At 75.5% G+C, this 56,584-nt stretch carries 44 protein-coding genes and 1 pseudogene (1 of these 45 cut by a window edge); 28 read left to right on the plus strand and 17 right to left on the minus strand.

The features are described 5' to 3' along the window. Positions 1 to 1,375 (minus strand): heavy metal translocating P-type ATPase (locus ACWEMJ_RS12005; protein WP_452136885.1); only part of this gene is annotated, 1,375 nt, incomplete at its 3' end. 104 nt (positions 1,376 to 1,479) lie between these two features. On the opposite strand from ACWEMJ_RS12005, the gene ACWEMJ_RS12010 reads away from it, so the two are divergent. Then, positions 1,480 to 1,842 (plus strand): ArsR/SmtB family transcription factor, encoded by a 363-nt coding sequence (locus ACWEMJ_RS12010; protein ID WP_452136886.1) that lies wholly within the window; start codon positions 1,480 to 1,482, stop codon positions 1,840 to 1,842. Positions 1,843 to 1,851: 9 nt separating this feature from the next. Here ACWEMJ_RS12010 and ACWEMJ_RS12015 read toward each other — a convergent pair whose 3' ends face one another. After that, positions 1,852 to 3,840, minus strand: coding sequence for an ABC transporter ATP-binding protein (locus tag ACWEMJ_RS12015; protein WP_452136887.1), 1,989 nt, complete (start codon positions 3,838 to 3,840; stop codon positions 1,852 to 1,854). Positions 3,841 to 4,117: 277 nt separating this feature from the next. Here ACWEMJ_RS12015 and ACWEMJ_RS12020 point away from each other — a divergent pair, with 277 nt between their 5' ends. Further along, entirely contained in the window at positions 4,118 to 5,059 is a 942-nt protein-coding gene (locus ACWEMJ_RS12020; RefSeq protein ID WP_452136888.1) for an epimerase, read from the plus strand. A 30-nt stretch (positions 5,060 to 5,089) separates the two neighbouring features. On the opposite strand, the gene ACWEMJ_RS12025 is transcribed toward ACWEMJ_RS12020, so the two are convergent. Further along, on the minus strand, positions 5,090 to 6,070 hold the full coding sequence (locus tag ACWEMJ_RS12025; RefSeq protein ID WP_452136889.1) for a LuxR C-terminal-related transcriptional regulator: 981 nt from the start codon (positions 6,068 to 6,070) through the stop codon (positions 5,090 to 5,092). A gap of 344 nt (positions 6,071 to 6,414) precedes the next feature. Here ACWEMJ_RS12025 and ACWEMJ_RS12030 point away from each other — a divergent pair, with 344 nt between their 5' ends. The 3 genes from ACWEMJ_RS12030 to ACWEMJ_RS12040 all read left to right on the plus strand — a co-directional run bounded on the left by ACWEMJ_RS12030 (position 6,415) and on the right by ACWEMJ_RS12040 (position 9,408). After that, positions 6,415 to 6,693, plus strand: a complete 279-nt coding sequence (locus ACWEMJ_RS12030) for a hypothetical protein (RefSeq protein ID WP_452136890.1) — start codon at positions 6,415 to 6,417, stop codon at positions 6,691 to 6,693. A gap of 132 nt (positions 6,694 to 6,825) precedes the next feature. After that, positions 6,826 to 8,385, plus strand: coding sequence for a hypothetical protein (locus tag ACWEMJ_RS12035; RefSeq protein ID WP_452136891.1), 1,560 nt, complete (start codon positions 6,826 to 6,828; stop codon positions 8,383 to 8,385). A gap of 180 nt (positions 8,386 to 8,565) precedes the next feature. Then, positions 8,566 to 9,408 carry a 2OG-Fe dioxygenase family protein gene (locus ACWEMJ_RS12040; RefSeq protein WP_452136892.1) on the plus strand — a complete coding sequence of 281 codons (843 nt, stop codon included), beginning with the start codon at positions 8,566 to 8,568 and terminating at the stop codon, positions 9,406 to 9,408. A 39-nt stretch (positions 9,409 to 9,447) separates the two neighbouring features. On the opposite strand, the gene ACWEMJ_RS12045 is transcribed toward ACWEMJ_RS12040, so the two are convergent. Both ACWEMJ_RS12045 and ACWEMJ_RS12050 read right to left on the minus strand, forming a co-directional pair. Then, a complete protein-coding gene (locus tag ACWEMJ_RS12045; RefSeq protein WP_452136893.1) occupies positions 9,448 to 10,635 on the minus strand; it encodes a GyrI-like domain-containing protein in 1,188 nt (395 codons plus the stop codon). A 46-nt stretch (positions 10,636 to 10,681) separates the two neighbouring features. Next, the gene (locus tag ACWEMJ_RS12050; protein ID WP_452136894.1) at positions 10,682 to 13,075 is read right to left on the minus strand and encodes a glycoside hydrolase family 65 protein; all 2,394 of its coding nucleotides are present in this window, start codon (positions 13,073 to 13,075) and stop codon (positions 10,682 to 10,684) included. 133 nt (positions 13,076 to 13,208) lie between these two features. Here ACWEMJ_RS12050 and ACWEMJ_RS12055 point away from each other — a divergent pair, with 133 nt between their 5' ends. Together ACWEMJ_RS12055 and ACWEMJ_RS12060 are read left to right on the plus strand one after the other, a co-directional pair. Beyond that, entirely contained in the window at positions 13,209 to 13,544 is a 336-nt protein-coding gene (locus ACWEMJ_RS12055; protein ID WP_452136895.1) for a hypothetical protein, read from the plus strand. Positions 13,545 to 13,555: 11 nt separating this feature from the next. Continuing rightward, the gene (locus tag ACWEMJ_RS12060) at positions 13,556 to 14,236 is read left to right on the plus strand and encodes a pyridoxamine 5'-phosphate oxidase family protein (protein WP_452136896.1); all 681 of its coding nucleotides are present in this window, start codon (positions 13,556 to 13,558) and stop codon (positions 14,234 to 14,236) included. A gap of 10 nt (positions 14,237 to 14,246) precedes the next feature. Here ACWEMJ_RS12060 and ACWEMJ_RS12065 read toward each other — a convergent pair whose 3' ends face one another. Beyond that, positions 14,247 to 15,662, minus strand: coding sequence for an MBL fold metallo-hydrolase RNA specificity domain-containing protein (locus ACWEMJ_RS12065; protein ID WP_452136897.1), 1,416 nt, complete (start codon positions 15,660 to 15,662; stop codon positions 14,247 to 14,249). Positions 15,663 to 15,712: 50 nt separating this feature from the next. Then, positions 15,713 to 16,270 (minus strand): Rv1733c family protein, encoded by a 558-nt coding sequence (locus tag ACWEMJ_RS12070; protein WP_452136898.1) that lies wholly within the window; start codon positions 16,268 to 16,270, stop codon positions 15,713 to 15,715. A gap of 175 nt (positions 16,271 to 16,445) precedes the next feature. Between ACWEMJ_RS12070 and ACWEMJ_RS12075 the strand changes: the two genes are divergently transcribed. Continuing rightward, the gene (locus ACWEMJ_RS12075) at positions 16,446 to 17,504 is read left to right on the plus strand and encodes a zinc-dependent alcohol dehydrogenase family protein (protein ID WP_452136899.1); all 1,059 of its coding nucleotides are present in this window, start codon (positions 16,446 to 16,448) and stop codon (positions 17,502 to 17,504) included. A gap of 974 nt (positions 17,505 to 18,478) precedes the next feature. Here ACWEMJ_RS12075 and ACWEMJ_RS12080 read toward each other — a convergent pair. Next, complete coding sequence (locus ACWEMJ_RS12080; protein WP_452136900.1) at positions 18,479 to 19,975, minus strand: MFS transporter; 1,497 nt, start codon at positions 19,973 to 19,975, stop codon at positions 18,479 to 18,481. Between the two features lie 191 nt (positions 19,976 to 20,166). Here ACWEMJ_RS12080 and ACWEMJ_RS12085 point away from each other — a divergent pair, with 191 nt between their 5' ends. The 8 genes and pseudogenes from ACWEMJ_RS12085 to ACWEMJ_RS12120 all read left to right on the plus strand — a co-directional run bounded on the left by ACWEMJ_RS12085 (position 20,167) and on the right by ACWEMJ_RS12120 (position 24,698). Further along, positions 20,167 to 20,538, plus strand: coding sequence for a YciI family protein (locus tag ACWEMJ_RS12085; protein ID WP_452136901.1), 372 nt, complete (start codon positions 20,167 to 20,169; stop codon positions 20,536 to 20,538). 289 nt (positions 20,539 to 20,827) lie between these two features. Further along, positions 20,828 to 20,965 carry a hypothetical protein gene (locus ACWEMJ_RS12090; RefSeq protein ID WP_452136902.1) on the plus strand — a complete coding sequence of 46 codons (138 nt, stop codon included), beginning with the start codon at positions 20,828 to 20,830 and terminating at the stop codon, positions 20,963 to 20,965. A gap of 38 nt (positions 20,966 to 21,003) precedes the next feature. Continuing rightward, a pseudogene (locus ACWEMJ_RS12095) lies at positions 21,004 to 21,150 on the plus strand (RNA polymerase sigma factor); the annotation flags it as partial. A gap of 400 nt (positions 21,151 to 21,550) precedes the next feature. Beyond that, positions 21,551 to 21,790 carry a hypothetical protein gene (locus ACWEMJ_RS12100; RefSeq protein ID WP_452136958.1) on the plus strand — a complete coding sequence of 80 codons (240 nt, stop codon included), beginning with the start codon at positions 21,551 to 21,553 and terminating at the stop codon, positions 21,788 to 21,790. Positions 21,791 to 21,933: 143 nt separating this feature from the next. After that, complete coding sequence (locus ACWEMJ_RS12105) at positions 21,934 to 22,116, plus strand: hypothetical protein (RefSeq protein WP_452136903.1); 183 nt, start codon at positions 21,934 to 21,936, stop codon at positions 22,114 to 22,116. A gap of 40 nt (positions 22,117 to 22,156) precedes the next feature. Then, positions 22,157 to 22,828: a hypothetical protein gene (locus tag ACWEMJ_RS12110; RefSeq protein WP_452136904.1), complete on the plus strand. Its 672-nt coding sequence runs from the start codon at positions 22,157 to 22,159 to the stop codon at positions 22,826 to 22,828. Next, positions 22,825 to 23,736: a DUF6895 family protein gene (locus ACWEMJ_RS12115; protein WP_452136905.1), complete on the plus strand. Its 912-nt coding sequence runs from the start codon at positions 22,825 to 22,827 to the stop codon at positions 23,734 to 23,736. The genes ACWEMJ_RS12110 and ACWEMJ_RS12115 overlap by 4 nt, the downstream gene beginning before the upstream one ends. Further along, positions 23,733 to 24,698, plus strand: coding sequence for a serine hydrolase domain-containing protein (locus tag ACWEMJ_RS12120; protein ID WP_452136906.1), 966 nt, complete (start codon positions 23,733 to 23,735; stop codon positions 24,696 to 24,698). The genes ACWEMJ_RS12115 and ACWEMJ_RS12120 overlap by 4 nt, the downstream gene beginning before the upstream one ends. A 33-nt stretch (positions 24,699 to 24,731) precedes the next feature. On the opposite strand, the gene ACWEMJ_RS12125 is transcribed toward ACWEMJ_RS12120, so the two are convergent. Next, positions 24,732 to 25,169 (minus strand): RidA family protein, encoded by a 438-nt coding sequence (locus ACWEMJ_RS12125; RefSeq protein WP_452136907.1) that lies wholly within the window; start codon positions 25,167 to 25,169, stop codon positions 24,732 to 24,734. Positions 25,170 to 25,321: 152 nt separating this feature from the next. On the opposite strand from ACWEMJ_RS12125, the gene ACWEMJ_RS12130 reads away from it, so the two are divergent. The 8 genes from ACWEMJ_RS12130 (at position 25,322) to ACWEMJ_RS12165 (ending at position 35,444) form a co-directional block, all read left to right on the plus strand. Continuing rightward, positions 25,322 to 26,128 (plus strand): fumarylacetoacetate hydrolase family protein, encoded by an 807-nt coding sequence (locus ACWEMJ_RS12130; RefSeq protein WP_452136908.1) that lies wholly within the window; start codon positions 25,322 to 25,324, stop codon positions 26,126 to 26,128. A gap of 65 nt (positions 26,129 to 26,193) precedes the next feature. Further along, positions 26,194 to 26,697 (plus strand): cupin domain-containing protein, encoded by a 504-nt coding sequence (locus ACWEMJ_RS12135; RefSeq protein ID WP_452136909.1) that lies wholly within the window; start codon positions 26,194 to 26,196, stop codon positions 26,695 to 26,697. Beyond that, positions 26,697 to 27,623 carry an acyl-CoA thioesterase gene (locus tag ACWEMJ_RS12140; RefSeq protein ID WP_452136910.1) on the plus strand — a complete coding sequence of 309 codons (927 nt, stop codon included), beginning with the start codon at positions 26,697 to 26,699 and terminating at the stop codon, positions 27,621 to 27,623. Before ACWEMJ_RS12135 ends, ACWEMJ_RS12140 begins: the two co-directional genes overlap by 1 nt. Beyond that, positions 27,620 to 29,239, plus strand: a complete 1,620-nt coding sequence (locus tag ACWEMJ_RS12145; RefSeq protein ID WP_452136911.1) for an AMP-binding protein — start codon at positions 27,620 to 27,622, stop codon at positions 29,237 to 29,239. Before ACWEMJ_RS12140 ends, ACWEMJ_RS12145 begins: the two co-directional genes overlap by 4 nt. Further along, positions 29,236 to 31,599, plus strand: a complete 2,364-nt coding sequence (locus ACWEMJ_RS12150) for a bifunctional salicylyl-CoA 5-hydroxylase/oxidoreductase (protein WP_452136912.1) — start codon at positions 29,236 to 29,238, stop codon at positions 31,597 to 31,599. Before ACWEMJ_RS12145 ends, ACWEMJ_RS12150 begins: the two co-directional genes overlap by 4 nt. A gap of 52 nt (positions 31,600 to 31,651) precedes the next feature. Next, positions 31,652 to 32,509, plus strand: a complete 858-nt coding sequence (locus ACWEMJ_RS12155) for a PaaX family transcriptional regulator (protein ID WP_452136913.1) — start codon at positions 31,652 to 31,654, stop codon at positions 32,507 to 32,509. Between the two features lie 150 nt (positions 32,510 to 32,659). Further along, positions 32,660 to 34,069: a family 2B encapsulin nanocompartment shell protein gene (locus ACWEMJ_RS12160; RefSeq protein WP_452136914.1), complete on the plus strand. Its 1,410-nt coding sequence runs from the start codon at positions 32,660 to 32,662 to the stop codon at positions 34,067 to 34,069. Continuing rightward, positions 34,056 to 35,444: a SufS family cysteine desulfurase gene (locus tag ACWEMJ_RS12165; protein ID WP_452136915.1), complete on the plus strand. Its 1,389-nt coding sequence runs from the start codon at positions 34,056 to 34,058 to the stop codon at positions 35,442 to 35,444. Before ACWEMJ_RS12160 ends, ACWEMJ_RS12165 begins: the two co-directional genes overlap by 14 nt. 33 nt (positions 35,445 to 35,477) lie before the next feature. On the opposite strand, the gene ACWEMJ_RS12170 is transcribed toward ACWEMJ_RS12165, so the two are convergent. From ACWEMJ_RS12170 to ACWEMJ_RS12195, 6 genes are all read right to left on the minus strand, one after another. Beyond that, a complete protein-coding gene (locus tag ACWEMJ_RS12170) occupies positions 35,478 to 37,316 on the minus strand; it encodes a hypothetical protein (RefSeq protein ID WP_452136916.1) in 1,839 nt (612 codons plus the stop codon). Further along, positions 37,313 to 41,323 carry a DUF5682 family protein gene (locus ACWEMJ_RS12175; protein WP_452136957.1) on the minus strand — a complete coding sequence of 1,337 codons (4,011 nt, stop codon included), beginning with the start codon at positions 41,321 to 41,323 and terminating at the stop codon, positions 37,313 to 37,315. Before ACWEMJ_RS12175 ends, ACWEMJ_RS12170 begins: the two co-directional genes overlap by 4 nt. Before the next feature lie 80 nt (positions 41,324 to 41,403). Further along, complete coding sequence (locus ACWEMJ_RS12180; protein ID WP_452136917.1) at positions 41,404 to 42,531, minus strand: ATP-binding protein; 1,128 nt, start codon at positions 42,529 to 42,531, stop codon at positions 41,404 to 41,406. A 74-nt stretch (positions 42,532 to 42,605) separates the two neighbouring features. Then, the gene (locus ACWEMJ_RS12185) at positions 42,606 to 47,630 is read right to left on the minus strand and encodes a hypothetical protein (protein WP_452136918.1); all 5,025 of its coding nucleotides are present in this window, start codon (positions 47,628 to 47,630) and stop codon (positions 42,606 to 42,608) included. Further along, positions 47,627 to 48,481: a DUF4132 domain-containing protein gene (locus tag ACWEMJ_RS12190; protein ID WP_452136919.1), complete on the minus strand. Its 855-nt coding sequence runs from the start codon at positions 48,479 to 48,481 to the stop codon at positions 47,627 to 47,629. Before ACWEMJ_RS12190 ends, ACWEMJ_RS12185 begins: the two co-directional genes overlap by 4 nt. 123 nt (positions 48,482 to 48,604) lie before the next feature. Next, complete coding sequence (locus tag ACWEMJ_RS12195; RefSeq protein WP_452136920.1) at positions 48,605 to 49,270, minus strand: DUF4232 domain-containing protein; 666 nt, start codon at positions 49,268 to 49,270, stop codon at positions 48,605 to 48,607. Between the two features lie 206 nt (positions 49,271 to 49,476). On the opposite strand from ACWEMJ_RS12195, the gene ACWEMJ_RS12200 reads away from it, so the two are divergent. The 4 genes from ACWEMJ_RS12200 to ACWEMJ_RS12215 all read left to right on the plus strand — a co-directional run bounded on the left by ACWEMJ_RS12200 (position 49,477) and on the right by ACWEMJ_RS12215 (position 54,744). Then, the gene (locus ACWEMJ_RS12200; protein ID WP_452136921.1) at positions 49,477 to 50,229 is read left to right on the plus strand and encodes a phosphotransferase family protein; all 753 of its coding nucleotides are present in this window, start codon (positions 49,477 to 49,479) and stop codon (positions 50,227 to 50,229) included. Between the two features lie 244 nt (positions 50,230 to 50,473). Next, entirely contained in the window at positions 50,474 to 52,672 is a 2,199-nt protein-coding gene (locus ACWEMJ_RS12205) for an MMPL family transporter (protein WP_452136922.1), read from the plus strand. A 180-nt stretch (positions 52,673 to 52,852) separates the two neighbouring features. After that, positions 52,853 to 54,067 carry a sensor histidine kinase gene (locus tag ACWEMJ_RS12210; protein ID WP_452136923.1) on the plus strand — a complete coding sequence of 405 codons (1,215 nt, stop codon included), beginning with the start codon at positions 52,853 to 52,855 and terminating at the stop codon, positions 54,065 to 54,067. After that, the gene (locus ACWEMJ_RS12215) at positions 54,064 to 54,744 is read left to right on the plus strand and encodes a response regulator (protein WP_452136924.1); all 681 of its coding nucleotides are present in this window, start codon (positions 54,064 to 54,066) and stop codon (positions 54,742 to 54,744) included. Before ACWEMJ_RS12210 ends, ACWEMJ_RS12215 begins: the two co-directional genes overlap by 4 nt. A 22-nt stretch (positions 54,745 to 54,766) precedes the next feature. On the opposite strand, the gene ACWEMJ_RS12220 is transcribed toward ACWEMJ_RS12215, so the two are convergent. Beyond that, positions 54,767 to 56,563, minus strand: a complete 1,797-nt coding sequence (locus ACWEMJ_RS12220) for a glycoside hydrolase family 3 protein (RefSeq protein WP_452136925.1) — start codon at positions 56,561 to 56,563, stop codon at positions 54,767 to 54,769. Continuing rightward, positions 56,563 to 56,584: the 3' portion of a tyrosine-protein phosphatase gene (locus ACWEMJ_RS12225; protein ID WP_452136926.1), read on the minus strand. The gene runs 728 nt beyond the window's last position; the window shows 22 of its 750 coding nt (coding positions 729–750); its start codon lies beyond the right edge, outside the window; the stop codon is at positions 56,563 to 56,565. The genes ACWEMJ_RS12220 and ACWEMJ_RS12225 overlap by 1 nt, the downstream gene beginning before the upstream one ends.

Here is a 56,584-nt window from a genome sequence, read left to right on the forward strand (position 1 = left end):
GAGCATCCGTGCCAGGTGGAGCTGGTTCCAGGTCAGGCCCGCCCGGCACCGGCAAGACCCTGCTGGCCAAGGTGTTCGGCAGCCGGGACGGGGCGCCGACCGCGACGGCGCGGCCGCCGACGGTGGCGGTGACGCCGACGCCGGGCGCGGAGGCGAAGTCCTCGGCCGCGGCCACCGTCAGGCCCCGGCTGCGGGCGGCGTCCACCACGGCGCGGGCGAGCGGGTGCTCGCTGGGGTGCTCGGCCGCGGCGGCCAGCGCCAGCAGCTCGTCCTCGCCCAGGCCGGATCCGGCCAGCGGGCGGATCTCGGTGACGTGCGGGGCGCCCTCGGTGAGGGTGCCGGTCTTGTCCAGCGCGACGGCGTCGACCTGGCCGAGCCGCTCCATGACGACGGCGGACTTCACCAGCACGCCGTGCCGTCCGGCGTTGGCGATCGCGGACAGCAGCGGCGGCATGGTCGCCAGCACCACCGCGCACGGCGAGGCGACGATCATGAAGGTCATCGCCCGCAGCAGCGAGCCGGTGAACGCGGCGCCGAGGGCCAGCGGGACGGCGAAGACGGCGAGGGTGGCGGCCACCATGCCGATCGAGTACCGCTGTTCGACCTTCTCGATGAACAGCTGGGTGGGCGCCTTGGTCTCGGAGGCCTCCTCGACCATCTTCACGATCCGGGCGATCACCGAGTCCGAGGCGTCCCGCTCGACCTTGATCCGCAGCGCGCCGGTGCCGTTCAGGGTGCCCGCGAACACCTCGTCGCCGCTCCGCTTGGCGACCGGCAGCGGCTCGCCGGTGATGGTGGCCTGGTCGACGTCGCTCGCGCCGTCCAGGACCCGACCGTCCGCGCCGATCCGCTCCCCCGGCCGCACCAGCACGGTGTCGCCGACGGCCAGCCGCCCGGTCGGGACGGTCTCCTCGGCGCCGTCGTCCAGCAGCCGGGTGGCGGTGGCGGGGGCGAGGTCGAGCAGGCCGCGCACCGAGTCGGCGGTGCGGGCGGTGGCCACGGCCTCCAGCGCGCCCGAGGTGGCGAAGATGACGATCAGCAGGGCGCCGTCCATCACCTGCCCGACGGCCGCCGCGCCGAGCGCGGCGACGATCATCAGCAGGTCGACGTCGAGGGTCTTCTCGCGCAGCGCCTGCAATCCGGCCCAGGCCGGCTCCCAGCCGCCGGTGGCGTAGGCGAGCGCGTACAGCGGGCCCCACGCCCAGGCCGGGGCGCCGGTCAGTTGCAGCGGCAGCGCGACCAGGAACAGCACGGTCGCGGCGAGCGCCCACCGGGCCTCGGGCAGCGCGAGGATCCGGGTGCGCCGTCGCGGGGCGGTGCCGGCCGAGGCGGCGGCCGCCTCGGCGGCAGGCCGCTCGGTCAGGGTGGAGGACATGGCAGAGGGGACCCTTCGGGCAGGCCACGGGCAGGGGTGCGGACGCCGACCACGATACAGGAACAGATGAACATCTCTTCATGCGTCATCTGTAGTATTGCCGCATGGGTCATGGAGCCGCTCCCGCGAACAACGCCGTCCCGCGCACCCACCTGGACGCGGACAACGCCGCCCGGGTCGCGGCCACCCTGCAGGCGCTGGCCACGCCGTCCCGCCTGCTGATCCTCGCCCGGCTGAGCGAAGGCCCCTGCGCGGCCACCGAACTCGCCCACGCCGTCGGCATGGAGCAGTCCGCCTGCTCCCACCAGCTGCGGCTGCTGCGCAACCTCGGCCTGGTGGTCGGCACCCGGCAGGGCCGCTCGGTGGTCTACGCGCTGTACGACAACCACGTCGCCGAGCTGCTGGACCAGGCCGTGCACCACACCGAGCACCTGCGCCTGGGGCTCAGCGACGCCGCCACCGAGTAGCGCACCCGGTCAGCCGTCCTGCGCTCCCGCCGGCCGGGTCCGCCCGGCGGGCAGGCCGGTGCGTTCGTTCTGCAGGTCCCACAGCTCCTTGAACCGGCCCGAGCGGTCGGCCACCAGCTCGGCGAAGGTGCCCTGTTGCAGGACCTTCCCGTTCTCCAGGACCAGGATCCGGTCGGCGACGGCCACGTTGGTCAGGCGGTGGGTGACCAGGACCACCGCGCGCTTCGCGGCGACGGCCCGCAGGTTCTGGAAGATCCGGTGCTCGGCGCGCGGGTCGAGCGCGGCGGTGGGCTCGTCCAGCACCAGCAGCCCGGCCTCGCGGTGGAAGGCCCGGGCGATGGCGAGGCGCTGCCACTGGCCGCCGGAGAGCTCCTCGCCGCCCATCCACTCCACCGCCAGCAGGGTGGACAGGCCCCGGCGGAGCTTGCGGACGACGTCCGAGGCGCCGGAGGCGCCGGCGGCGCGCAGCACCGCCGCGTCGCCCTCGGCGGTGGGCTGGCCGAGGGTGATGTTCTCCCGGCAGGTCAGCGGCCAGCGCGCGTAGTCCTGCGGGACGACCGCGACCTGCCGCCACAGCGCGTGCGGGTCGAGGTCGCGGGTGTCGCGCCCGTCCCAGCGCACCGCCCCGGAGTCCGGCAGGTAGAGGCCGGCGAGCAGCTTGGACAGCGTGGTCTTGCCGGAGCCGTTCTCCCCCACCAGGGCCAGGATCTCGCCGCGTTCGACGTGCAGGTCCACGCCGTCCAGCGCCTTGCGGTCGGCGGCCGGGTAGGCGTAGCAGAGGCCGCGCACCTCGATCCGGGCGGGCGCGCCGGGCACCTCGGCGCCGCGCCGGGGGCGGTGGCCGCCGGCGGTGTCGAGGAAGCTCGACCAGTCGTCCAGGTACATGCCGGTGCGGAACAGGTCCGCACCGTAGCCGACGATGCCGCGCAGGCTGGTGCCGACGGCGGCCAGCGCGAACACCGCCGCGCCGCCGCGCGGCAGGCTCATCCGTCCGGTGCTGACCAGCCACAGCATCGCCGCCCACACCAGCGCGGTGCCGAGGCCGGAGGCGGCCGCGCCGAGCACCGACACCCGGGCGCTCTTCATCGCCGCGGCCCGCGAGGCGACGTTCAGCCGCCGCCCGACCTCGTCGTACTTGGCGAGCAGGAACTCGCCCATGGTGTCGGAGCGGACCTGGTCCGCGTTGCGCTTGGTGTGGATGTACCAGCGCAGGTTGCCCAGCACCCGCCGGTCGGCGATGGTGGCCCGGTTCGCCAGGAACTGCACCCGGGCGGCGTGGACGGAGGCGACGCCCTGCGGCAGCGCGGCCAGCACCAGCAACGGCAGCAGCGCCGGGTGGAGCACCGTCAGCACGCCCGCCGCGCCGAGCAGCGAGGCGAGCGAGGCCAGCAGGTTCTGCGCCTCGCCGACGATGTCCACGCAGACCTCGGCGCCGCGGTCGGCGGCGTCCAACTCGTCGTTGTAGCCGGCGTGGTCGTAGGCCGTCAGCTCCGCCGCCACGGTGGCGCGCAGCACCGCGGCCTCCGCCTCCCGGGAGATCCGCGGCGACAGGTGGATGGTGACGGTCCGGATCGTGATGCCCAGCAGCGAACGGGCGCCGGCGGCCGCCGCGATCACCAGGATCGACGGCGCGGCGCGGAGCAGCTTGTCGCCGACCGGGCCCGCGCCGAACAGGGCCGAGATGGTGCCCGTGGTCGCGAACAGGCCGGCCGCGCCCAGCACCGCGGACACCGCCTGACAGGCCAGCAGCAGCGCGACCGAGGCACGGTCGACGCGCCAGCCGAGCCGGAAGGCGCGCACCACGAGCGTCGGCAGCCGGCGCGCCATCGCGTTGACGCCGATCGCCTCGATCGCCTCGATGCGGCGGCCGTCGGCCAGCCACCGCAGCTCCTCCTCCGGCGACCCGGCCGACGCCGCGGGGTCGGTGGGCCCGGTCGACGCTGTGGGCTCGGCGGGCTCGGTTGGTTCGGCGGGCGCCGGGGCGGGTGAACGGGCCACAGATCCTCCAGACGCGAAGCGGTGCACGGACTTGCGAGGGCTCCGATGGGTGCCTCAAGTCGCCTTGTATCGGGTCGAGTTGGCGGTGCCGGCGCGGACGGGCGGCGACCGATGATGGCGCGGTCGGCGGGCGCCCTTCAAGCACTTTCACCCGTTCGGTGGATTCGGGAGCAGAGCGCGAAACGGCCGGAGCGGGCCCGTCGCCCCACGCACCCACCATATTTGAACGCGTTCATTTCTTGCTAGGCTCCGCCCGAGCGACAGAGGGAGGGCTCTCATGAGGATCGTGCTGCCCGGTGGCACCGGGAACGTCGGCAGGCTGCTGGAGCGCGCGTGGACCGCCGCCGGGCACCGGGTGGTGGTCCTGAGCCGGCGGCCGGGCGGCGGCCGGGAGGTCCCCTGGGACGGCCGGACGCTCGGCCCCTGGGCCGAGGCGCTCGACGACGCCGACCTGGTGGTCAACCTCGCCGGGCGGAGCGTCAACTGCCGCTACACACCGGGCAATCTGCGGTCGATGCTGGACTCCCGGGTGGACTCCACCCGGGTGGTGGGCGAGGCGATCGCCCGGGCCGCCCGGCCGCCCCGGGTCTGGCTGCAGATGAGCACCGCCACCGTGTACGCGCACCGCTTCGACGCGGCCAACGACGAGGCCACCGGCCTGATCGGCGGCGGCGAGCCGGGCGTTCCGCGCTACTGGGCGAACAGCGTCGCGATCGCCGAGGCCTGGGAGCGGGCGCAGCGGGAGGCGGAGACGCCGCACACCCGCAAGGTGGCGCTGCGGACCGCGATGGTGATGAGCCCGGAGCGCGGGGGCGCCTTCGACCTGATGTCGCGGCTGGCCCGGCTGGGTCTCGGCGGCCCGGTCGCGGGCGGCGGGCAGTACGTGTCCTGGATCGAGGGCGGCGACTTCGTCCGTGCGCTGGACTTCCTGGCGGAGCGGGACGATCTCGACGGGCCGGTGAACCTGGCCGCCCCCGCCCCCGTGCCGTACCGCGAGTTCATGCGGGAGATCCGGGCGGCCTGGCGGGTTCCGGTGGGTCTGCCGGCGACGCGGTGGATGGCGGAGCTCGGCGCGTTCGTGCTGCGGTCGGACACCGAGCTGCTGTTCAAGAGCCGCCGGGTGGTTCCCGGCCGGCTGCTGGCGGCCGGCTTCGAGTTCCGGCACCCGCACTGGGCCGGAACCGCCGCCGACCTGGTGCGGCGCATCCGCACGGCATAGCGCGCCGCGGCCGGGCGGCCGGGCAGGCGTTCAGAGCCAGCCGCGCCGGGCGGCGCGGACGCCGGCCTGGAAGCGGCTGTCGGCGCCGAGGCGGGCCATCAGGTCGGCCATCTGGCGTTTGACGGTGCGGGCGGAGACGCCGAGCTTGCGGCCGGCCGCCTCGTCGGTGTGGCCGGCGGCGGCGAGTTCCAGCAGGGTGCGTTCGGTCGAGGTGAGGCCCTGCCCGTCCACCGCGACGGAGGAGCCGAACGGGGTTGCGGCGGACCAGAGTTGGTCGAACAGGGCGCAGGCGACGGCGACCGGCCCGGGGCCGTCCAGCTCCAGCGCGCCCTCGCGCGGGTCGGCGGGGTCGAACGGGACGATCACCACGGCCCGGTCGACGACGACCAGCGGGATCGGCACGATCGGGACGGTGCGCATCTCCCCGCCGAGGTCGGTGAGCCAGCGCGCGTGGGCCAGCGTGTCGGGGTCGTTGCGGAAGCTGTCCCGGCAGATCGCCCTGATGGCGACGCCCCGGCGCAGCGCCTGCTCGTTGAGCTGCGCGGAGGCCGCCCGGGCGTCGGGCCGGTCGGCGCCGCCGGGGTTGAGCGACAGGCACTCCGTGGCGGCGTTGGCGGCGAGTTCCTCCAGCCGGCCGCGGACGGAGTCGAGGCCGACCAGCCGGACCACGGCGTCCGCGCGGCGGTGGCGCTGTTCCGCGTGCTGGGCGGCGAGTGCGGCGATCGCCGCCCGGGTCGCCTCGATCTTCCGCTGCCGGGCGGCGGCCTCGTCCTCGGCGGCGGCGAGCAGCGCGGCCAGGCCGACGGCCGGGCTGACCGGCCAGAGCGCCCCGTCCACCTGGGAGGACGGCTTGATCAGCGCGAGATCGGCCAACTCGTCCAGGGCGGAACGTATCTGCTGGTCCGTCATGCCGGTGTCCCGGGCCAGTTCGGCGACGCCGCGCGCCGGGTCGGCCAGGACCGCCTGGTACAGGCGCTCGGCCGGGCCGGAAAGACCGAGTAACTCAAGCATTCTGCCGCCCCCCGCGGTAGGTGCTCAAACAATTGTCGGACCAGTGTGCCCAGCCGCGCCGCACCGGACAAGACCGGTCCGGTCCGTTGTCCCGTTGGGGCCAGGCACATTGGGGCCAGGCGTGAACCGCTGACAGCGCGTCGCCGGTTGGGCAGTCTTATGGATGTCGGAAGCGCCGCCGCCGGGGAAAGCCCGGGGCCGGGAAACGCAAACGTCCGGCAAACCCACCCACCGCACCCTGAATGGAGTATGTCCATGTCCGGCATCGCCCTGTCCTCCGTCGCCACCGTCCGCACGTTCGCCGCCGCGTCCGGCGACTCCGACAACGGGTTCGGCTGGGGCTGATGTCCGACAAGCCGATCCTGCGCCTGACGGTGACCCGGCTCGTCGGGCCGGACACCGCGCTGGTCGCTCCGCGGTGGCTCACCGGGCAGCTGTGGAGCCAGTCCCGGGCGGACGACCGTTTGGAGCACGTGCGGGTGCGGGTCGCACCCGGCCGGATCGGAGTGGCTCTGTTCCTCCTCGCCGCCGAGGACGGCGGTGCCCGACTGAGCGCACGGTCCATCTGCGCCCGGGCACTTGACGCCTCGGACGAGCTGCGCGACTGGCGCCTCGCCGAGTAGACGGCAGGCCCCGCGCCCCCTTTCTTCTCGCACCACCCGCGTTCTGCGCCTGCCCGCCCGGGCCTCTGCCCGGCGCTGCGGCCGCGCAGCCTTCCTCCGTCATGCCACGAAACGGAAGCGAGTTCTCCCGCCATGCTCAGACTGCTCCGACGCGTCCTCGCCCTGCTGGCCGTCACCGCGGTGACCGCCGGCCTGCTGGTCACCTTCTCCGCGTCCGCCCAGGCCGCGTTCGTCTCCTCCCTCGGCGGCGCCATCACCCGCTCCGAGGTGATCGAACGGGCCCAGTACTGGGTCGACCACCAGCCCGGCCCGTACAGCCAGACCTCCAAATCCCCCGGCCCGACCGGCGACCGGGACTACCGCCGCGACTGTTCCGGCTACGTCGACATGGCCTGGCACCTCAACGGCGACAACTGGACCGGGAACCTGTCCGAGGTGTCCACCTCGATCAACCGTCAGGACCTGCTGCCCGGCGACATCCTGCTCGACCCCGCGAACCACGTGATCATCTTCGACGCCTGGGCGTCCGACCGCGTCCACTTCAGCTACTACTCCTTCGGCGCCTCCCCGGTGAAGAAGGTGACGAACGCCTCCATGAACGACGCGACGATCGACGACTGGCCGATCGGGAACTACCAGGCCCGCCGCTACAACAAGACCGTCGACGGCGCGGCGCGCGACTACGACCGTCAGCTGATCGCCCGTCCGAACCTCGGCATGAACGCCAACCAGACCCTCGAGTACATCGACAACGACGGCAACGGCGGCGTCCGCAGCAAGTGGCAGCTCAGCCCGAACAGCACCTGGCACGACTGGTACCAGTTCCCGGGCGCCGCCGGCGTGGTCGGCACCCCGGTGGCGAGCCGCAACGCCAACGGCACGCAGGAGGTCTTCGCCCGTACGTCGAGCGGCCAGGTCGTCTCCCGGTGGCAGCTGACCCAGAACGGCTCCTGGCACGACTGGTACAACCACGGCGGCAACGTCGCCTCCGAGCTGGCGGTCGGCGCGAACGCGAACGGTTCGCAGCAGATCTTCGCCCGCACCCCGGACGGCCGGATCACCACCCGTTGGCAGGACAGCCCGAACAGCACCTGGCACGAGGGCTGGCTGACCTTCGACGGTGACGGCTTCGTCGGCACCCCCGCCGTGAGCCACAACGCCAACGGCACCCTGGAGGTCTTCGCCCGCACGGCGGACGGGCACCTCAAGTCCCGCTGGCAGGAGGCCCCGAACGGCACCTTCACGACCTACTGGAAGGACCACGGCGGCAACATCGCCTCCGACCCGGTGATCGGTTTCAACCAGGACGGCCGCCAGGAGGTCTTCGCGCTCAACGCCGCCGGCCAGATCACCACCATGTGGCAGGAGACCCCGAACGGCGTCTGGCACGACTGGGCCACCTGGGCGGTCGGCGGCTACGTCGGCGACCCGGCGGTCGTGCTCTGCCGCAACGGCAACCTGGAGCTGTTCGTCCGCGACGCCGCCGGCACCGTGTGGAACAAGCACCAGGTGAAGCCGAACAGCACCTTCTCGGACTGGGTGAAGGTCGGCGGCCCGCTGGCGACGAACCCGGTGGTCGGCGAGGGCGAGGACGGCCGGCTGGAGATCTTCGGCAAGACCGCCGCCGGCACCGTGGTCCACGCCTTCCAGAGCGACATCGCGAGCGCCTTCGGCACCTTCCGCACCCTGTAGCCCACTCCCCGCGCGGCGCCGGACAGTCGAACCCGACCGTCCGGCGCCGCGCTTCGGCGTGCTCCGCGCCGCCGTGGTTTCCGCCGGCGGATCGGGGTATCCGCGCCTGCCGGGGAAGAACGCCGCGACGGGAGGCCGGTCGCCGCCGCCGCGGTCCGTCCGACACGCTGGGAGAAGCCGATGGACGACAGTGCGGGCCTCCGGGGCCGAACGACGACAGCCGCTCCCCCGGTCGCGTCGGAGGGCGACAGCCGGGCACGGGTACGCCGAGCGGGCTACGCCCGGCTGGGCCCGGCGGACCTGGGCGTGGACCTCCCGGCGGCGGCTGCTGACCTCGCCGAACTCACCTCCGCCTACCGGGAGTTGCCACCCGATCCGTACGCCCTGGAGACCAACCGCTTCCGCCGCTACTCGCACGCCGTGCACCTGCCGTGGACCGGCGAGCTGTCCTTCGTCCCCGGTGCGCCGGACCCCGACTTCGGGACCGTCACCGTGTACTGGCAGGACGAGCACAACCCGGAGTACCCCCGGGTGCCGCGCCGGCTGCCGGACGTCCCGGCCGGGCTGCACGGCAACGGGCTGCTGAACGCGCTGATCCGGGCCGACCTCGACCACGCGCTGTGGCTGGAGGACCTGCACCGGGCGCCGGTCTACGTCGGTGTCCACCTGATCACCCTGGGCGTCGAGGGCCGGCGGCGGGTGGCGGTCTCCTCCCCGGACTGCCTGCACCAGGACGGCGGTTCACCGGCCACCTTCACCTTCGCCCACCTGATCGGGCGGCGGAACGTCGAGGGCGGCGAGAACGTCATCGCGAGCCCCGACTGCGCCGGCCGGCAGCCCGACACGCTGCCGGCCGACGCCCTGTACGACCGCTTCGTGCTGTCCGACCCGCTGGACGGCTACGGCGTGCACGACTGCCGGGTCAGCCACTACGTGGGGCCGGTGCGCCTGGCCGCGGACGCGGAGCGCGGCTGGCGCGACATCCTGATCATCGGCATCTCCTGCTACGCACCGGCCCTCTGACCCGCCTGCGTGCCGACCCCGGGCCGCGGCGGGCGGGGCTCAGGCCTCCGGATCCGGCTCGACCGGCTGGCGGACGACGGTCCTCAGCTTCTCCGGGGCGGTCCTGCGGGGGTCGCCGAGGTAGACCTCGTGGTGCTTGGCGGCGGGGCGCAGGCCGTTCGCCGGGAGGTACTCGTGGTGCAGCCGGTGCAGGGCGGGCGCCTCGTCGTCGTAGGAGCCGATGTGCAGCAGCTGGGCGCTCGGGCCCTCGTGCAGGACGAGCCGGCGGACCTCGGCGATGGTGGGGAGCTTCTTCTTCGCCAGCGCGGCCTGCCGGGCCTCGTCGATCATCTGCTCGGTGATCCGTCCGGGCAGGCAGATCATCATCGTCCAGTTCCAGGCGTCCTTGGCCCGGGTGCTGAACACCTCGAAGTCGTCGGCCCACCACAGCCCTTCCAGCGGGCCGACCACGAAGTCGCCGCCCTCGGTGCGCTTGGCGGCGAACTTCAGCGTGTACGCGACGGCGTAGAGCGCCTCGACGGCGGCGGTGTACGCGGGGGCGGTGTTCGGGTTGCCCGTCCCGTCGACGGCGAGGAACTGCTGCTCGGGGACGTCCAGCAGCTCCCAGTCGGTGTTCTTGGGCGCGTAGAGGTTCTTCAGGTCCTTCTTGACGTCGTACGGCGCCATGTTCGGCTCCCCTCCTCGGCGGCGGGCACCGCTCAGCGATGCCCGATAGTGGTCCAACCAGGCCTGCTCGGCCCGTAGTTGACCGATCGTGTAGTCGAAGATCGCGTGCACGAACTCGGGCGCGTCCGCCCCGGCCCGCTCGGCCCGGGCGACCTGCTCGAACCGTTCGGCGAGCGCCCGGGAGCGGCGTTCCAGCGCGTCGAGCAGCTGCTCGTGGCCGACGGCCGGCTGGTTGGCCAGGCCCACCAGGACGCGCGGGAACAGCGGGTGCGGCTCGGCGATCGCCTCCTCGGCGGCCACCGCGCAGGCCCGGCGCCCCTCGGCGGTGGCGCCGAACACCTTGCGCCGCTTGTCCCCGGGGGCGGCCGTCCCCTCGACCTGCTCGATCAGTCCGCGTTCGCGGAGCTTCCCGATCAGGTAGTAGATCGAGCTGAAGCCGATCTCGGTCCACTCCCGCATCCCGCGCTCGGCGATCACGGCTTCCAGCTGGTATCCGTGCCGGGGCTGCTCCACCAGCAGTCCGAGCAGGGTGAGTTCGGCGGCGGTCAGGCCTGAGTCCATGCGACTATCCTAGCGCTGGAATAGTACTGCGGCGGACGCCCACCGCTCACAGCCGGAAGGTGTGGCTCTCCCCCGGCCGGAGCACGGTGGCCTTGTCCCGCACGCCGACCCGCACGGCCTCCCCGGAGCCGGCGGCCAGGTCCACGGTGACGCTGTGCCGGTCGATGGCGATGCGCAGGTCGCGGTCGCCGCGGTAGCGCAGGTCGAGGGCCAAGTGGCCGAGGGCGCTCGGCAGTCGGGGGTCGAGCCAGAGCCCGTCCCGGCGCAGCTCCAGGCCGCTGTAGCAGCGTTGCAGCAGGTCGGCGGCGCCGGCCATGGCGCCGAGGTGGACGCCCTCGCGGGTGGTGCCGCCCTGCGAGTCGACCAGGTCCGCGGTGAGGGCGTCGCGGAAGTGCCGCCAGGAGGCGCTGCGGTCGCAGCGGGTGAGCACCCAGGCGTGCACCACGGAGCTGAGGGTGGAGCCGTGCACGGTGCGGTCGAGGTAGTACGAGACGGTGCGGCTCATCAGGTCGCAGCCGGCCCGGTAGCCGAGGCGGCGCAGCAGCCGGCGCACCTCGTGGTCGGAGAACAGGTACCAGAGCATCAGCACGTCGGCCTGTTTGGAGGCGCGGTAGTTGTTGACGGTGTCGCCCTCGGCCTCCAGGATCCGGTCGAGCCGGCGCAGGTCGGGGTAGCGGCGGCGGTAGGTCTCCCAGTCGAGTTCGGCGAGCCGCCGGTAGCCGTCGAACTGGCTGATCACGCCGTCGTGGAAGGGCACCCGCAGGCGGTGGCCGATCTCCCGCCAGCGGTCGAGTTCGGCGGCGTCGAGGCCGAGGCGCTCGGCGAGTTCGCCGCGCCGCCGCGCGGGCAGGGCGTGCAGGGTGTCGTGGGCGCGGGCCAGGACCCAGGAGGCGAGGACGTTGGTGTAGGCGTTGTCGTCCAGGCCGGGGCGGTCCGCCCAGGGGTAGGCGTCGTGGTACTCGTCGGGCCCGAGGACGCCGCGGATCGACCAGCGGTCGCCGTCGGGGGTGGCGGCGCAGGCCCAGTAGCGGGCGATCTCCAGCAGGGTCTCGGCGCCGGCGCCGGCGAGGAAGTCGAGGTCGCCGGTGGCCCGGTAGTACTCCCAGACGTTGTAGGCGACGGCGGAGCCGATGTGCCGTTGCAGGTGGCTGTGGTCGGGCAGCCAGCGGCCGGACAGCGGGTTGAGGTGGACCAGCGGCGACTGTTCCTGCCCGTCGGCGGCGCTCTGCCACGGGTAGGCGGCGCCGCGGCGGCCCTCGGCGCGGGCGGCGCGGCGGGCGGCGTCGAGCCGGCGGTGGCGGTAGTGCAGGACGGCGCGGGCGAGTTCGGGCAGGCGCAGGTCGAGGACGCGCAGCACGAACAGTTCGTCCCAGAAGACGTGGCCCCGGTAGGCCTCGCCGTGCAGGCCGCGGGCGGGGACGCCGACGTCCAGGTCGACGGAGTGCTCGGAGTAGGACTGCAGCAGGTGGAACAGGTTGAGGTGCAGCGGGCCGAGGCCGGGGAAGTCGGCGTCGATCCGGCAGCGCCGCCACAACTGGGCCCAGCGCAGCGCGTGTTCGTCCAGCAGGCGGTCGAAGGCGGGTGCTTCGGCGGCGAGCCGGCGGGCGGCTTCGAGCGGGTCGGCGGTGGCCGGGTCGTGCGAGGTGTGGACGGCGACGGCCTTGTCGACGGTGACGGGCCGGCCGGGCGCGACGTGCACGGCGAGGGTCTGCCCGACCAGGCCCGGGCGGGCCTCGCCCTCCCAGCCGGCGGCGCCGCCGCGGATCCGGTGGCGGGCGGCGAGCGCGATGCGGCGGCCGGCGCCGGTGGTCACCTCCAGCCACAACTGCCCGTCCGGGCCCGCCTCCTGGCGCAGCGGGACGAGGTGGCGGTCGGCCAGTCCGGCGTACCGGGGGACGCCGGTGTTGGTGACGGTGCCGTCGAGGGCGGAGCGGATTTCGAGCCGGCCGGACCAGTTCTCGGCGGTGAGGACGGTCTCCAGGGCGACCAGGTGGGGGCTGGCCAGGCTGGCGAGGCGGCGCTGGACGAGCCGGGTGCGGTGACCGGCTCCGTCCTCGACCACGGCGCGGCGGGTCAACAGGCCGCGCCGCAGGTCGAGTTCGAGTTCCTGGGTGGCGGGCGGGCCGGCGAACCAGTCGGCGCCGGCGCAGCGGAAGGTCAGCGGCAGCCAGTTGGGGCAGTTGACCAGGTCCTCGTGGGTGAACACCCGGCCGCCGACGACGGAGTCGGCGCGGTCGTAGCAGCCGGCCAGGTAGGTGCCCGGGTAGTGCACGCCGCCGGCGGCGACCTCGGGTGCGGCGCCGCGGGTGACCAGGTAGCCGTTGCCGACGGCGCACAGGGCTTCGCGGAGTCCTTCCTCGGCGGGCTCGAAACCGGTGTAGCGCAGCGTCCACGGGTCCGGCATCGGGCAGCCGCGGGCGGGCTGCGGGTCGGATGTCACGGCTCACCTCCGGTGGGGCGCGGGGGCCCGTTCTCCAGTGTGCCCACCGACCGGTCGGCGGGCAGCCCCGTGGCCGGGGAGCGCGAGTGCGGTGAAGCTGGTGGGCGGGGCAGCGGCGACGGGAGTGAACGCGATGAAGACGCAGACCGACCACGGGCCCGCCCGGCCGACCCGGGCGGGCGTGGCGAGGCGCACCGGCGAGGACGCGCGGGCGGCGGCGGATGCGGGAGGGCTCGGCGCGAACACGGCGGTCGGCGGACCCGCCACGCTGCACCCCGACGACCCACGCACCCACCGCGCCACCCCCACCGCCACGGGCCCCCACCGCCACGGGCCCGCCACGCTGCACCCCGACGACCCACGCCCCCACCGCGCCACCGCCACCGACCCGACCCCCCACCGCCACGGGCCCGGCGCGCGGCCGCAGGCGGGCGGCGGGGCGCCGGCGGTCGCGCCGCTGCGGGCCTGAGGGCGGGCCCCGTGTCCACGCAGCCCGAGCAGGGCCCGTCGCAGCCCGAGCAGGGCCCGTCGTCCGCCGCCGCGATCGCCCGCCGGATCGCCGAGCGGTGCGAGCAGCTCGGCCTCGGCCCGGACGCGCTGGCCAGGACGGCCGGGATGTCCCGCCCGTACCTGGAGTGCCTGACCGCCGCCGGGCCGGCGTTCGACCAGAACGGCTTCCTGCGGATCGCCGCCGCGCTCGGCCTGACCTACCGCGAGCTGCTGGCCGGCCGCCCCGACGCCCCGCCCGGGCAGGGCCCGCCCGCGCCCCGGCCGGTGCTGGTGCGCCTGACCGAGGAGCAGTGCTGGGAGCACCTGGGCGGGCGCGGCGTCGGCCGGATCGCGCTGCCTGGCGAGCACGGCCCGGCGGTGTTCCCGGTGAACTACGCCGTGGACCGCCGCACCGTCGTCTACCGCACCTTCGACCACAGCGCCGCCGACGTGCCGCCCGGCACCGAGGTCTCCTTCGAGGTCGACCGGATCGACGACCACCGCAGCAACGGCTGGAGCGTGCTGATCGCCGGCACCGCCGAACGCATCGACGACCCGGCCACCCTCGAACGCCTCGGTCCGTCCGTGCAGTCCTGGGCGGGCCCGCGCGACCGCTGGATCCGGGTCCGCCCGGCGGCGGTCTCGGGCCGCCGGATCACCAGCGCGCCCTGAGCGGCCGCGGTCAGCGCACCAGCACCCGTTCGCCGGAGCGCGGCACCACGGCCGTCCAGCCGAGTTCCCGGTCGATCCGGTCGCGCAGGGCCCGGGAGCCGGCCGGTTCGCCGTGCACCAGGTAGGTGGCGGACGGGGCGGGCGCCGGGCGCAGCCAGTCGACGATCTCGGCGGCGTCGGCGTGCGCGGAGAACGCGGGGACGTTGACGATCTCGGCGCGGACGGGGACGTAGCCGCCGTACATCTTGAGCACCCGGGCGCCGTCGACCAGGTCGCGGGCGCGGGTGCCGGCGGCGGCGTAGCCGACCACGACGACGGTGTTGCGGGGGTCGGGCAGCAGGCGGCGCAGGTGGCGGACGACGCGTCCGCCGGTGGCCATGCCGGAGGCGGAGACCAGGATCGACGGCAGGCGGGAGTGCTCCAGTTCCTGCGACTCGCCGAGCGAGCGGACCGGCCGGAACGGTTCGGGGCTGATCGCGGCCTGCCCCCGCGCGAGGATGTCGGGGCGCAGCTCGGGGGCGCGTTCGGCGAACGCGTCCTGGTAGATCCGCAGGGCGGCGAGCGCCATCGGGCTGTCCACGTACACGGGGGCGGCGGCGGGCAGGCGGCCGGCCCGGCGGAGTTCGGCGAGCTGGTGCAGCACCACCTCGGTGCGGTCGACGGCGAAGGACGGCACGACGACGGTGCCGCCGCGGGCGAGCGTCCGGTCGAGGGCCTGCGCGAACTGCTCGCGGGCGGCGGTCTCCTCGTGCCGCCGGTCGCCGTAGGTGGACTCCATCAGCAGCACGTCCGCGCCGGTGAACGGGTCGGGCGCGTTGAGCAGCGGGTGGACGGGGCGGCCGAGGTCGCCGCTGACGGCGAGGGTGTGGCCGTCCTCCAGGGTGAGGTGCGCCCAGGAGGAGCCGAGGATGTGCCCGGCGGGGTGCAGGCGCAGCACGGTGCGGTCGGCGATCTCGATCTCCGCGTGGTGCGGGACGGGGTCGAAGAGCTGGAGGGTGCGCTCGACGTCCTGCTCGGTGTACAGCGGCAGCGCGGGCCGGTGCTTGGACCAGCCGTGCCGGTTGGCGTGGTCGGCGTCCTCCTGGAGCAGGCGGGCGCTGTCGCGCAGGACGAGTTCGGCGATCCGGGCCGTGTACGGGGTGGTGAACACCGGCCCGCGGAAGCCGTCGGCGACCAGTTTCGGCAGGTAGCCGCAGTGGTCGAGGTGGGCGTGGGTGAGCACCGCGCAGTGCACGTCGGCGGGGTCGAGCGGCAGCGGGCGCCGGTTGCGCCGGCGCAGTTCGGCGAGGCCCTGGAACAGCCCGCAGTCGATCATGACGCGGGCGTGGTCGGTCTCCACCAGGAACTTGCTGCCGGTGACGGTCCCGACCCCGCCGAGGAACGTGAGCAGCCCCGGCCGGGGTGTCGGTGCGGGCTGGTTCTCCATGACGCTGCCTCCCGGGAGTCCGGTTCCCAGCATCTCCCCGCGCGGTCCGGTCAGCTCGGCTGGCGGCGGGTCCACTGGGGTTCGAACTGCTGCCATTCGGCGTCCCACTCGGCGTAGCGGCGGCGGTTCAGGACGTGCAGGGTGCCCTTCCAGGCCAGGGTGCACAGCAGCGGCAGGGCGGTGACGGTGAGCAGGGCGGCGGTCAGCGCGACCGCGATCGGCTCGCCCGCGCCGGCGGGTTGCGGGACGACCTCGCCCCGGTTGTCCAGCCAGATCCGGACGGGGGTGCCGGCCGGCTGGCCGGAGGTGACCACGGCGTTGGCCCGCCGGTCGGCGCCGTTCTCCGTCCAGGTGACGTCGGCGCGGGTGGTGGTGAGGCCGAGCGCGACCGGGACGTCCGTGGTCAGCCGGGCCGTCACGGGGTGCCGGTCGGCGGCCTCGGCCCGGGCGACGCGGGCCTGGTCCTGGTGGACGGCCAGGCCGACGGCGAGCGCGGCCGGGAGCGCGCCCACCGCGACCACCAGCAGCAGCCGCGCCGCCCACCACTGTGCGCGGTCGGTGCCGCGCCGCAGGGGGTTGTTCTTCCGTTCCCTCGGGTGCATCCGCATGCCGCCCGCCTCCTCACCGCATCGACCTGCCCCGTTCTGCCTCCACTCTGGCGGGGACGGCCCGGCCGCGACATGGACCGGACGTCCCGATCCGCCCGACAACCGGCCCGGCTCGTCCGCCGCGCGCCACCGGCGCAGGCTGGGAGCGGTGGACGGACGAAGGACGGGGTGTGCGATGCCAGCGACGGGATCATCGTCCGTGCGGGACGGCGCCTGGGTGGTGGCCGAGCCCGGGCCGGTCGGCGGCGCGAACGGGCCGGTCGGCGATGGGAACGGGCCGCTCGCCTGGGAGCGGCGGCCGCCGCCGGTCCCCGGAGCGCGGGAGGTCCTGGTCGAGGTGGAGGCCTGCGGGGTGTGCCGCACCGACCTGCACCTCGCCGAGGGCGACCTCGCGCCCCGGGTGCCGCGCTGCACGCCCGGCCACGAGGTGGTGGGCCGGGTGGCGGCGCTCGGCCCCGGGGTGACGGAGTTCGCGGTGGGCGACCGGGCCGGGGTGGCCTGGCTGGCCGGGGTCTGCGGGCGCTGCCGGTACTGCCGCGCCGGGCACGAGAACCTGTGCCCCGCGTCGACGTACACCGGCTGGGACCGGCACGGCGGCTACGCCGCGTACGTCACCGCCGACGCGCGTTTCGCCTACCCCCTGCCCGACGGCCCGCCCGCCGAGGAGCTCGCGCCGCTGCTGTGCGCCGGGATCATCGGCTACCGGGCACTGGCCCGCGCGGACCTTCCGCCGGGCGGCCTGCTCGGCATCTACGGCTTCGGGGCGTCCGCCCACCTGACGGCGCAACTCGCGCTGGCCCGGGGCGCCCGGCTGGCCGTCTTCACCCGCAGCGCGGCCGCCCGCGACCTGGCCCGGGAGCTCGGCGCGGGCTTCGCCGGCGACTCCTTCGACCCGCCGCCGGAGCCGCTGGCCGCCGCGATCCTGTTCGCCCCCGCCGGCGAGCTGGTCCCCGCCGCGCTGGCCGCCCTGGACCGGGGCGGCACCCTCGCCGTCGCCGGCATCCACCTCACCGACATCCCCCCACTGGACTACGCCCGCCACCTCTTCCAGGAACGCACCCTGCGCAGCGTCACCGCCAACACCCGCGCCGACGGCCACGCCTTCCTCACCGAGGCCGCCCGCCTCCGCCCCGCCATCCACCTCACCCGCTACCCCCTGCACCGCGCCACCACCGCCCTCGCCGACCTCGCCGCCGACAGAGTGACCGGCGTCGCCGTCCTGGTGCCGGATTGAACCGCCCCTGACCGCAAGCGGGATCGAGAACACGCACCCAACCACCGCACTGGGACGGCCGGTTGGCACCCGCCCGGCGCAGCAGCGGTGCGCGCCAGCCCGCAGGGGACCCCAACCGTTGCCACCCACGTCCGCCCTCGCGGCGCGCCCCCACGCCCCGGGCGACAGACGGACGTCGCGGAACCAGCAGCGGAACGAACCCGCCCCCGACCGGCACACGGCCGGTGAGTCAGCAGCGAGGTCGACGACATGAACGGCAGTGGTGAGGCCGGAGCAAAGCACCACCGGCCGCACGGCCCCCACACTCCCGCAGCCCCGCGCCCTCGCGACGCACCCGGCTGGCGCGGCCCACTCGCGGCTGGACTCCGACTCAACCACCGTACCGAAACGGCCAGTTGACACCTGGGCGCGCACCGGCCCCCGCCCCTCACACCGCCCCCCGCCGCCGCAACCGAAACAGCCCGTCGGCGCACAGCCTTCACAGCAGCGGCCCGCAGGGGCCCACGCCCACAAGCCCCCGACCGTCGCCCCCGCGCCCTCGCGACGCACCCGGCTGGCGCGGCCCACTCGCGGCTGGACTCCAGCTCAACCATCGCGCCGGGACGGCCGGTTGACACCTGGGCGCGCACCGGCCCCCGCCCCTCACACCGCCCCCGCTGCCGCAGCCGAATCGGCCCATCGGCGCACAGCCTCCGCAGGAGGGGCCCACGCCCACGTGCCCCCCGACCATCCCCGTCCACGCCCCCGCATCCCCTCGCCCTCACGACGCCCCCGACCGTCGCCCCCACGCTCCCCGGGGGGCGCGGCACCTGCGTGTCCGGGCGGCGCGGCCCACACGTGGCTGACCCCCGACTCAACCACCGCACCGAAACGACCAGTTGACACCTGAGCACGCACCCGGCCCCCGTCCCTCGCCCCTCGCCCCCACTCTCCCCCCCGGGGGCCTCGGCAGCTGCGGGCCCGGGCGGCGAGGCCTATGCGTGGGTGGGCTCGGGCTCCATGGCCTGGGCCGGGGCGGTGGGTTGGCGCATGGTCAGGACCAGGGCGGCCATGATGGCGAAGAGGGCGGCGGCGGTGAGGCCGGTGACGTGGAGGGCGGTGGTGAAGGCGTCCCGGGCGTGGTGGAGCAGGGTCGCGGCCTGGTCGGCGGGGAGCCGGTCGGCGGCGGCGACCGCGCCGGCGAGGGAGTCGGAGGCGCCGTGCATGCGGTCGCGGTAGACGACGGCGGCGAGGACGCCGAGCAGGGCGAAGCCGAGGGAGCCGCCGAGGTAGTTGCCGGTCTCGGACATCGACGCGGCGGAGCCGGCCCGTTCCGGCGGGACGGAGCCGAGGATCAGGCCGGTGCCGAGCGCGAACAGCGGGCCGGCGCCGAGGGCCAGCACGGTGATGCCGGTGATCACGAGCGCCAGGGAGCCGTCGACGGCGGCGAGCAGCAGGCCGCCGAGCGCGGAGACGGCGAGGCCGCCGGCGATGGCGGTGGTCTGCTTCATGCGGCGCGCGAGCGCGGGGGCGGCCATGGTGCCGCCGGCGACGGCCAGGCCCATGGGGGCGAACAGCACGGCGGAGACGGCGGGCGAGTGGCCGAGGACGTTCTGCAGGTACTGGGTGACCATCAGCCCGGTGCCGGCCATCGCGACGCCGGCCAGCACCAGCCCGACCAGGACGGCCGTGAACGGCCGGCTGCGCAGCAGTCGCAGGTCCAACAGCGGCTGCTCGACGCGCAGTTGGCGGCGGACGAAGAGCACGCCCAGCACCGCGCCGACGATCAGCGCCACCGCCGGCCCGGCCGAGGACGCGCCGCCGGAGATGCCGTCCACGGCCAGCGCCTTGATGCCGTAGACCAGCAGCAGCATCGCGGCGAGGGAGAGCCCGACGCCGACCGGGTCGAGGCGTCCGGCGCGGTCGCTGCGGTACTCGGGGAGCAGCACGGGCCCGGCGATCAGCAGCAGCACCATCGGCGGGACGGCCAGCAGGAACACCGAGCCCCACCAGAAGTGCTGGAGCAGCACGCCGGCCAGCACCGGTCCGAGCGCGCCGCCGGCGAACTGGCCGGTGGCCCAGACGGCAATGGCCCGGCCGCGTTCGCGCTCGTCGCGGAACATGTTGGTGATCAGCGAGAGGGTGGAGGGGGCCAGGGTCGCGCCGGCGACGCCCAGCAGGGCGCGGGTGACGATCAGCGTCAGCGGGTCGGTGGCGCACGCGGCCACCGCGGAGAGCACCGCGAACGCCGCCGCGCCGGTCAGCAGCAGCCGTCGGCGTCCGATCCGGTCGCCGAGGGTGCCCATGGTGATGACCAGTCCGGCGACCATCAGTCCGTAGCTGTCGCTGATCCACAGCTGTTCGACGTTGTCGGCCCCCAGGTCGGCGCTCAGCCGCGGGAGGGCGAGCAGCAGTGCGGTGACGTCCATCGCGACGATGAAGGTCGGCAGCATGAGCAGGGCCAGCCCCCACCGTGCCCGGTCGGCTCGCATCTCGGAACGCTCCTGTCTGTGTCGGTCGAGTGTCTTCGGAGGGTGGTCGGAGCGGCCGCGCGCTTCTTGACATCGCGGCCGAAGAAATCCGGCGGAGATTTCTTCGCCCGGGATGTCAAGACGGCGGCGGCGGCTCCGACCACCTGGTCGAGGGCCCGGTTCCGGGCCGTGGACGCGACGAGGAGTGCGTGATGAAGTTCCTGATCGGCCTGCACATCGACCCGACGGTGTTCGACACCCTGACCGACGAGGAGAAGGCGGCGCTGGGCGCCGGCCACGGCCGGTTCATCCGGTCGCTGAAGGAGTCCGGCGAGCTGATCCTCACCCAGGCGCTGGTGGACCCGTCGCAGTCGGTGGTGGTGTCGGTGCGGGGCGGGCAGCCGGTGGTGACGGGCGGTCCGTTCCTGGAGGCGAAGGAGTTCCTGGGCGGCTTCTACCTGGTGGACTGCGAGAACAAGGAGCGGGCGGTCGAGCTGGCGGCGCAGATCCCGGACGCGGCGATCGCCGGCCTGGGGGTGGAGGTGCGTCAGGTGATGTTCTCCGACGGGTATCCGGACGCGTGACGACCGCCGCCGTCGAGGGCCTGCCGCGCGAGTTCGCGCCGCGGGCCCTCGGCACGCCGGAACGCCGGTGCGGTGGACGGCGCAGGGGGTGCCGGAGAGTCCGCGCGGCCGACTGGTGACGGAGGCGTCGCGGCGGCCGGTCGACCGGGTGCGCAGCGAACGGGCGCGCCGGGCACGGGAGTCGGCCTGGGCCGCCCGCCGAGGTGGCGCCCCAGGCCGACGACACCCTGCTGCTGCTGTTCATGTGTTTCCGTCCGAGCTGACGGCGGCCTCGTAAACGCTGCGTGCGGTGGGCGGTCCGACGACGGCGGGGATCGCCCGGGCGTTCCCGGCGCCGGAGGCCAGCGGGTGCGGGCGCCCGGTCGCGCCGCCGGTCGGCGCCGAGCGCGAACAGCGGCTGCGGGTCGTCCTGCCAGTGCTGACCTGATCTTCAACGAGGGCTGCACGGCCTGCTCCGGGCGGGAGTTGGCGCGCGCGGAGCCGACCGGCGAGGCGATCCGCCCGGTCCGGGCGGTGCACGCGCAGTTGCCCGGGGACGGCGAGGTGACGGGGCTGCCGGCGCACGCCCGGCGGCGGGCGCGGGCGACGGCGGACCGCGATCCGGTGCCGCCGGCCGAGCAGGACCGTTCGCTGTGGGGCCGGGCGCTGCTCGCGGAGGGCACGGCGCCGGCCCGGGCGTCGCCGGCGGGTACGGCCCTGGGGCCTGTCCGGCCGATCTTGCCGGGCACGCGACGCCGGATCATCCGCCCCCAGCCCTGGCGGGCCGGGAGGGGCCCCCACGGAAGCACCGGCAAACCATCCAAAGACACCCAGCCGGCACTCCCAGCCGGGCGCGGAATGGGGGCGCCTCCCGGCCCCCAAGGGCCGGGGGAGCCGCGCGCTGATCCGACAAGATCAACCGGACAGGCCCTGGGGCCGTGCCGGGTGCAGGCGGCGATCGCCGCCACGCACGCGGACGCGGCCGACGCGGCCGGGACGGACCGGGCGCAGGTGCACGCGCTGTACCTGGTGCGTGCCGGAGCGGATCGCGCCCCACCCGGTGGTCACGCCGAACCGGGCGATCGCCCCGCTGGACGGCGACGGGCGGCCGGCCGGGCACCACCGGCTGCTCTCGGCGCGGGCCCATCTCCTGGAGCGCAGTGGGGAGTTGACGCCTGCGTACGAGCACTGCCGGCGGGCGGCGCGGGCGACGGCGAGCCCGGCGGAGCAGCGGCGCCTGGAGGGCCGGGCCGCCCGTCTCCGCCCCGCCTGATTGTCGAGCACATGACACCAGATCATGCCCCGCCGGCCCGTCCCGGCCTCCACATGCGTGCCTCGGGAGGCCCGCCTAGCGTGGGTGGAGGACATCGCCGATTCCGGTGATGACGTCCGTCCTTCCCCAAGGAGGCGCATCCGATGCTTGCCGAAACCATGCTGACCACTGCGACGACCGCCGAGCTCGGCGTCGTGAAGTCCCTGGTCGCCGAGGGCGAGGCCGCCTACAGCGACGCGCCGCAGTACCAGCCCGAGGCCGCCGGCCTGCTGCTCCTGCTGGGCCTCCTCCTCCTGTCGCCGAAGGAGCCCGAGGAGGAGAAGTAATACCGATCAGCCATCAGACCGGACGAAAGTAGCACCAACCATGCCGTTCACCGATTCGCCCCAGCGGGAGTTCGCCGCCGCGACCGAGTGGGCGGCAGGCCGCGCCCTCGACGCTCTCACCGGCGCCGAGGGCGCGGCTCCCCCCGCCGCCGAGCCCGATCCGCAGGCGCTGCTCGCCGCCGACCGGGTGCTCGGCCCGGACGTGTTCGCCCCGGCGCTGCTCACCGGCACGCCGATCCCGCCGGAGACCGCGGCCCGCGCCGCCGAGGCCTTCCGGGTCTTCCCCCCGGACTGGTCCGAGGTCCACGCCTGGCGCGACCGGGCCACCGCCGAACTCCTGCAACGCGCCGGGCAGTCCGTCCCGGTGGAGGATCCGCCGCCGCCGCCCGAACCGGGCGAGCACGGCTGGCAGCGCTGGTCGGTCCTGATGGCGCAGCTGTCGCCGCTCGCCCTGCCGACCCTGGACGGCCCGGTGCACCGGATCGCCCGCGCGCACCCGCTCGCCCTCGCCCGCGGCGCCACCCGCTCCATGCTGCGGCGCGACCACCGCACCGCCACCCGGCTGGCCCGCTGGCTGGCCTGGCTGGAGAGCACCGGCATCGCGCCCGCGCTGGAGCTGCGCCCGCTGCTGCGGCAGCTCGTGCTGACCGGTGACGGCTCCGCCCGCAGCGCCCTCGACCTCGCCGTCGCCGATCGGCTGGCCGCCTCATGATGCCGCCCGCCGTGCTCGACGACTGCCGCCGCCTCGCCTCCGGCTGCCTGGAGTGGCTGCGCACCACCCACCAGCAGGGCCACGGCGTGCTGCCGTCCGAGGACTTCGACATCTCCGAGCCCGACAACGCGTACAAGCCGATCGGCGAGTCCGCGCTCGCGGCCTCCCTGGTGCTGCGCGAGCCCGTCGCCGGGCCCGCCGACCGGGAGCACGCCCGCTCGCTGCTCGACTTCGGCTGGCAGCAGCTGCGCCAGGGCGACCTACTGTACGAGCGGCAGTTCCGCAACATGCTGATGAGCGACCCGCTGGAGATGTACGGGCACTTCCACCGGGCCGGCTACCGGCACCCGGCGCTGGAGGAACTGCTGCGCGGCCTGGACGGGCTGCGCTCCACCCACGCCCTGGAGTCGATGGCGAACCGGCGGCTGGCCGTGGTCAACGCCCGGTACGTGATCGGCCTGGGCAGCCGGCCCGACTGGGACGCGCTCGCGGCGGCCACCTGGCTCGGCGAGCGCCCGGAGCCCTGGGCGCTGGACTGGATCACCGGCTACAACGTCACCCACACCGTCTTCCACCTCACCGACTGGGGCGCCGTCCCCGACCGGCTGCCCGCGCCGATGCGCGACTACCTGGCCGACTGGCTGCCGGTCTGGGTCGACATCTGGCAGGAGACCGGCCAGTGGGACCTGCTCGGCGAGCTGCTGATCGTCGACGCCTGCCTGCCCGAGTCGGTCTGCGACCCGCAGAGCTGGCAGCGGCTGGCCGCCGCCCAGCGCGAGGACGGCATGCTGCCGCGCGACCTCGGCCCGGTCGAGGAGGACCCGGCGAAGGCCTTCAAGACCAACGAGCACACCGCCGTGGTCGGCACCCTGGTCGGCACCCTGACCCTCTCCCGCGCCCTGCGGTGAACCCGCACCTGGCCACGCTCGCCGGCACCGTGCCGGGCGACGCGGCGCTCGCCCTCGCCCTCGTCTCCGCCGAGGGCGAGCAGCTGCTGTGCCGGGGCCGGACGGACGGCGCGCACAGTGCGGAGGTCACGCCCGACACCGGGTTCGAACTCGGCTCGGTGAGCAAGACGTTCACCGCCCTGCTGCTGGCCGAGCTGGCCGCCGGGGGCCGGGTCGGCCTGCGCGACACCGTCACCGTCGCGGACACCCCGCTGACCCTGCTGCACCTGGCCACCCACACCTCGGGGCTGCCCCGGCTGCCGCCCGGCCTGCGGCGCTCGGCGCTGCCGGCCTGGCTCAGCAACCCGTACGCGGCGTTCTCGCCCGCCGACCTGGACCGCGCGCTGGAGCGGACCCGCCTGGGATTCCGGCCCGGCAGCCGGGTGCGGTACTCCAACTTCGGGGTCGGCCTGCTCGGCCGGGTGCTCGCCGAGCGGGCCGGCAGCACGTACCCGGCGCTGCTCGCCGAGCGGGTCGCCGGGCCGCTGGGGCTCGGCGGGACGGACTGCGAGCCGGGCGCGGCCGTCGGGCACCGCCGCGGCCGCCCGCTGCCGCCCTGGCAGATCCCCGCCCTGCCGGGCGCGGGCGCCGTCCGCTCCACCCCGCGCGACCTGCTGCGCTACCTCTCCGCGCTGCTCGACCCGGCCACCGCCCCGACCCCCGCGCTGGGCGCCGCGCTGCGCGACGTCCAGCGGCCGCGCCTGGTCAAGCCGCGCTCCACGGACCGGATCTGCCTGGTCTGGAACCTGCGCCCGACCGCCGACGGCGACGTGCTCTTCCACTCCGGCGGCACCCGCGGCTTCACCACGTTCGTCGGCTTCTGCCCGCAGCGCGGCACCGCCCTCGCGGCCCTCACCAACACCGCCCCGCGCATCGACGCCCGCTTCATCCAGAGCGCCTACCGGATCTTCCGCGCACTGTGACGCCGTTCTGATCGGACGTGCGGTCGTCGGCGATCAGGACGACGCGGCGGGGCGGATCAGCCGCTCGTCGGGAATGACCGCGACGCCGAGGATCTCGATCATCGCCTCGGGCTGCCACAGCGCGGTGGTGCCGATGCCGGCCATCGCCGGGTAGACCGGCCCGGCGAGTTCGCGCCACACCTCGCCGATCTGCCGGCCGTGCGCCTGGTAGTCGGGGATGTCGGTCAGGTAGAGGGTGACGCTGACCAGGTCCTGCGGCCGGCCGCCCGCTTCGGCAAGCGTGGCAAGGAGGTTGGCGAAGGCCTGGCGGAACTGTTCGACGATGCCGCCGGGCACGATCCGCATCCGCGCGTCCAGCGCGGTCTGGCCGCCGAGGTGCAGGGTGTTGCCGCAGAGCGTGCCGTGCGAGTAGCCGCGGGGTGCGGGCAGCGACGCGGGGTTGACCGGAACGGGGGCCGAGTAACTCGCCATGGCGCACTCCTGCGGGTCTGGTGCCGTCGGGTGTCGTCGTCGGTGCGACACGGTAGCAGGTGTTGACAGTTCCGTGACGGTCGCAGAAACATTGAAACAACGCTCCCCGGCACCGGGCGGCGGACGGCGGTGCCGAGGCGGAGGTCCCTCCCATGCAGCTCGCAACGGTCGCTCACCCGGACGGCGGCACCAGCGCCGCGGTCCGCCAGGGGGACGCCTGGCACGCGCTGCCCGCCCCCGACCTGTCGGCCTTCCTGCGCGCCGGCGGCCCCGCGTGGGCCGGCGCGGAGCTCCCCGGCGCCGTCCCGCTGCTGCCGCTGCCCGCGCCCGGCAAGGTGCTGTGCTGCGGGCTGAACTACGCCGAGCACATCCGCGAGATGGGCCACGAACTCCCCTCCCATCCCACCCTGTTCGCCAAGTTCGCCGACACCCTGACCGGCCCGGAGGCGGACCTGGTGCTGCCGCGCGGCCTCCAACTGGACTGGGAGGCCGAGCTCGCCGTGGTCGTCGGCGCGACGCTGCGCCGCGCCGACCGGGCCACCGCGCTGGCCGGGATCGCCGGCTACACGGTGGCCAACGACGTCTCGGTGCGCGACTGGCAGCGCCGCACCACCCAGTGGCTGCAGGGCAAGGCCTGGGACGGCAGCTGCCCCGTCGGCCCGGTGGTGGTCACCCCCGACGAGGTCGACCCGGCGGCCGGGCTGGACGTAGTCTGCCGGGTCGACGGCGAGCAGGTGCAGCGGGCGAGCACCAAGACGCTGGTCTTCGACCCGGCCGACCTGCTGGCGTACGTCTCGACCTTCACCGTGCTGCGCCCGGGCGACCTGGTGCTCACCGGCACGCCCGGCGGCGTCGGCGCGGCCCGCGAACCGCAGCGCTTCCTGGCCGACGGCGACCTGCTGGAGACCTCGATCTCCGGCATCGGCACGCTGCGCAACCGGGTGCGCCTCACCGACTGAACAGCCGCACCGACCGAACGGCCCCACCCGAAGAAGAGCGGAACCTCAACGACGAGGAGCTTCCCATGGACCCCACCCCCGGCCACTCCCCCGACTACCGCTCCTACCTGCTGGAGGGTGACAACTCGGCGTACGCCACCGAGAGCGGCCTGGTGGTGCCGGTGGTCACCCGCGCGGGCGCCGAGCCCGGGGACACCGGGCAGTCGCCGGGCGCGACCCGGATCTCCGGCATCAGCATCCAGCACACCCCGGCCACCCGGCTGTGGTTCGGCAAGGTCGGCAACGAGCCCGGCTACCGGTCGGTGCCGCACCACCACGGCGAGGCGGAGACCGGCGGCTACGTGCTGTCCGGCCGGGGCCGGATCTACTTCGGCGCGAAGTTCGCCGACTACGTGGACCTGTCCGAGGGCGACTGGGTGTTCGTCCCGCCGTTCATGCCGCACGTGGAGTGCAACCTCGACCGCAACCGGCCGCTGACCTGGATGACCACCCGCACCCCCGAGAACATCGTGGTCAACCTGCCCGAGGTGCCGGACGCCGAGCTGCCCGACTGGCTGGAGCGGCCCTGATGGCCGACACCACCTCCGAGCTGTTCGGCGCGGCCGTCGCGCTGGAGCCCGTCCCGCCCGAGCACTTCGACCTGGCCTTCGTCGCGACGACCCAGCCCTGCCCGTGGCCCAAGGCCTACGGCGGCGACCTGGTCGCCCAGGCCGCGGCCGCCGCGATGCGCTCGGTCGAAGGCGGCAAGGCGCTGCACTCGATGCACTCCTACTTCATGCGGCCCGCCGAGATCGGCGAACCGGTCCGCCACGAGGTCGAGCTGCTGCGCGACGGCCGCGGCTACGCCACCCGGCAGGTGCGCGCCTACCAGCGCGGCAAGGCGCTGTACGTGTGCCTGGCCAACTTCGCGGCGGGCGAGGCCGGCGGCCGGTACGCCGCCGCGCTGCCCGACCGGTACGCCGCCGGCCTGCCCGGCCCGCAGGAACTGCCCGACTCCGCCGCCTACTTGGCCGACCGCGAGGGCGGCACCATGACCGCCGCCGCCAAGGAGTACTGGTCCCGGGGCCGCAGCTTCGACCTGCGGCACGTGCCCGGCCCGCTGTACCTGGACGTCGAGGGCGGGCGCGCACCCCACCAGGCGGTGTGGGTGCGGCCGTTCGACGCGCTGCGGCCGGTGGACGGGCTGAGCGCGGCGCAGCGGGACGCGGCGGCGCTGGCGTACGTCTGCGACTACACGATCCTGGAGCCGGTGCTGCGGGTGCTGGGCCTGGCGTGGGCCCGGCCGGGCCTGGTGACGGCGAGCCTGGACCACGCGATGTGGTTCCACCGCCCGCCCCGGGCGGGCGAGTTGGACGGGTGGCTGCTGTACGCGCAGCAGGCGGTGGCGGCGGAGTCGGGGCGCGGCCTCGGCGCGGGCCGGTTCTTCACGCCGGACGGGACGCATCTGGCGACGGTGCTCCAGGAGGGCATGATCCGGGCGGGGGACGGCGGATGACCGCCTCGGCGCACCGGGATACCTTCGCGCGCGACCACCTGCCGCCGCTCGGGCAGTGGCCGCTGCTGGAGTTCACCACCGAGGCGCTGCGCTACCCGGAGCGCCTCAACGCGGCGGTGGAGCTGCTGGACCGCCAGGTGGCGGCGCTCGGCCCGGACCGGCCGGCGCTGCGCACGCCCGCCGGGGAGGTGTGGACGTACGGGGAGCTGCAGCTGCGCTCGGCGCAGGTCGCGCAGGTGCTGGCCGAGGACCTGGGGCTGGTGCCGGGCAACCGGGTGCTGCTGCGTTCGCCGAACAACCCGTGGGCGGTGGCGGCCTGGCTGGGCGTGCTGCGGGCGGGCGGGATCGCGGTGGCGACCATGGCGGCGCTGCGGAAGCGGGAGCTGGGGCCGATCACGGCGAAGACCCGGCCGGCGCTGGCGCTGGTGGACCACCGCTTCCTGGACGAGGTGCGCGGCGTCCCGGTGGTGCCGGTCGGCGGCGGCGCGCCGGACGACCTGGTGCGGCGGGCGGCGGCCAAGGCGGGGCGGTTCGCGGCGGTGGACACGGCGGCGGACGACGTGGCGCTGTTCGGGCCGACCTCGGGCACCACCGGCGTCCCGAAGATCACCGTGCACTTCCACCGCGACCTGCTGTCGATCGACAACACCTTCGGGCGGTGCACGCTGCGGCTGCGCCCGGACGACCTGGTGGCCTGCACGGCGCCGCTGGCATTCACCTTCGGGCTCGGCATGCTGGTGGTGTTCCCGCTGCGGGCGGGCGCGTGCGCGTTCCTGACCGAGTCGGCGACGCCGGCGCAGCTGGCCGAGCTGGTGGCGGAGCACCGGGTGACGGTGCTGGCGACGGCGCCGACGGCGTACCGGCAGATCGTCAAGTCGGGCCTGGCGCAGCGTCTTTCGGGTCTGCGGTGCGCGGTGAGCGCGGGTGAGCACATTCCGCGCGAGGTGTGGGAGCGGCTGCGGGCGGAGACCGGTCTGCGGGTGGTGGACGGCATCGGCGCCACCGAGTTGCTGCACATCTTCATATCGGCGGCGGGGGACGAGATCCGTCCGGGGGCGACCGGCCGGCCGGTGCCGGGTTTCCGGGCGGCGGTGCTGGGGCCGGACGGCGAGGAGCTGGGGCCGGGGGTGGAGGGCCGCCTCGCGGTGATCGGGCCGGTGGGCTGCCGGTACCTGGACGACGAGCGGCAGGCCGACTACGTGGTCAACGGCTGGAACGTCACCGGGGACACCTTCGTCCGCGACGAGGACGGCTGGTTCTGGTTCCGGGCCCGCAGCGACAACATGATCGTCTCGTCCGGCTACAACATCGCGGGCCCGGAGGTGGAGGCCGCCGTGGACACCCACCCGGACGTGGTGGAGTCGGCGGTGGTGGCCGCGCCGGACGCCGAACGGGGCTCGGTGGTCTGCGCGTTCGTGGTGCTGCGGCCGGGCGTGGCGGCGGGGCCGGCGACGGTGCGCAGCATCCAGGAGCACGTGAAGGGGCAGCTCGCGCCGTACAAGTACCCGCGCGAGGTGCGGTTCGTCGAGGCGCTGCCGCGCAATCCGAGCGGCAAGCTCCAGCACTTCCGGCTCCGCCGGGCAGTGGAGGGCACGGCGGTGGAGGACACGGCATGAGGATCGCGGTGGTCGGCGCGGGGCCCGGCGGGCTGTACTTCGCCTCGCTGATGAAGCAGTTGGACCCGGCGCACCAGGTGACGGTGTGGGAGCGCAACGCCCCCGAGGACACCTTCGGCTTCGGCGTGGTGTTCTCCGACGAGACGCTGACCGGCATCGCGGGCGCGGACGAGGCGGTGCTCGCCGAGATGGAGCGCGGCTTCGCCCGCTGGACCGACATCGACGTGGAGTTCCGCGGCCGGCGCTTCACCGTCGGCGGGCAGGGCTTCGCCGCGATGGGCCGCAAGGAGCTGCTGGGGATCCTCCAGCGGCGGGCGGCGGAGCTGGGCGTGCGCGTCCACTACCGCACCCCGGCGCCGGGCATCGCCCAACTGCGGGCGGGCCACGATCTGGTGCTGGCGGCGGACGGCGTGCACTCGGCCGTCCGCGCCGAGCTCGCCGGGGCGTTCCGCCCCTCGCTCGACCGCCGGTCCAACAAGTACATCTGGCTCGGCACCGACCTGGTCTTCGAGGCGTTCCAGTTCTTCGTCAAGCAGACGCCGTGGGGCACCATGCAGGTGCACGGCTACCCGTACTCGGCGACCGGGTCGACCGTCATCGTGGAGATGTCCGAGCAGGTGTGGCGCCGGGCGGGCTTCGAGCGCACCGCCGGGCGGGAGTTCGGGCCGGGCGAGTCCGACGAGTGGGCGGTCGCCCGGATCGCCGAGATCTTCGCCGACGAGCTGGGCGGCCACCGGCTGCGCACCAACAACTCGCGCTGGCTGAACTTCACCACCGTGCGCAACGAGCGCTGGTACGACGGCAACGTGGTGCTGCTGGGCGACGCCGCGCACACCGCGCACTTCTCGATCGGCTCCGGCACCAAGCTCGCCATGGAGGACGCGCTGGCGCTGGCGGCCTGCCTGCACGAGCAGCCGACGCCGGCGGCGGCCCTGGAGGCGTACCAGGCGGAGCGCAAGCCGGTGGTGGAGTCGACGCAGCGGGCCGCGCAGGCCTCCCTGGAGTGGTTCGAGAACATCGGCATGTACGCCGAGCAGGAGCCCGCCCAGTTCGTCTTCAACCTGCTGACCCGGTCGCGCCGGATCACCTTCGAGAACCTGAAGGAGCGGGACGCGGAGTTCGCCGCGCGGGTGGAGGACGCGTTCGGGTCGCGGCCCGGTCCGGCGATGTTCCAGCCGGTGCGGATCGGCCCGCTGGAGCTGGACAACCGGATCGTCGTCTCGCCGATGGACATGTACTCGGCGGTGGACGGCGTCCCCGGCGACTTCCACCTGGTGCACCTGGGCGGCAAGGCGCTCGGCGGCGCGGGCCTGGTGATGAGCGAGATGGTCTGCGTCTCCCCGGAGGGCCGGATCACCCCCGGCTGCGCGGGCCTGTGGACCGACGGGCAGCGCGAGGCCTGGCGGCGCGTCACCTCCTTCGTGCACGCGAACAGCCCGGCGAAGATCGGCCTCCAGCTGGGGCACTCCGGCCGCAAGGGCTCCACCCGGCTGATGTGGGACGGCATCGACCGGCCGCTGCCGGACGGCAACTGGGAGGTGATCGGCCCGTCCGCGCTGCCCTACGGCCCGGGCTGCCACCTGCCGCGCGAGGCGACCCGGGACGACCTGGACCGGGTGGTCGCCGACTTCGCGGCGGCGGCGCGGCGCGGGGCCGAGGCCGGCTTCGACCTGATCGAGGTGCACGCCGCGCACGGCTACCTGCTGTCCTCCTTCCTCTCCCCCGCCGCCAACCGCCGCACCGACGCCTACGGCGGCAGCCCGGAGCGGCGGCTGCGCTTCCCGCTGGAGGTGTTCGACGCGGTGCGGCGGGCGGTGCCGGAGCGCGTCCCGGTGACGGTGCGGGTCTCGGCCACCGACTGGCTGCCGGACGGCACCACCGACGAGGAGGCGGTGGCGATCGCCCGGGCCTTCGTCGAGCACGGCGCGGCCGCGATCGACGTCTCCACCGGGCAGGTCGCGGCCGGCGAGCAACCCGCCTACGGGCGCTCCTACCAGACGCCGTTCGCCGACCGGATCCGCCACCGGGTGGCCGCCCCGGCGGGCGTGCCGGTGATCGCGGTGGGCGCGATCTCCTCCTGGGACGACGTCAACTCGATCCTGCTCGCCGGGCGCGCCGACCTGTGCGCGCTGGGCCGCACCCACCTGTACGACCCGCAGTGGACGCTGCACGCCGCCGCCGAACAGGACTACCGGGGCCCCGGCGCCGACTGGCCGGTGCAGTGGCGGCCCGGCCGCCGCCGCCCGCCGACCTCGCGCACCGACCGGGTGCCGCCCCGGCTGTCGCTGCTGCGCGAGGGCGTCCTGGGCCCGGAGCACGTGCGGTGGACGCCGGGGCGCCGGGTCGGGGTGTCCGCGTGAGCCGCCCGGCCGCGGTCCGATCATGTGTCCGGCGTCCGCCATACTCGGTGGGATGAGCGAGACGTTGGACGCCCGGCCCACCGCGGCGCGCCGTTCCCGGACGGTGCTGGTGACCTTCCTCGGCGCCGTCGTCCGCAAGCTGGGCAACTGGATGCCGATCGCCGGCGCCGTCGAACTGCTCACCCAGGCCGGGCTGGACGCCGCCAGCGTCCGCACCGCCGTGTTCCGGCTCAAGCAGCGCGGCTGGCTGGAGGCGCAGACCCGCTCGGGCGTGCGCGGCTACGCGCTGACGCCCGCCGCGCTGGAGGCGCTGGCCGCCGGCGACGAGGTGATCTGGCACGCCCGGCAGCCCGCCGACCTGGCCGACGGCTGGTGCCTGGTCAACTTCTCGGTGCCGGAGTCGGCACGGGCCAAGCGGCACCGGCTGACGGCGCACCTGGCCGCGCTCGGCTTCGGCAACATCGGCGCGGCGGTGTGGATCGCCCCCGCCCGGATGCTGCCCGCCGCCGTCCGCGCCATCGGCGAGCTCGACCTGACCGACCAGTGCGCCGTCTTCACCGGCGACCACGTCGGCGGGCAGGACCTCGCGGCGATGGTCCGCAAGGGCTGGGACCTGGCCGAACTCGACCTCCGCTACCGGGAGTTCATCGCCTCCCGCAGCGCGCAGGCCGACCGGCTGGCCGACGCCGCCTTCGTGGACGGCCGGGCGGCGTTCACCGGCTACCTGGCGGTGGTCGACGACTGGCGCAAACTCCCGTTCCGCGACCCGGGCCTGCCCCCGCAGGTGCTGCCCGCCGACTGGTCGGGCCCCGCCGCCGTACAGCTCTTCGAACGGCTGGTGGCCGCCCTGGAGGGCCGCGCCCTGGCGCACGCCGCGCCGTACTGGGCCGTCGGGCGGCCCGCCGCCTGACACCGCCGCCGATCCGCTGCGCGTGGCGACGCGTCGGCGGCCGACCGGCTGAACCTCCGCCGGAATCCGGCCGTCCTGCGCCCGCCGGGGCCATGCCGAGCCGAAGCTTTGGCCAGCCCAGGCCGAACCCCAGCGAGGAGCGGATCAGCCATGACCACCGATGCCACCCGGCAGAGCCCGGAAAGCCTCAGTACGTCCGCCGCGAGGAATCTCGCCACCACCACCAAGACCGTGCCGCAGATGCTCGGGATCACCCCGCGCTACCTGCTGCGGGTGCTGCCCTGGGTGGAGTTGGAGGCCGGCGTCTACCGGGTCAACCGCCGTCGGGGATTCATCCTCGGCGACGGACTGATCAGCACCGACGTCGGCGTCGACGGCCTGGCCCGGGTGATCGCCGAGGACCTGCGCGAGATCGGGTTCCTCAGCCAGCTCGACAGCGCCCTGCTCGACGCGCTGGCGCAGGGCTTCGTGCAGCGGGAGGTGGCTCCCGGCGAGCTGATCGTGGACACCGGCGCCCCCGCCGGACAGCTGTACGTCCTGGTCGCCGGGCGTGCCGAGAAGCGTGCCGCCGGCGAGTTCGGCCAGGACGCCCTGGTGGCCGTCCTCGGCGAGGGCGACTTCTTCGACGCCCACGCGTGGGCGACCGGCGAGCCGATGCCCTACCGGGTCAAGGCCGTCAGCGACTGTACCGTGCTGACCGCCGACCGCCGGATGCTCCTCGAACTCGCCGACCGCGAACCCGCGTTGCGCGCCCAGCTGGAGATCCTCGGCACCGAGGGGCCGGCCGGGGCCGACCGCGAACGGCCGATCGACCTCAGCTCCGGCCACACCGGGGAGCCCTACCTGCCGCAGACCTTCGTGGACTACGAGGACTTCCCCCGCGAGTACGAACTCGCCGTCGCCCAGACCGTCCTGAAGGTGCACACCCGCGTCTCGGACATCTTCAACTCCACCATCGACCAGGTGCAGGCCCAGCTGCGGCTGACCGCCGAGGCGCTGCGCGAACGCCAGGAGTGGGAGATGATCAACCACCCCGAGTTCGGCCTGCTCAACAACATCGCGCCCACCCAGCGCGTGCGCACCCGCAAGGGCGCGCCCACCCCGGACGACCTCGACGAGCTGCTCGCCAGGGTGTGGAAGCAGCCCGCGTTCTTCCTCGCCCATCCCCGGGCCATCGCCGCCTTCGGCCGCGAGTGCACCCGGCGCGGGGTGCCCCCGCAGATCGTCGAGCTGTTCGGCAGCCCGTTCCTGACCTGGCGGGGAGTGCCGCTGCTGCCCTCCGACAAGCTCGACCTCAAGGGTTCGGCGAACTCGGCGCCCGGCACCACGAACATCCTGCTGATGCGCGTCGGCGAGGACCGGCAGGGCGTGGTCGGCCTGCGGCCGGCGAAGGTGCCGGACGAGGCCGAGCCCGGCCTCTCGGTGCGCGCGATGGGGGTCGACCTGAAAGCCATCACCTCGTACCTGATGACCACGTACTTCTCCACGGCGGCGCTGGTGGACGACGCGATCGGTGTGCTCCAGGACGTCGAGGTGTCGACCTACCATGACTACTCCTGACGGGCGCCGGGGCGGTCCGACCGGCCTTCCGGCGGCGGACCCGTTCCCGGCCGGGGCCTTCCCGCTCCCCTCCGCGCTCTCGCACGCCGTGACCGGCACCCGGTACTGGCTGCCCCCGCAGCCCGCGCCGACCACCCCGCCGGCCCCCGCACCGCTCCCCGCCGGCTTCGACGTCGAAGCGGTGCGGCGGGACTTTCCGCAGCTGCACCGGGAGGTGAACGGCCGTCCGCTGGTCTGGCTGGACAACGGGGCGACCACGCTGAAACCCCGTCAGGTCACCGAGGCCGTCGGCGAGCACTACGCGCGGGACGCCTCCAACGTGCACCGGGGCGCGCACACCCTCGCCAAGCAGGCCACCCAGGTCTACGAGGAGGGCCGCGAGGAGGCCGCGAGACTGCTCGGCGCCCGGGACACCGCCGAGGTCGTCTTCGTCCGGGGCACCACCGAGGCCGTCAACCTGGTCGCCCAGAGCTGGGGCCGGGCCCACCTGGGCGTGGGCGACGAGATCCTCGTGTCGGTCGCCGAACACCACTCCAACCTGGTCCCCTGGCAGCTGATCGCGGCGGAGCGCCGCGCCAGGGTGGTGCCGATCCCGCTCCTGCCCGACGGGCGACTCGACCAGGACGCCTACCGCGACCTGTTGAACAACCGGACCAGACTGGTGGCGCTCACCCACGCCTCCAATACCCTGGGCACCGTCCCGCCGGTGGCGGAGATGACCGCACTCGCCCACCGCTGGGGCGCCAGGGTGCTGGTCGACGGCGCCCAGGCGGTGTGCCACTTCCCGGTGGACGTCGCCGAGTTGGACGCGGACTTCTACGCCTTCTCCGGGCACAAGGTGTTCGCGCCCACCGGGATCGGCGTGCTGTACGGCAAGCGGGAGGTGCTGGAGGCCATGCCGCCGTGGCAGGGCGGCGGCAACATGATCGACACGGTGGGTTTCGGCGGGACGTCCTACGCGCCGCTGCCGCACCGGCTGGAGGCGGGCACCGGCCACATCGCCGGCGTGGCCGGCCTGCGGGCGGCCCTGCGGTACCTCGCGGGCCTGGACCGCACGGCCGCCACCCGGTACGAGGAGCAGCTCACCGCCTACGCGACGCGCGCCCTGTCCACCGTGCCCGGGATCCGGCTGCTGGGCACCGCACCGGGAAAGATCGGCGTGCTGACCTTCCTGCTGGCCGGCGCCGACCCCGTGGACCTCGCCGACCTGCTCGACGGCCGGGGCATCGCCGTCCGCGCCGGGCACCACTGCGCGCAGCCGGCGCTGGCCGCGTACGGGGTCACCGGTGCGGTCCGCGCGTCGCTCGCGGTCTACAACACGGCGCGGGAGGTCGACGCCCTGGTGGGCGCGCTCCACGAGGCGGCCGGCGCCTGACGGCGTGTCCGGTCGCGCGCGGGCGGGGCGGGATCATCCGGTGCTCCCGGCCCGCCAGGCCGCCGCGCACAGGGCGGTGAGCAGTTCCTCCCGGTAGTGGGCGGCGGCCAGCCAGGCGGTGGCGAAGGCGAGGTGGTCGGTGGTGCGCAGCCGGCCGAACGCGTCGCGCTCCTGGTCGGCCGCGGCGGCGTGCAGCGCGGCGAGCAGGTCGGCGGCGGTGCCGAGGCCCGCGGCGCGCAGCCGGCGGGCCTCGGGGAGGTTCCCGGTCAGGGCGCGGCGGCCGCCGGTGACGGCCTGTTCGAGGTGCCGGGTCAGCAGGTGCAGCGGCGGCTGCGGGGCGTGGACGGGGACCGGGGGCGGCGGGCCCGGGCGGTCCGGCGGCAGATCCGCGCGTTGCAGGCGTTCCAGGCCGAGGCTGACGCGGTGCCGGTGGTCGTCCGGCAGGGTGAGGCCGGGCTGGTCGGGGACGGTGCCGACGGCCAGCAGGCGCAGCCGGGGGTGGGCGGCGCGCTCCAGCCGGCCGACCACCCGCAGCGGCAGGCCGGGCGCCGAGGCCAGCGCCGCGAGGTTGGCGGCGAACGCGAGCCGCGGATGGTCCTGGGCGGGCAGCAGGGCGAGCGTCGATCCCCCGCAGTCGGCGAGGAGTTGGGGAGCCGCGAGGCCGGGGACGGGGCCCGGGCCGAGCAGCGTCACGTCCAGGAACAGCAGGTCCGACCCGGCGGGGCGGAGCTCGGGCGGGGTGCGGTCGGCGGCGAGGGCGCGGGCCAGCTGGGCGGGCAGCGGCTCCTCCCAGAGCCGGGCCGCCGGCGGCCGGTGCCAGTCGGTGCCGTCGGCGCGCACCGCCCGGACCTTCGCGCCCGCGCCGAGCCGCCCGGAGTCGCTGCGGGTCGCGCCCTGCACGACCAGGCCGGCCCGGGCGAGGTCGTGGTGCGACAGCGTCGCGTCGCCGAGCCGTACCGGGCGGCCGGCGGCGGCCCTGGCGAGCGGCGCGGCCTCGGTCGGGTCGGCGTGCGGGGTGACGTCGGAGACGGTGGACAGCCGGCCGTCGGCGTCCACCACCCACACCGTCACGCCCGCGTGGGTGGCGGACACCACGGGCTCGGCGAACAGCCCGTACAGGCGCAGCGAGCCGGCCTCCCGGTAGCTGTGGCGCGGGGTGCCGCGCAGCTCCCGGGGGCCCGACAGCGTGGTGGCGTGCAGGAGTTCGCGGTGGGCGGCGGCCAGGTCGGCGAGCCGGTGGTCGGGTTCGGCGGAGCGGGCGGCGCGCAGCCGGGTGACCACGGTGGCGGCCAGCGCGGCCGGGCGGTGCAGGCCGAGCAGCCGGGCCTGGTGGGCGGTCCGCAGCAGTTCGGCCTGGAGCACGCTGCCGGCACCGCTGACGCCTGCGGCGAGGGCGTCGGCGGCGACCCGGCGCAGGCGGGCGACGGCCTCGGCCTCGGCGGGGGTGAGCGGCTGCGCCGCGGGGGGCTCGGGCTGCTCCGGTGCGGGCGGGTCGTCGGCGTCAACGGCTTCGGCGGCTTCAGCTGCGGCTTCGGCGGGTGCGGTGGCTTCGGCTGCTGCTTCGGCTTCGGCTTCGGCGGGTGCGGCCAGCGGGGCGGCCGTGACGGCGGCGGCGCGGTGCAGGCAGCTGGGGGCCAGCAGGCAGCCGCAGCGGACGTCGGCGGCGGTGCGGACGGTGCCGGCGGGGGCGTGCAGGGTGAGCACGGTCTCCTCGTCGACCCGGACGTTCCAGTCGTCGCCGGTTCGCTCGACCGGGCGGTCGGCGAACTTGGCGGCGGCGCCGTCCAGCCGCTTCTGGAGGCGCGGCGACAGGGCCGCCACCACCTCGGCGACCACCTCGGCCGCCACGGCGGGCAGTCGGGTCCCGGTCATCGGATCTTCTCCCCCACCCAGCGGGCCAGTTCCAGCGGGCTGAGCGCCGCGACCGGCATGCCCGCCGCCACGAGCTGCTCGGCGACGGCCTTCGAGTACCGGGCCTTTCCGGTGTCGTCCAGTGCGGCGCAGCCCAGCAGGTGGCAGCCCGCGCCGGCCAGCGCGCGGGTCTCGCCCAGCAGCCCGCCCAGCGGGTAGCCCTCCTCGAAGTCGCTGACCACCGCGATCAGCGTCCGGGACGGCACGGTGACCAGCTCGCGGGCGTACCGCAGGCCCGCCGCGATGTGCGTGCCGCCGCCGACCCGGACCTCCAGCAGCAGGCCCAGCGGGTCGTCGACGCGTCCGCTCAGGTCGACCACCTCGGTCGAGAAGGCCACGAAGTGCGCGGTCAGGGAGGGCGTCCCCGCCAGGATCGACGCCGTCAGCGCGGCCCACACGGTGGACGCCTCCATCGATCCCGAGACGTCCACCAGCAGGATCACCCGCCAGTCGTTGGCCCGGGCCGCCCTGGTCCGGAACACCGGCCGCTCCGGGACGATCAGCGTGCCGCCGCCCTCGGCCGGGCGGGCGGTGGCGAGGTTCGCCCGGATGGTGCGGTCGAGGTCGAGCCGGCCGCCGGGGCGGCGGCTCGGGCGGGGCAGCGTGAGGCCGGTCAGCGCCGGGCGCAGCGTGTCGGCGAGTTCGCGCGCCAGCTCGTCCACCAGCCGCCGCACCAGCGGGCGCAGGGCGGCGAGCCGCGCCTCGGGCAGGCCGCCCGCGTGCTGGAGGACGGTGCGCAGCAGCTCGACGGAGGGGCGGACGGCCTCCGGGGCGAGCGCCTCCAGCACGTCGGTGCGGCCGTGTTCGGCCGCCGCCGCGAGCACCTCCTCGCGGATGCCGGGCCCGAACAGCGACGCCAGTTCCTCCGACCACTCCCGCACGCCCGGGTACGGGGCCTCGCGTCCGCCGCGCCGGTCGCCGGTGGCGGCGGGGCCGGAGCCCTCGCCGCGGCCGGTGCCGTACAGCTCGTCGAGTGCGGCGGCCAGGCGCGCGGAGCGGCCGGTGAGGGCCGCCCGGCCGGTGCCGTGGCGGCCGAGGACCAGCCGCCAGCGGTCGGCGGGCGGGAGTGCGGTGGGGCGGGTGCGCAGCTGCGGCGCCCCGGGGGCCTCCGGCATGTCGGTCGGCTTCGGCAACAGGCCTTGCTCCTCCAGGAGTTGACGTACCATCAGGTCGGCGGCGGCCCAGCTCGCGAGGATGGCCGGGGCGAGGTCGGCGGGCAGGGTGTCGACCTGGGTGCCGAGGCGTTCCTCGACGACGGCGAGCAGGCGGTCGCGGGCGGCCGGGCTGAGGGTGTCGAAGCCGCCGCGCAGGGCGGGCAGCCGGTCGAGGAAGGCGTCGTCGGGGAGTTCGGTGACGCGTGCCAGCAGCGGTTCGAGCGCGGCCGGGGCGGCGGCGAGCAGGCCTTCGGCGGCGGTCAGCAGGCCGGCCAGGGCGCGGCCGAGCGCGGACCGGCCGGCCGGGGCGCCGGCGGCGTCCACCCAGGAGGCGACCCGGTCGCCGAACTCGGCGGGCGGCTGGTGGCCGAGCAGCACCCTGGTCGCGCCGGCCGCGCCGCGGATCAGCGGCGAGCCGTCCTCGGCGAGGCGCCGCAGGGTGTGGCCGAGCCGGAGGCCGCCGTCCGGGTCGGCCCGGCGGGCGAACTCCACCAGCGCACGCGCGTCGGCGTCCTCGTCGGAGCCGGCCAGGCCCTCCAGCCCTCGGACGGCGGCCGCGGTGAGCCGCTCGGCGGCGGTGGCGGCCCGGGGCAGCAGCGGGGCGGCCTCCTCCGGGCCGGCGAAGTGTCCGGCGGTGAACCGGTCGAGCACGGCGAGTGCGTCCAGGAGCTCCGGGAGGGACGCCAACTCCGGTGCCTCGTCGGCGAGTTGGTCGATGCGGGCGGCGGTCGGGGCGGGCAGGGCGCAGCCGGCGGCGGCGGCCAGACCGTCGATGATCTGCCGGGCCGTCGAGCCGCCGGCCTCGCGCTCGCGCCGCGACCGCTCGCGCAGGGTGCCCTCGGCGGCCTGCGCGGGCGTCACCCCGCGCATCCCCGCGACGGTCAGCATGGCGGCGACGGCGGGCGTCCACCGCACGCGCCAGCGCGAGCCGACGGCGTCGGTGCCGCCCGCGCCGGTGACGGCGAGCGACTCGCCGTACGGCACGCCGCACACCTCCAGCCGGCACAGCAGCAGCTCCCGGCGGGCGTCCAGCGGCGAGCGGTGCGGGTCGAGCCGGAGGTCGCGCGGGCCGGGTTCGGCCGCTTCGGCCGGGCCGGGCAGGCCGAGGTCGTCGAGCAGCGCCTCGACGGCCGGCCCGAGACCGGTGCGCGGCGCGGCCGGGGTCGGACGGCCGATCCGTGCCCCGACCATCACCTCCTCCAGCGCCCGGGCCACCGCCCGCCCCCGCCCCAGCGGCTCCCCCTGGGCCAGCACGCTCTGCACCGCCTCCACCAACTCCCCCCGCCCGGCCCCCGGCAGCCCCCGCAACCGCGCCAGGTCCCCGGCCACCCGCACCACCTCCCGCGCATCCCCCGGCCCCGCCGGATGCCCCTGCCGCCGCAACGCCTCGCACACCCGCACGGCCGTCCTCACCAGCACCTCCCCCAGACCTTCCGGATCCCCACCGGCCGCCAGCACGGCATGCTGCCACTCGGGGTCGCGAATACCGGCGGGGTAGCCGGACCGGGCATCGAGCAGGGCATAGGTGTACGGCACGAGCGACACGACGAACGCCCCGGCCGGCGAGTCGGGCCGGGCGGCGGACGGAAGCCCAACGGCTGGCGCGGGCACGGCAGTTGCCGCAGGCGCAGCCGTCGTCACCGGCTCGCCAACTGGCGGGAGCCCGACAGCCCGTGAAGGCACGGCAGGCGAGGCGACCGACGGCGACGGATGGGCGGCCGAAGGGTCGACGACCGAGGACGGCGCGTTGCCCTCAGGCGCAGCTGCCGCCACAGGCACGGCGGCGGACGGAATCCCAACGGCTGGCGCGGGTACAGCCGTTGCCGCAGGCTCGGTGACCGCCGAACGGCCGACACCGGAGGGCGGGGCGGCGACCTCGGGCGCAGCCGCAGACATGGGATCGGCGGCAGGCGGGATCCCAACAGCCCGCGAAGGCGCGGCAGTTGCCGTAGGCGGGGCAACCGACGACGGCTCGGCCCCTGTTGCAGGGATGGCAGCGGTCGGCGACACGGCAGCCGTCGAGGGCGGCGCAGTCACGGGGGGCGTGCTGACAGCCGAAGTGTCAACGGCCTGCGGCTGAAAGGAGTTTGCCGCCCGCAAAGCGGCGGCCGAGCGGTCAACGACCGCGGACGGCACGGCAGTTGCCGTGGGCGCGGGGGTGGCGTCGAGGAGGGCCGGGGCGTGGTAGGCGCCGATGACGGCGGTGACGCGGTGGCCGGCTGCTGTGGCGGTGCGGATGTGGGTGCGCATCCAGGCCTCGCGTTGGAGGTCGTGGGGCGCGACGGTCGGGGTGTCGTGGCGGAGGGCCCAGCCGACGAGGAGGGCGGCGCGGCGGATCTCCTCCGGGGTGGATCCGGGGGCGGGGGCTTCGACCAGGCGGTCCCAGAGGTCCTCGTCGGGGCGGCCGGTCAGGCGGCGGCGGAGGGCGTCGGCGAGGCCGCGCGGGCCGGGGCCGTCGTCGCAGGTCGCGGGGGTGCGGTGGGCGAGCGGCAGGTCGCAGGCGACGGCGGGCACCCCGTTGTCCGCGGCCCAGCGCAGCGCGACGAGTTCCGGGGAGAAGTCGGCGAACGGGTAGAACGCCGGGCCGGAGTCCTCGTCGGCGGCCGCGCTCGCGGCGGCGAGGGCCACCGGCGCCTCGGTGCGCCGGTCGGCGAGGAGGCCGAGCCAGGGCTGGAACTCCTCGGGCAGTTCGACGAGCAGCGCGTCCGGCCGCGCCACGTCGAGCAGCGCGGGCAGCGCGGCCGCGAGCGACGGCGCGTGGTGGCGCACCCCGATCAGGAACGGCCCGGGGCCGTCCACCCCGGAGCCGGCCAGCCCGGCCAGCGCGCCCGCCGGAGCGGCTCCCCATTCGTCGTCACCGGGCCGGTGCGCCGTGGCAGCGATGGTCACCGGTGTCAGCTCCCCAGGGCCGGGCGGAGGTCCCAGAGGGTGCGCCAGGTGGTGGAGCCCTGTTCGGCGCGGCGGCGGACGGTGGCGTCCCAGTAGCCGAGCAGGCGGGCGGTGTCGGCGGGGTCGTCCTTGCGGACGGCGCCGAGGAGTTGGCCGGGGAGGTGGCGGAGGGTGTCGCCGGCGTCGAGGTAGGCGGCGGTGACGCCGAGCGAGGTGGCGACGGAGACGGCTTCGGCGGTGCTCATGACGGTGGAGGGGCGTTCGACGTCCCAGCCTTCGACGGAGCGGCCGGTGCGCAGGTCGCGGAAGGCGGTGACGAGCGCTTCGAGGACGGTGTCGTCGACGGCGTAGGGCGCGCCGGCGCGGGCGACGGCGGCGGTGGACTGGCGGCGGACCAGGTCGATCTCGGCGTGCAGGTCGCCGATCGGGCCGACCGTCTCGAAGTTGAAGCGGCGCTTCAGCGCGGCGGACATCTCGGAGACGCCCTTGTCGCGCAGGTTGGCGGTGGCGATCAGGGTGAAGCCGGGTGCGGCGTGCAGCTGGGCGTCGTCGGTGCCGGCGAGTTCGGGGACGGCGATGCGGCGTTCGGAGAGCAGCGAGACCAGGGCGTCCTGGACCTCGGGCAGGCAGCGGGTGATCTCCTCGACACGGGCGACGGCGCCGGTGGTCATGGCGGTGAGGACGGGCGAGGGCACGAGCGCTTCGCGGCTGGGGCCCTTGGCGAGCAGCAGGGCGTAGTTCCAGCCGTACTTGAGCTGGTCCTCGGTGGTGCCGGCGGTGCCCTGGACGGTGAGGGCGCTGCTGCCGCAGACGGCGGCGGCGAGCAGTTCGGAGAGCATCGACTTGGCGGTGCCGGGTTCGCCGACCAGCAGCAGGCCGCGTTCGCCCGCCAGGGTGACCACGCAGCGTTCGACGAGGGCGCGGTCGCCGACGAACTTCGGTTCGATCGCGAGGCTGCGGCGGCCGTACTTGAGCTTCTCGCCGCCGCTGCCGAGCACGAAGGTGACCACGGCGCGCGGGGTGAGCCGCCAGCCGGGCGGGCGGGGGCCGCTGTCGTGGGCGGCGAGGAAGGCGAGTTCGGCGGCGTGCTTGTCCTCGGGCAGGACGAGCTGCCGGTCGGGCGCGGTGCTCATGGCGGGTTCCTCGGACGTCCGGGTGCTGGTCTGGGTGCTCGGCTGCGCGCTCTTCGGCGCGCCGATCGGCGTGCTCATCGGCGGCCTCGCCGACGGGCGGGCGTGGTGAGCTGTTCGTAGCCGGGCCGGTCGCCGGCGGTGTGGCGCTGCCAGGCGAGGGCGAACAGGTCGGGCGCCGGCAGGTGCGGCAGGATCGGCCGGTCGGCCGGGAGCTCGTACAGGCCGGCCTTCCAGACCTCGACGGGCAGGCCGGGCGATTTGGCTTCCTGCCAGCCGCCGGGCAGGAACAGGCTGCGGCCGGCCCGCGACCGCTTGGCCTCCAACACCAGGTCGGTGGCGGCGAGTTCGGCCCGGGCGCGCTTGAGGCGGGCGGGTTTCCAGCCGGTCCGCAGGGCGGTCCTGCGGTCGGTGGGGTCGGGCAGGGCGAGCAGTTGCAGGTAGAGGGCGGCGGCGTCCTCGCCGAGGCCGAGGGTCCGGGCGGCCTCGGCGACCAGGGCGGGGGCGCTGCGGAGCGGGTCCTGCGGCCGGCCGGCGGGTTCGTCGGCGGCGCTGCCGTGCTGGACGAGCCGGGTCAGGTCGTCGCCGAGCAGGGCGCGCAGCGCGGTGAGCGTGCGGTGGACGCTGGGCGCGTCGACCAGGTCGGCGAGCAGGTCGAACAGCGGGTCGTCGGCGCCGGTGAGCGCGGCGGGCCGCAGGTACGCGGTTTCGCCGTGGCGGCCGGAGGTGAGCCGGATCGCCTCGCCGCAGGCCACCGATTCGCTTGCCGCGCCGTCGAGTTCGGGCAGGCCGAAGCGGCTGCGCAGCACGGCGGGGAGGTGCTGCCCGCGGACGGTGGAGTACCGGTCGAGGGCGAGCAGCAGGCCGGGGTCGGCGAGGCGGGCGCGGATCGCGGCCAGCGCTTCGGGCAGCGCGGGGCGCAGTGCGTCGCCGTAGGGCAGGTGGTGGGCGAGCCAGCGCAGGGCGTCGACCGCGTCGGCGAGGTGGGCGTCGGGGAGGGCGGCGGGGTCGTCGGCGACCAGGTCGGGGCCGTACGCGGTGAGGCGGACGCGCTGGGTGGTGGTGCGGGCGATCCAGGCGGTGGCCGCCGGGTTGAGCACGGCCTCGACGGCGAGGATGCTGGCGCCGGTGACGGCGGTCTGCTCCTCGTCGGGGAGGGTCCGCAGCCGGCCCCGGCGTTCGAGCCAGCGGTCGGCGGCGGCCTCGGTGGCCAGTCCGGTGGTCCACAGCTGCGCGGGGTCGACGGGGAGCAGGGCGGCCAGGGTGGCGTCCCAGTCGGCGCGCCGGACGGCGGCGCGCAGCCAGCGGGCGGCGGCGTCGACCTGGGTGGACCTGAGCGCGTACCGGTCGAGCTGTTCGGGGGTCGGGAAGTCGCTCGACCAGGAGAACAGTTCGGCGGGCGAGTCGACGAGCAGGGTGGCGCGGGCCCGGCCGATGCCGGTGGCGGCGTCGAACGCGGCGACCTGTTCGGGCCGCCAGGTGACCGGGCCGTGCCGGTCGAGGCCCTCGGCGAAGCGGGCGACCCAGTCGGCCGTCAGGTCGTCGTGGATGCGGCGTTCCTCGGTGACGGTGAAGTCGGCGACGGCGCCGAACGTGCCGGACGGGTCGTGTTCGATCGCCTCCCAGTGCAGCTGCGCCCCGTAGCCGCGGCAGGCGAGCACGACCACGGTGCGGTCGCCGTCGCGCAGGACCTGGCCGAGGCGGGAGACGAGGGCGCTCTGGCGGTCCTGGCTGCCGGCGTCCTCGGCGAGGGTGACCTGGCGCAGGGTGCCGGCGCGGTCGGCGAGCGGGCCGCGGGTCAGTTCGTCGAGCAGCAGCAGGAGGGCGGAGCGGGCGGTTTCCCCGGTGGCGGGGTTGAGGGCGGCCAGCGCCAGAGGGGCGGTGCGGCCGAGCAGGTGGAGCCAGCCGTGGTAGCCCTCGCCGTAGGCGCTGCTCTTCGGCAGGGGGAGGCGGGCGGGGTCGATCGTCCAGCCGGTGGGCCGCGGCTGCGGCGGTGCGGCGGTCAGCAGGTCGGAGACGGTCCGCAGGCAGGCGAGCACCTGCGACTGGCCGCGGTTGCGGTCCCACGTCCGGCCGAAGCCGTCCAGGTGGCCGAAGACGCCCCGGACCGCTTCGAACAGCACGCCGTCCAGGCCGTGTTCGGGCCAGGCGGGGACGAACGGCTCCTCGGGCTCGGGCTGTTCGGAGGGCAGTGGCGCGAAGCGGGCGGCGAGCGTCGCGGTGTAGGTGGCGATCCGGGCGAGGCCGGCGACGCCGGCCCGCAGCAGCGGGTCGGTGACGGCGGGCAGCACCTCGGCGGCGGCGGCGAGCGGGACGGCGCCGCGGGCCGCGCTGCCCGCGATCTGCCGGACGGTGCCCTGGATCAGCACCCGCTCGGGCTTGGCCGGCGGTGCGGCGTCCTCGGCGTCCACCGGCCAGGCGGCGTCGAGGAGTCGGGCGGCCTGCTCGTCGGTCACGGCGCGCAGCGCCGCGGAGCCGGCCGCGTCGCGGGGGCGCAGCGCGTGCCAGTGGTCGAGGGGCGGGACGAGGGCGGTTCCGGCGGCGTCCAGCTGGCCGCTGTGGCAGGTGGTGAGGGCGGCGAGCTGGTCGCCGGGGCCGGTGGTGCCGTCGGCGGGGCCGAGCACGATGCCGCGGTCGGAGGCGGTCAGGCTCACGGCGGCGCCGCCGGGCAGGTCGAGCCGGCCGGCGGGGTGGCGGTCGTCGCGCGGGCCGGTGGCGGCCAGGGTGACCCGGCGGCCGTCGACGCCGTGGTAGGTGGCGCGGTCGGTGCCGGTGCGCACCCAGCCGCCGAGCAGGGCGCCGTCGGTGCCGAGCGGGGTGGCCTCCAGGCCGGGCTGGAGCGGGAGCAGCCGGGACTGCAGCGGCTGGAGGGTGCCGGTGGCGTCGGGGTCGGCGCCGAACAGCAACGGTGCGGCGGCCCGGCCCAGCGCGCCGGTCTGCGGGTCGTACTCGACCAGGGCGCCGCGCCGGTACGTCCAGTGGCCGGTGCCGTCGCTCATGACGGGGCGTTCGGCGGGCAGCACGGTGTCGCCGGCGTGCAGGACGCGGCCGCCGGTGGCGCGGCCGCCGCCGGGCAGCGGCAGGGACGCCCAGGAGAGGTTGTGGGGGCCGTAGTAGCCGATGTCGAGGGGTTCGCCGCCGGGGACGAAGACCTGGTCGGGGCGGCCGGACCAGTAGGCGCGCGGGCCGTCGGACTCCCGCCAGGCGACCAGCAGTTCGCCGTCGACGTAGCGCAGCCTGGGGCTGTACCAGCGGGGCAGGTCGGCGGGGCAGCGCAGTTCGTGTTCCAGCAGGATGCCGTCGGGGCCGACCACGACGGCCCGGTTGCGGCGGGCCAGGATCAGGGCGGGCCAGGCGTCCTCGATCTGCAGGCCGCTGCGGTTGGTCCGGCCGGGGACGCGGCCGGGGTCGGCGTCGTCGTCGGACAGGCGGTGCAGGGCCTCTTCCAGGGCGGGCCAGCCGAGTTCGTCGAGGATGCCGGCCCGCAGGGTGTGTCCGAGCAGGGCGGCGGTGTCGAGTCCGGCGATGCGGGCGGCGGCGGCCGGGTTGGTCTCGATGAGGGCGGGGCGGACGGCGCCGAGCTCGGTCAGCAGGCGGTGGGCGCCGGACAGGCCGGTCGCGGCGCGCACCTCGTCGGCGCGCAGCTCGGCCCATTCGACGAACAGGGCCTGAAGGACCGGGAATTCGGCCATGCGCAGGCCGTCCGGGCCGGTCTCCCGCAGGCGCCGGGCGGCGGGGAGGGCGTCGCGCAACGCGGTGCGGAAGCGCGGGTCGGCGGCGACGGCCGCGAGGTCGCGGCGGCCGGGGCCGCCGTGCTCCAGCCAGTTGTCCAGGTCGATGGCGGGCGGCTCGGCCGGGTCGGCGACCGGCACCTGCTCGGCGAGCAGCAGGTCGAGCAGGTTGAGCGCCGTGGGGTGGCTCGGCGCGAGCTCGACCGGGACGGCCTCGGTGCGCAGCCGCTCGGCCATCCGGGCGGCGAGGTCGAGGGTGGCGGCGCAGGCGGGGCGGGAGCGCCAGCCGCGGTCGAGGTGGGCGTTCCAGCGCTGGAGCCAGCGGGCGGCGGGCTCCTGGCCGACGGCCTGCGGGTCAGTGAGCAGCCGGTCGGCGCCGGTGTCGTGGAGCAGCGCCAGCCAGTCGCTGTCGGTGGCGGCGTCGTCCTTGGCACCGGTGGGGGTCGGCAGGATCTCCAGCAGCCGGGCGCGGACGCTCGCGTCCCGGCCGGCCAGGTCGACCAGGGCGGCGCGCCAGGCCGTCCACACGGCGGCGGGGGTGCGGCCGACGGCGGGCGAGGTGAGCAGTTCGCCGATCAGCAGCTGTTCCTGCTCCCGCCGTTCCAGGCCGGCGGCCCGGATCAGCTGCCGGGCGTCCTCGGCGATGCCCGCGTAGGGGGGCATGCCGGCGGCGGAGCGCTCCGCGCACAGCTGCCGGAAGCGCTGCCACGCGGCGTGCGCGTCGAGCCGCCCGGCGAGGGCCTTCACGTACTGGCGCAGGGCCTTGACGGTGAGTGCGCCGCCGAGCGCGAACTCCAGGAAGACGGCGCGCAGCCGTTCCTCGTCGACGGGCAGGCTGTGGGTGCGTTCGGCTTCGCGGGCCTTGCCGAAGTAGGTCGCGGCGTAGGTCTGGTTGCCCTGTTCGAGGAAGATCCGGCCGACCTGTTCGCAGTAGGTGGGCAGGAAGTGCGGGACGGCGCGGCCGAGGCGGGCGGCGAGCTCGTCGAAGCCGTCCTTGGCGTGGCCGGGCTTGGACTTGACGAGGCGGGCGAGGTGCTCCATCTCCTTGACCACGGCGAGCGCGTGGTGGCCGTTGGCGGGGTCGTTGACCAGCGCCCAGGCGGGGAAGCCGAGGGCCTCCTGGCGGACCTGGCCGACCTCGGCGGGCTCGGCGGCGGGGGCGAGGCCGAGGAAGTCGACGGCGAGGTCCTCGGCCTCGCCGAGCGCGGCGGGCACCAGGCGGACGACGGTGCGGCCGTCCAGTGCCGGGTGCCGGTAGCTGCGGGCGGTGAGCGTGTCGGTGGTGCTGTCGACGCCCTCGACGGCGGCGATCGTGCCGACGGGCAGGACGGCGCCCGCGTCGAGCAGGTGGTCGTGGTGCTGCTGCGTCATGCCGACGCCTCCTCTTCGAGCGTGCGGCCCGCGTACAGCGCGGCGGCCATCCTCATGCCTTCGGACCAGGCGACCGGGCCGACCTCGCCGAGCGGCACCGGCCGCCCGTCGGCGGCGGCCCAGCCCAACGGGCCGGTCTCGCACTGGTCGTACTCGTAGTAGTCGCCGACCCAGACCCGGGCCTCCAGCGCGCGGCCGCCGTCGACCAGCGGCGCGACCGCGTACCCGCCGCGGACCCGGTGGCCCGCGCGGGCGCAGCGGCCGACCAGTTCGCGCAGCTCCTTGTAGCGGCCGCCGGCGTAGGTGTCGACCCGGGTGGCGGCGGGGTCGAGGTCGGCGGGGCGGTGCCAGACCTCGCGGTGCAGCTGCTGGAGCTGCTGGGCGACGTCGAGTTCGACGGCGAACTCCCGCAGTTCGTCGAGGTCTTCGAGCAGCACGGGGTGCGGTATGCGGATCTCGGCGTCGGTCAGGCGGACGGTGTCGCCGTCCAGGTCGACCACGCCGAGGCCGCGCCCGGGGGCGGCGTCGCGCAGGAATCCGGCGACGGAGCCGTCGGCGCCCGTCACCACCAGGTCGCGCAGCACCGAGCGCCAGGCCTCGTCGGCCCACACCTCGACGATCACGGCCGCCGGGACGGGCAGCGAACGCACCATCCAGCGCTCGACGGTGGCCAGGCACTGCCGCTCGTGCGCGGCCAGCCACTCGGCGAGGCGGCGCAGCCCGACCACGGCCGGGTCGTCCTTGAGCTTCGGGGGCACCGTCTTCAACCGGCGGCCGGCGGCGTTGCGGCACGCGACCGACCCGTCCGGCTCCAGGGTGACCTGGTAGTCACCCGCTGTCAGCCATGCCACGTTCGATGCCCTCCCAGCTGCTGTTTCCGAGCTGGGAGGAACGTAGCCCGTGCCACCGACAGGTGATCGTCCGGGGTCGTGGAGGCGCTCCCCGCCGCACCCGGGGAGCGCCTCGACGCCGCGTCAGGGCTTGGCGGAGACCGGGCGGACGTAGGTGACGGGGTGGGTGGCGCCGCTCTGGTCGGCCGGGTTGGCGCCGGTCCACTGGACGGTCAGCTGCGAGGTGTCGTCCGGCGGGGTCAGCACGATCCGGTCGACCTTGAACTCGCCGTCGCTGTCGCCCGGCAGGTAGTCGACGACGACGTACGCCGTGCCGCCCGGCTGCAGGGTGACCAGTTCCGGCTGCGCGGCCTGGAAGCGCGCCAGGCTCCAGGTGCCCTTGGGGCCGACCAGGTCCAGGCCCGGGTAGCCCTTCATGGTGCAGGTCGACTTCGAACGGTTGGTCAGCTCGATCTGCTGCGCGCCCTGCTCGTCCGGCGTCTGCGCCCCGCTGCCCGGCCCGATCGACGCCTTCAGGTCCGCCGCCGCGCACTTGCGGCTGCCGCCGCCGCTGCTCTGGCCCCCCGCCTTGTTCTCGGCCGCGGCACTGGCGGGGGCGCTCGGCTGCCCGGCCGCCGACGAGGACGCCGCCGGCGCGGCCTGCTGCCCCGGGCTCGCCGCGGCGGACGGCGCGACCGGCGCGGTGGCCTTCGCCGCGACGGTCTCGCCCGCGTCGTCGCCGCACGCGCTCAGCGTGAGGCCGAGAACGGCCACCAGGCCGACGGTGACGGGAAGTTGACGGGTACCCATGATGGTTCTCGCTCAAGTTTCTGCGACCCCGCGAACAGGGCCGGTGCGGTTCCTCCGCCCGGAACTCCCCGGGCGCACCGCATCCTCACGGCCCCCGATGGACGTTCGATGCACAGGCCTGCCCCGCGCACGGCCCGGGCCCGGACCGGCGCGGTCGTGGGAAAACCCGGCGACGGCGGCGGCCCGCGCGGGGATACTGGTCGGCCATGGATGAGGTCCAGGTGGTCGTCGCCCATGCCGAGCGGGCGACGTTGCGGGTCGGTGAGGTGTTCCTGAAGGTGGACCCCGACCGGGCGCGGGTGGATGTCGAGGTGGCGGCGATGGCGCGGGCGCCCGTCCCGACGCCCGAGGTGCTGTGGCGCCGGCCGCCGGTGCTGGCGCTGGCCGCGGTGCCGGGGGCGACGCTGGGGCGGCTCGGCGGGCCGGCGGACGGGTCGGCGGGGGCGTGGGCCGCGGCGGGGGCGGCGATCCGGCGGCTGCACGACGCACCGCCGCCGCCCTGGCGGGGCCGGGCCGGGCGGAGCGTCGCCGAGCGGGTGGCGGAGCTCGACAGGGAGTGCGCGGCGCTGGTGGCCGGCGGCCTGCTGCCCGCCGGGCTGGTCGCCCGCAGCCGCCGCGTCGCGGAGGTCGCGTTCCGGCCGTGGGCCCCGGCGTTCACCCACGGCGACCTGCAGATCGCGCACGTCTTCCTCGACGGCGGGGAGGTCACGGGCATCATCGACTGGTCCGAGGCGGGCCGGGGCGACGCCCTGTACGACCTCGCCGTCTTCACGCTCGGCCACCCGGAGCGCCTCGACGACGTCCTGGCCGGCTACGGCGCGGACCTCGACGTCGACCGCGAGGTGATCCGCGCCTGGTGGTCGCTGCGCAGCCTGGTGGCGATCCGCTGGCTGGCCGAGCGCGGCTTCGACCCGTTCGCACCGGGCTGCGAGGTGGACGTGCTCAAGTCCCTGACGTGAGCCCGGCCGGCGCCCGGGCCCGCGACCGACGGGCGGCGCACGTTCCCCGACCCGAGGAGGAGCCGGGCGGGCGGGTGTACTGCGGACGCAGTACACAGCTGTCTGCACAGGGACGACGACGCAGGTGGGGGCGGTGGCGAAGGATGGGTCATGCTGCGGGCGGACCGCGCCGGAACCGGTGCGCGGTGCCGCCCGTGGCGTGTTCCGCGACCGTGCACCGAACCCCGAAGGAGGCCGCTCCCCCGTGGCCACGTTCCTGTACCGCATGGGCCGATGGGCCTTCGACCGGCGCAAGCTGGTGACCCTGCTGTGGGTCGCCGTGCTGGCCGTCGGCGGATTGCTCGCGGCCAAGGCGCCCGCCCCGCCCGCCGACGCCTTCGCGATACCCGGCACGGAGGCGCAGAAGGCCTTCGACCTGATGAACCAGCGCTTCCCCGGCGGCCACGCGGACGGCGCCCAGGCCCGCATCGTGTTCGTCGCGCCGAACGGCCAGAAGATCACCGCGGAGCCGAACCAGCAGGCCGTGCAGAAGACGGTCGGCGAGCTGTCGCACGCCCCCGAGGTGACCGGCGCGGTCGACCCGTTCCAGGCGCGCACCGTCTCCCAGGACGGCACCACCGCGTACGCCACCGTCACCTACTCGGCCAAGGCCGGCGAGCTGTCCGAGGAGGCCACCGCCGCCCTGGAGCAGGCCGCGCAGCACGGCCGGGACGCCGGGCTGAAGGTCGAGATGGGCGGCACCGCGCTGGCCAGCCACGGCGAGCAGGGCGGCAGCAGCGAGGCGATCGGCATGGCGCTGTCCGCCGTCGTCCTGGTGATCACCTTCGGTTCGCTGGTCGCGGCGGGGCTGCCGCTGCTGACGGCCGTGGTCGGCGTCGGCCTCGGCATGGCGCTGATCACCGCGCTCGGCAGCGCGCTGGGCCTGTCGGCCACCACCGGCACGCTGGCGATGATGCTGGGCCTGGCGGTCGGCATCGACTACGCGCTGTTCATCATCTCGCGCTACCGCGCGGAGCTCTCCGAGGGCCGCGCCCCGCGCGAGGCGGCCGGACGGGCCGTCGGCACGGCGGGTTCGGCCGTGGTGTTCGCCGGTCTGACCGTGGTGATCGCGCTGGCCGGCCTGTCCGTGGTGGGCATCCCGATCCTGTCCAAGATGGGCCTGGCCGCCGCCGGCACGGTCGTCGTCGCGGTGCTGGTGGCGCTGACCCTGGTGCCCGCGCTGCTCGGCTTCATCGGCCGCAAGGTGCTGCCCCGCAAGGAGCGCAAGGCCGCGGGCGGCGCCCGCCGGGCCGCCGGGGACAACGGCGGCGCCCGCTGGGCGCGGTTCGTGCTGCGCCGTCCGCTGCTGGTGCTGATCGGCGGCGTGATCGGTCTCGGTGTGATCGCCGCCCCGGCGACGGACCTGCGCCTGGGCCTGCCCGGTGACGAGGCGAAGTCGCCCTCGACCACCGAGCGCCGCGCCTACGACCTGCTGTCCGAGGGCTTCGGCCCGGGCTTCAACGGCCCGCTGACGCTGGTGGTGGACGCCAAGGGCGCGCCCGACCCGAAGGCCGCCGCCGAGCAGGTCGCCAAGTCCGTCACCGGGCTGCCCGGCGTGGTCGCGGTCACCCCGCCGGTGTTCAACCCGGCCGGGGACACCGCCCTGGTCAACGCGATCCCGGCGACCGGCCCGGCCGACGCGAAGACCAAGGACCTGGTGCAGGCGATCCGCGACGACGCGTCCGGCCTGAAGTCCGCCACCGGCGCGAGCGTGCTGGTCACCGGCACCACGGCGATGAACATCGACGTGTCGCAGAAGCTCTCCGACGCGCTGGTGCCGTACCTCGCGATCGTGGTCGGCCTCGCGGTCGTCCTGCTGATGCTGGTGTTCCGCTCGGTGCTGGTGCCGGTGAAGGCCGCGCTCGGCTTCCTGTTCTCGGTGGCCGCCGCGCTGGGCGCCGTCGTCGCGGTGTTCCAGTGGGGCTGGCTGGCCGACCTGATCGGCGTCGACCAGACCGGTCCGGTGATGAGCATGATGCCGATCTTCATGGTCGGCGTGGTGTTCGGCCTGGCCATGGACTACGAGGTGTTCCTGGTCACCCGGATCCGCGAGGACTTCGTGCACGGCAGCAGCCCCTCGGAGGCGATCGTCACCGGGTTCCGGCACAACGCCCGGGTGGTCACCGCCGCCGCGCTGATCATGGTCTCGGTGTTCGCCGGCTTCATCGGGATGAGCGAGCCGATGATCAAGATGATGGGCCTGGGCCTGGCCGCGGCCGTCGCCTTCGACGCCTTCGTGGTGCGGATGGCGCTCGTCCCGGCGGTGCTGGCGCTGCTCGGCCGCCGCGCCTGGTGGCTGCCGAAGAGCCTCGACCGGATCCTCCCGGACGTCGACGTCGAGGGCGCCAAGCTGCAGTCCGCGGACGCCGAGCCGGCCGCGGAGCGCCAGCCCTCGACCGTCTGACCGGCGCCGGACCGCCGTCCGACCGGGTCCGAACCGCCGTCCTCCCCGGGCGGTGGTTCGGACCCGGAACGTTACCGTGGACGAGCGGGGCCGCCCGCCCGGGCGGCCCCGCCGCCGCACCCCCCGCTTCGAAACCCCCGCTTCGAAACCCCCGCGAACTCCGAGAACCAGGGCCCCGTGATGACCGACCTGTGGCAGCGCCTGCGCCGCGACCACCCTCGGCTGCTGGACGCGGCGGGCGGCGTCGCGCTGGTGGCGATCATGGTCCAGGGGGTCTACCAGGACCAGCACCACGCCGCGCCCGGCGTCCTCACCCTGGTGCTCGCCACCGTCTCGACGGCCGCCGTCTTCCTGCACCGCCGCGCCCCGCAGGCGGTGGTGGCCGTGACGCTGGCGTGCACGATCGCGCTCGCCGCGACCGGGCTGCGGCTCACCATCGCACTGTCCGGACCACTGCTGACGGCGCTCTACTGCCTGGCCGTGCGCACCGAGCGCGCCGTCTCGCTGCGCGCCTCGGTCGGCGCGGCCGTGCTGCTCACCGGGGCGGCGCTGGTCTTCGGCCCGGCCGGTCCGATCGGCGAGCGGATCGGCGTCCTCGCCTGGGTGCTGCTGCCCCCGGCGCTCGGCGACTCGGTCCGCAACCGCCGGGCCCAGCTCGCCGCGATCGAGCGGCGCGCGGAGCGGGCGGAGCGCACCCGCGAGGAGGAGGCCCGCCGCCGGGTCGCCGACGAGCGCATCCGGATCGCCCGCGACCTGCACGACGTGGTCGCCCACCACATCGCCCTCGCCAACGCCCAGGCCGGCATCGCCGTCCACCTGATGGACCGGCACCCGGACCGGGCCCGCGAGGTGCTCAGCCACCTCACCGAGGCGACCGGCGCGGCCCTCCAGGAGCTGCGCGCCACCGTCGGCCTGCTGCGGCAGACCGAGGAGCCCGCGCCGCTGGAGCCGGCGCCCGGCCTCGACCGGCTGCCGGACCTGCTCAACGCCTTCGAGCAGGCGGGGCTGCCGGTCCGGCTCACCGTCACCGGCGAGCCGCGCCCGCTGTCGCCCGGCGTCGACCTGACGGCCTTCCGGATCGTCCAGGAGGCGCTGACCAACGTCGCCAAGCACGCCCGCGGCGCGGACGCCGAGGTCGTCCTCGCCTGGACCGGCAGCCGGATCGCGCTGTCCGTCGCCAACGGCCGGACGACCGCGCAGCCCGCCCCGCGCACGGGCGCCCCGGGCGGCTTCGGCCTGATCGGCATGCGCGAGCGGGCGTCGGCGGTGGGCGGCCGGCTCAGCGCGGAGCGCCGGCCGGACGGCGGCTTCCAGGTCACCGCCGACCTGCCGCTGCGCACCGGCAACCGCGACACCCCCGCCCCCGACCCGGACGACAAGGACTCCCGCCGATGACCATCCGTGTGCTGCTCGCCGACGACCAGGCCCTGCTGCGCGGTGCCTTCCGCATGCTGATCGACGCCGAGGACGACATGGAGGTGGTCGGCGAGGCCTCCAACGGCCGCCAGGCGGTCGAGCTGGCCCGCGCCACCCGGCCCGACCTGGTGCTGATGGACATCCGGATGCCCGGCGGCGACGGCCTGGCCGCGACCACCGAGATCTGCGGCGACGAGGAGCTGTCCGGCACCCGGGTGCTCATCCTGACCACCTTCGAGATCGACGAGTACATCGGCCAGGCCCTGCGCGCGGGCGCCGACGGCTTCCTCGGCAAGGGCGCCGCGCCGGCCGAACTGCTCGGCGCGATCCGCACGGTGGCGGCGGGCGACGCCCTGCTGTCGCCCGCCGCCACCCGCGCGATGATCGACCGGTTCCTCGCCCAGCCCGGCCCGGCGGCCGGGGCCCCGGCCGGCGCGGAGCGGCTGGCGGTGCTGACCGCCCGCGAGCGCGAGGTGATGGCGCTGGCCGCGACCGGCCTGAGCAACGAGGAGATCGCCGAGCGGATCTTCGTCAGCCCGTTCACCGTCCGCACCCACGTGCACCGGGCGATGTCCAAGCTGGAGGTCCGCGACCGCGCCCAGCTCGTCGCCCTCGCCTACCAGTGCGGCCTGGTCCCGCCGGGGCGCCCGTCCTGACGGCCCGGCGGGGGCGGGGGGTTCACGACCGGGTGGCGTGCGGGTGGCCGCAGCGGAACAGCGGGTCGGCGGTGTCGAACGGCACGTCCTCCCGGGAGGCCTCGACCGCGGCCGTCGAGGACGGCAGGTCGAACGGCAGCACGCCCGGCAGCTCCGCCCGGCCGAGCGCCGCGTCGAGCAGCACGTCGTCCTCGGCGCCGAACTCACCGATCAGCAGCGCCGCCCGGTCGGCGAGCGGGGTGAGCACGGCGGGCCGGTCCAGGTGCACGGCGAACACGGTGGGCACGGTGTCGGCCAGCTCGCGCAGCCGCCGCGCCTCGTCCGCCGGGAAGTCCAGCGAGCCGCTGTGGAAGTACCGCTCCAGCAGGCCCTCGCGCTGCTCGTACGGCGCCCGGAGCCGGACCACGGCGGCGTCGGCGTCCTCGGGGCGCGGCACGACGGTGCCGTGGCGGGCGGCGGCGGCCGGGTCGATGCCCTCGACGTACAGCCGCGGCCCGGCCACCGGCTGCCCGGCGATCCGCACCAGGGCGCGCCGCTGGACGGTGCGGCCCAGGGCGCGGCTCTCGGGCGTGCCGACCAGCGCGGCGGCGGCGTCGGGGTCGACGTAGGGGTCGTCGAACAGGCCGAGGCGGAACTTGTCGCGCAGGATGCGGCGCGCGGAGGCGTCGATGCGCTCCTCGCCCACCGCGCCGGAGCGGACGGCGGCGAGGACCAGTTCGGGGTCGGTCTCGCCGCCGAGCTGGTCGGCGCCGGCCTCGATCGTCAGCACCACCTGTTCGGCGACGGTCAGTTCCTCCACGCCCCAGTGGCGCGGCGGGAGGGTGGCGACGCCGGGGATCTCCATGCCGGTGATGGCGTTGAAGTCGGTGCAGATCACGCCGTCGAAGCCGTACTTCTCGCGCAGCAGGCCGGTGATGACGTCCCGGTTGAAGTTGGCGCCGACCTCGGCGAGCCCGGTGCCGGAGGGGATCGCGTAGGCGGGCATGATCTGCGCGGTGCCGACGGCGAACGCGGCCTCGAACGGGATCAGGTGCTGTTCGAACGCACCGCCGGGGTAGACCAGTCGGCGGCCGGCCGCGAAGTGCGAGTCCTCGCCGCGGTGCTGCGGGCCGCCGCCGGGGAAGTGCTTGGTCATGCAGGCGACGCTGTCCTTGCCGAGGACGTCGCCCTGCAGGCCGCGGATGTAGGCGGTGATGGTGCGGGCGGCGCGCTGCGGGTCCTCGCCGAAGGTGCCGCTGATCCGGGCCCAGCGCGGCTCGGTGGCGAGGTCGGCCATCGGGTGGATGGCGACCCGGATGCCGACGGCGCGCAGCTCGCGGCCGATGAGGCGGGCGTACTCCTCGACCAGCGCCGGGTCGTCGGTGGCGGCCAGGCCGATCGGCTCGGGTCCGGCGCTGAAGCCGCCGCCGGCGTGCGCGGTGGCCGGGTTGGACGCGAAGCCGTGCCGGGGGTCGGAGGACAGCGTGACGGGGATGCCGAGCCGTCCGGCGGCGGCGAGGTCCTGGACGTGGTTGTTCCACTCGGCCATCGTGCGCGGCGAGGGGACGGCCATCATCGCGAAGTGGGTGACGCCCCGCTCGGCGATCAGTTCGGCCCCGGTGGGCAGCGGGACGGGCAGCCGCGGGTCGGAGCCGGTGATCATCCGGCCGTGGCACATCAGGGCGGCCTTCTCGGGGAGCGTCATCCGGCCGAGCAGGTCCTCGACGCGTTCCCCGACGGGCAGCCTGGGGTCCTCGTAGGGCTCCATGGTGCCGTTGTGGTTGAGGTCGCGGAACGGCGTGCCGTCGGTGTGGCGCAGGTGGGCGGTCGGGGTGGGCATCAGAGCACCGCCCCGGCGGCG

The sequence above is a fragment of the Kitasatospora sp. NPDC004531 genome, assembly GCF_053602195.1.

What these genes read in the sequence shown, in the direction of transcription:
- ACWEMJ_RS12010 (WP_452136886.1), top strand. Translation starts at nt 1,480, where the DNA reads ATGGGTCATGGAGCCGCTCCCGCGAACAACGCCGTCCCGCGCACCCAC.
- ACWEMJ_RS12020 (WP_452136888.1), top strand. Translation starts at nt 4,118, where the DNA reads ATGAGGATCGTGCTGCCCGGTGGCACCGGGAACGTCGGCAGGCTGCTG.
- ACWEMJ_RS12025 (WP_452136889.1), bottom strand. Translation starts at nt 6,070, where the DNA reads ATGCTTGAGTTACTCGGTCTTTCCGGCCCGGCCGAGCGCCTGTACCAG.
- ACWEMJ_RS12030 (WP_452136890.1), top strand. Translation starts at nt 6,415, where the DNA reads ATGTCCGACAAGCCGATCCTGCGCCTGACGGTGACCCGGCTCGTCGGG.
- ACWEMJ_RS12035 (WP_452136891.1), top strand. Translation starts at nt 6,826, where the DNA reads ATGCTCAGACTGCTCCGACGCGTCCTCGCCCTGCTGGCCGTCACCGCG.
- ACWEMJ_RS12040 (WP_452136892.1), top strand. Translation starts at nt 8,566, where the DNA reads ATGGACGACAGTGCGGGCCTCCGGGGCCGAACGACGACAGCCGCTCCC.
- ACWEMJ_RS12045 (WP_452136893.1), bottom strand. Translation starts at nt 10,635, where the DNA reads ATGGACTCAGGCCTGACCGCCGCCGAACTCACCCTGCTCGGACTGCTG.
- ACWEMJ_RS12055 (WP_452136895.1), top strand. Translation starts at nt 13,209, where the DNA reads ATGAAGACGCAGACCGACCACGGGCCCGCCCGGCCGACCCGGGCGGGC.
- ACWEMJ_RS12065 (WP_452136897.1), bottom strand. Translation starts at nt 15,662, where the DNA reads ATGGAGAACCAGCCCGCACCGACACCCCGGCCGGGGCTGCTCACGTTC.
- ACWEMJ_RS12070 (WP_452136898.1), bottom strand. Translation starts at nt 16,270, where the DNA reads ATGCGGATGCACCCGAGGGAACGGAAGAACAACCCCCTGCGGCGCGGC.
- ACWEMJ_RS12075 (WP_452136899.1), top strand. Translation starts at nt 16,446, where the DNA reads ATGCCAGCGACGGGATCATCGTCCGTGCGGGACGGCGCCTGGGTGGTG.
- ACWEMJ_RS12080 (WP_452136900.1), bottom strand. Translation starts at nt 19,975, where the DNA reads ATGCGAGCCGACCGGGCACGGTGGGGGCTGGCCCTGCTCATGCTGCCG.
- ACWEMJ_RS12085 (WP_452136901.1), top strand. Translation starts at nt 20,167, where the DNA reads ATGAAGTTCCTGATCGGCCTGCACATCGACCCGACGGTGTTCGACACC.
- ACWEMJ_RS12105 (WP_452136903.1), top strand. Translation starts at nt 21,934, where the DNA reads ATGCTTGCCGAAACCATGCTGACCACTGCGACGACCGCCGAGCTCGGC.
- ACWEMJ_RS12110 (WP_452136904.1), top strand. Translation starts at nt 22,157, where the DNA reads ATGCCGTTCACCGATTCGCCCCAGCGGGAGTTCGCCGCCGCGACCGAG.
- ACWEMJ_RS12115 (WP_452136905.1), top strand. Translation starts at nt 22,825, where the DNA reads ATGATGCCGCCCGCCGTGCTCGACGACTGCCGCCGCCTCGCCTCCGGC.
- ACWEMJ_RS12125 (WP_452136907.1), bottom strand. Translation starts at nt 25,169, where the DNA reads ATGGCGAGTTACTCGGCCCCCGTTCCGGTCAACCCCGCGTCGCTGCCC.
- ACWEMJ_RS12130 (WP_452136908.1), top strand. Translation starts at nt 25,322, where the DNA reads ATGCAGCTCGCAACGGTCGCTCACCCGGACGGCGGCACCAGCGCCGCG.
- ACWEMJ_RS12135 (WP_452136909.1), top strand. Translation starts at nt 26,194, where the DNA reads ATGGACCCCACCCCCGGCCACTCCCCCGACTACCGCTCCTACCTGCTG.
- ACWEMJ_RS12140 (WP_452136910.1), top strand. Translation starts at nt 26,697, where the DNA reads ATGGCCGACACCACCTCCGAGCTGTTCGGCGCGGCCGTCGCGCTGGAG.
- ACWEMJ_RS12145 (WP_452136911.1), top strand. Translation starts at nt 27,620, where the DNA reads ATGACCGCCTCGGCGCACCGGGATACCTTCGCGCGCGACCACCTGCCG.
- ACWEMJ_RS12150 (WP_452136912.1), top strand. Translation starts at nt 29,236, where the DNA reads ATGAGGATCGCGGTGGTCGGCGCGGGGCCCGGCGGGCTGTACTTCGCC.
- ACWEMJ_RS12155 (WP_452136913.1), top strand. Translation starts at nt 31,652, where the DNA reads ATGAGCGAGACGTTGGACGCCCGGCCCACCGCGGCGCGCCGTTCCCGG.
- ACWEMJ_RS12160 (WP_452136914.1), top strand. Translation starts at nt 32,660, where the DNA reads ATGACCACCGATGCCACCCGGCAGAGCCCGGAAAGCCTCAGTACGTCC.
- ACWEMJ_RS12165 (WP_452136915.1), top strand. Translation starts at nt 34,056, where the DNA reads ATGACTACTCCTGACGGGCGCCGGGGCGGTCCGACCGGCCTTCCGGCG.
- ACWEMJ_RS12170 (WP_452136916.1), bottom strand. Translation starts at nt 37,316, where the DNA reads ATGACCGGGACCCGACTGCCCGCCGTGGCGGCCGAGGTGGTCGCCGAG.
- ACWEMJ_RS12180 (WP_452136917.1), bottom strand. Translation starts at nt 42,531, where the DNA reads ATGAGCACCGCGCCCGACCGGCAGCTCGTCCTGCCCGAGGACAAGCAC.
- ACWEMJ_RS12185 (WP_452136918.1), bottom strand. Translation starts at nt 47,630, where the DNA reads ATGACGCAGCAGCACCACGACCACCTGCTCGACGCGGGCGCCGTCCTG.
- ACWEMJ_RS12195 (WP_452136920.1), bottom strand. Translation starts at nt 49,270, where the DNA reads ATGGGTACCCGTCAACTTCCCGTCACCGTCGGCCTGGTGGCCGTTCTC.
- ACWEMJ_RS12200 (WP_452136921.1), top strand. Translation starts at nt 49,477, where the DNA reads ATGGATGAGGTCCAGGTGGTCGTCGCCCATGCCGAGCGGGCGACGTTG.
- ACWEMJ_RS12210 (WP_452136923.1), top strand. Translation starts at nt 52,853, where the DNA reads ATGACCGACCTGTGGCAGCGCCTGCGCCGCGACCACCCTCGGCTGCTG.
- ACWEMJ_RS12215 (WP_452136924.1), top strand. Translation starts at nt 54,064, where the DNA reads ATGACCATCCGTGTGCTGCTCGCCGACGACCAGGCCCTGCTGCGCGGT.
- ACWEMJ_RS12220 (WP_452136925.1), bottom strand. Translation starts at nt 56,563, where the DNA reads ATGCCCACCCCGACCGCCCACCTGCGCCACACCGACGGCACGCCGTTC.